The sequence below is a fragment of the Kallipyga gabonensis genome, assembly GCF_001286805.1.
In the GTDB taxonomy this organism is placed as follows: Bacteria; Bacillota; Clostridia; order Tissierellales; family Peptoniphilaceae; genus Kallipyga; species Kallipyga gabonensis.
This window is the reverse complement of record NZ_CXYV01000001.1, coordinates 1-57,671: the sequence shown is the minus strand read 5'-3', so window position 1 is coordinate 57,671 and position 57,671 is coordinate 1. Positions and strand designations below refer to the sequence as shown.

47 protein-coding genes, 1 tRNA gene, 3 rRNA genes, 1 other RNA gene and 1 riboswitch are annotated in these 57,671 nt (G+C 50.1%); of the genes, 41 read left to right on the top strand and 11 right to left on the bottom strand.

Going from position 1 to position 57,671, the window contains the following annotated elements; all coding sequences use genetic code 11:
- Positions 1–73: 73 nt before the first annotated feature.
- A complete protein-coding gene (locus BN2373_RS00255) occupies positions 74–544 on the top strand; it encodes a GNAT family N-acetyltransferase (protein ID WP_053942197.1) in 471 nt (156 codons plus the stop codon).
- 176 nt (positions 545–720) lie between these two features.
- Positions 721–1,044 carry an inorganic pyrophosphatase gene (locus BN2373_RS00250; RefSeq protein ID WP_053942196.1) on the top strand — a complete coding sequence of 108 codons (324 nt, stop codon included), beginning with the start codon at positions 721–723 and terminating at the stop codon, positions 1,042–1,044.
- Between the two features lie 115 nt (positions 1,045–1,159).
- On the opposite strand, the gene BN2373_RS00245 is transcribed toward BN2373_RS00250, so the two are convergent.
- Complete coding sequence (locus tag BN2373_RS00245; protein ID WP_053942195.1) at positions 1,160–1,903, bottom strand: recombinase zinc ribbon domain-containing protein; 744 nt, start codon at positions 1,901–1,903, stop codon at positions 1,160–1,162.
- Between BN2373_RS00245 and mcrC the strand changes: the two genes are divergently transcribed.
- Positions 1,878–2,939, top strand: a complete 1,062-nt coding sequence (gene mcrC / locus BN2373_RS00240; protein ID WP_053942194.1) for a 5-methylcytosine-specific restriction endonuclease system specificity protein McrC — start codon at positions 1,878–1,880, stop codon at positions 2,937–2,939. The genes BN2373_RS00245 and mcrC overlap by 26 nt on opposite strands.
- Before the next feature lie 87 nt (positions 2,940–3,026).
- Here mcrC and BN2373_RS00235 read toward each other — a convergent pair whose 3' ends face one another.
- Positions 3,027–3,608: a PepSY domain-containing protein gene (locus BN2373_RS00235; RefSeq protein WP_053942193.1), complete on the bottom strand. Its 582-nt coding sequence runs from the start codon at positions 3,606–3,608 to the stop codon at positions 3,027–3,029.
- 227 nt (positions 3,609–3,835) lie between these two features.
- Between BN2373_RS00235 and BN2373_RS00230 the strand changes: the two genes are divergently transcribed.
- Positions 3,836–4,717 (top strand): GIY-YIG nuclease family protein, encoded by an 882-nt coding sequence (locus BN2373_RS00230; protein WP_053942192.1) that lies wholly within the window; start codon positions 3,836–3,838, stop codon positions 4,715–4,717.
- A gap of 333 nt (positions 4,718–5,050) precedes the next feature.
- On the opposite strand, the gene BN2373_RS07780 is transcribed toward BN2373_RS00230, so the two are convergent.
- Positions 5,051–5,203 (bottom strand): hypothetical protein, encoded by a 153-nt coding sequence (locus BN2373_RS07780; RefSeq protein ID WP_156296225.1) that lies wholly within the window; start codon positions 5,201–5,203, stop codon positions 5,051–5,053.
- Positions 5,204–5,248: 45 nt separating this feature from the next.
- Positions 5,249–5,362, top strand: a riboswitch (FMN riboswitch).
- Between the two features lie 148 nt (positions 5,363–5,510).
- Here BN2373_RS07780 and ribD point away from each other — a divergent pair.
- From ribD to BN2373_RS00195, 7 genes are all read left to right on the top strand, one after another.
- Positions 5,511–6,605, top strand: a complete 1,095-nt coding sequence (gene ribD, locus BN2373_RS00225; protein WP_053942411.1) for a bifunctional diaminohydroxyphosphoribosylaminopyrimidine deaminase/5-amino-6-(5-phosphoribosylamino)uracil reductase RibD — start codon at positions 5,511–5,513, stop codon at positions 6,603–6,605.
- The gene (locus tag BN2373_RS00220) at positions 6,590–7,246 is read left to right on the top strand and encodes a riboflavin synthase (protein ID WP_053942191.1); all 657 of its coding nucleotides are present in this window, start codon (positions 6,590–6,592) and stop codon (positions 7,244–7,246) included. The genes ribD and BN2373_RS00220 overlap by 16 nt, the downstream gene beginning before the upstream one ends.
- An 85-nt stretch (positions 7,247–7,331) precedes the next feature.
- Positions 7,332–8,567, top strand: a complete 1,236-nt coding sequence (locus tag BN2373_RS00215) for a bifunctional 3,4-dihydroxy-2-butanone-4-phosphate synthase/GTP cyclohydrolase II (RefSeq protein ID WP_053942410.1) — start codon at positions 7,332–7,334, stop codon at positions 8,565–8,567.
- Positions 8,568–8,659: 92 nt separating this feature from the next.
- Complete coding sequence (gene ribH / locus BN2373_RS00210) at positions 8,660–9,127, top strand: 6,7-dimethyl-8-ribityllumazine synthase (protein WP_053942190.1); 468 nt, start codon at positions 8,660–8,662, stop codon at positions 9,125–9,127.
- Between the two features lie 49 nt (positions 9,128–9,176).
- Entirely contained in the window at positions 9,177–10,250 is a 1,074-nt protein-coding gene (gene mnmA, locus BN2373_RS00205) for a tRNA 2-thiouridine(34) synthase MnmA (protein ID WP_053942409.1), read from the top strand.
- Between the two features lie 27 nt (positions 10,251–10,277).
- Positions 10,278–11,519 carry a YkvI family membrane protein gene (locus tag BN2373_RS00200; protein WP_053942189.1) on the top strand — a complete coding sequence of 414 codons (1,242 nt, stop codon included), beginning with the start codon at positions 10,278–10,280 and terminating at the stop codon, positions 11,517–11,519.
- A 186-nt stretch (positions 11,520–11,705) separates the two neighbouring features.
- Entirely contained in the window at positions 11,706–11,954 is a 249-nt protein-coding gene (locus BN2373_RS00195) for a GlsB/YeaQ/YmgE family stress response membrane protein (RefSeq protein ID WP_053942188.1), read from the top strand.
- Between the two features lie 49 nt (positions 11,955–12,003).
- Here the strand turns inward: BN2373_RS00195 and BN2373_RS00190 are convergent, their stop codons facing one another.
- The gene (locus tag BN2373_RS00190) at positions 12,004–12,651 is read right to left on the bottom strand and encodes a response regulator transcription factor (RefSeq protein WP_337999374.1); all 648 of its coding nucleotides are present in this window, start codon (positions 12,649–12,651) and stop codon (positions 12,004–12,006) included.
- Positions 12,648–13,742: a sensor histidine kinase gene (locus BN2373_RS00185; protein ID WP_053942187.1), complete on the bottom strand. Its 1,095-nt coding sequence runs from the start codon at positions 13,740–13,742 to the stop codon at positions 12,648–12,650. Before BN2373_RS00185 ends, BN2373_RS00190 begins: the two co-directional genes overlap by 4 nt.
- A 166-nt stretch (positions 13,743–13,908) precedes the next feature.
- Between BN2373_RS00185 and BN2373_RS00180 the strand changes: the two genes are divergently transcribed.
- The 4 genes from BN2373_RS00180 (at position 13,909) to BN2373_RS00165 (ending at position 18,234) form a co-directional block, all read left to right on the top strand.
- Positions 13,909–14,883, top strand: a complete 975-nt coding sequence (locus tag BN2373_RS00180; protein ID WP_053942186.1) for an ABC transporter ATP-binding protein — start codon at positions 13,909–13,911, stop codon at positions 14,881–14,883.
- The gene (locus BN2373_RS00175) at positions 14,876–16,039 is read left to right on the top strand and encodes an ABC transporter permease (RefSeq protein ID WP_162200029.1); all 1,164 of its coding nucleotides are present in this window, start codon (positions 14,876–14,878) and stop codon (positions 16,037–16,039) included. Before BN2373_RS00180 ends, BN2373_RS00175 begins: the two co-directional genes overlap by 8 nt.
- Entirely contained in the window at positions 16,026–17,207 is a 1,182-nt protein-coding gene (locus tag BN2373_RS00170; RefSeq protein WP_053942184.1) for an ABC transporter permease, read from the top strand. Before BN2373_RS00175 ends, BN2373_RS00170 begins: the two co-directional genes overlap by 14 nt.
- A 121-nt stretch (positions 17,208–17,328) precedes the next feature.
- A complete protein-coding gene (locus BN2373_RS00165; RefSeq protein WP_053942407.1) occupies positions 17,329–18,234 on the top strand; it encodes a PPK2 family polyphosphate kinase in 906 nt (301 codons plus the stop codon).
- Positions 18,235–18,365: 131 nt separating this feature from the next.
- Here the strand turns inward: BN2373_RS00165 and BN2373_RS00160 are convergent, their stop codons facing one another.
- The gene (locus tag BN2373_RS00160; protein WP_053942183.1) at positions 18,366–18,869 is read right to left on the bottom strand and encodes a DUF4342 domain-containing protein; all 504 of its coding nucleotides are present in this window, start codon (positions 18,867–18,869) and stop codon (positions 18,366–18,368) included.
- Between the two features lie 254 nt (positions 18,870–19,123).
- On the opposite strand from BN2373_RS00160, the gene BN2373_RS00155 reads away from it, so the two are divergent.
- From BN2373_RS00155 to BN2373_RS00145, 3 genes are all read left to right on the top strand, one after another.
- On the top strand, positions 19,124–20,191 hold the full coding sequence (locus tag BN2373_RS00155) for a hypothetical protein (RefSeq protein ID WP_053942182.1): 1,068 nt from the start codon (positions 19,124–19,126) through the stop codon (positions 20,189–20,191).
- A gap of 159 nt (positions 20,192–20,350) precedes the next feature.
- Entirely contained in the window at positions 20,351–21,238 is an 888-nt protein-coding gene (locus BN2373_RS00150) for a fructose bisphosphate aldolase (RefSeq protein WP_053942181.1), read from the top strand.
- Between the two features lie 30 nt (positions 21,239–21,268).
- Positions 21,269–21,769, top strand: coding sequence for a ferritin (locus BN2373_RS00145; RefSeq protein WP_019134584.1), 501 nt, complete (start codon positions 21,269–21,271; stop codon positions 21,767–21,769).
- Between the two features lie 134 nt (positions 21,770–21,903).
- Here BN2373_RS00145 and BN2373_RS07730 read toward each other — a convergent pair.
- Positions 21,904–23,330, bottom strand: a protein-coding gene (locus tag BN2373_RS07730; protein ID WP_154826090.1) for an IS3 family transposase whose coding sequence is annotated in 2 segments (ribosomal slippage) — positions 21,904–22,752 and positions 22,755–23,330 — 1,425 coding nt in all. Because the reading frame shifts where the segments join, the coding sequence is not laid out codon by codon here.
- Positions 23,331–23,585: 255 nt separating this feature from the next.
- Here BN2373_RS07730 and BN2373_RS00130 point away from each other — a divergent pair.
- The gene (locus tag BN2373_RS00130; RefSeq protein WP_053942178.1) at positions 23,586–24,218 is read left to right on the top strand and encodes a helix-turn-helix domain-containing protein; all 633 of its coding nucleotides are present in this window, start codon (positions 23,586–23,588) and stop codon (positions 24,216–24,218) included.
- A 53-nt stretch (positions 24,219–24,271) separates the two neighbouring features.
- Here BN2373_RS00130 and BN2373_RS00125 read toward each other — a convergent pair whose 3' ends face one another.
- Positions 24,272–24,922, bottom strand: a complete 651-nt coding sequence (locus BN2373_RS00125) for a TIGR01906 family membrane protein (RefSeq protein ID WP_053942177.1) — start codon at positions 24,920–24,922, stop codon at positions 24,272–24,274.
- 95 nt (positions 24,923–25,017) lie between these two features.
- Here BN2373_RS00125 and BN2373_RS00120 point away from each other — a divergent pair, with 95 nt between their 5' ends.
- The 7 genes from BN2373_RS00120 to BN2373_RS00090 are packed head-to-tail and all read left to right on the top strand — an operon-like array spanning position 25,018 to position 33,064.
- Positions 25,018–26,367, top strand: coding sequence for an MATE family efflux transporter (locus BN2373_RS00120; RefSeq protein WP_053942176.1), 1,350 nt, complete (start codon positions 25,018–25,020; stop codon positions 26,365–26,367).
- Positions 26,368–26,423: 56 nt separating this feature from the next.
- Positions 26,424–28,109 carry a nucleoside kinase gene (locus BN2373_RS00115; protein WP_053942175.1) on the top strand — a complete coding sequence of 562 codons (1,686 nt, stop codon included), beginning with the start codon at positions 26,424–26,426 and terminating at the stop codon, positions 28,107–28,109.
- A gap of 16 nt (positions 28,110–28,125) precedes the next feature.
- Positions 28,126–28,401, top strand: coding sequence for a chorismate mutase (locus BN2373_RS00110; RefSeq protein ID WP_053942174.1), 276 nt, complete (start codon positions 28,126–28,128; stop codon positions 28,399–28,401).
- Positions 28,402–28,409: 8 nt separating this feature from the next.
- A complete protein-coding gene (locus BN2373_RS00105; protein ID WP_053942173.1) occupies positions 28,410–29,162 on the top strand; it encodes an ABC transporter ATP-binding protein in 753 nt (250 codons plus the stop codon).
- Complete coding sequence (locus tag BN2373_RS00100) at positions 29,155–30,786, top strand: COG1361 S-layer family protein (RefSeq protein WP_053942172.1); 1,632 nt, start codon at positions 29,155–29,157, stop codon at positions 30,784–30,786. Before BN2373_RS00105 ends, BN2373_RS00100 begins: the two co-directional genes overlap by 8 nt.
- Complete coding sequence (locus BN2373_RS00095; protein ID WP_053942171.1) at positions 30,776–32,158, top strand: ABC transporter permease; 1,383 nt, start codon at positions 30,776–30,778, stop codon at positions 32,156–32,158. Before BN2373_RS00100 ends, BN2373_RS00095 begins: the two co-directional genes overlap by 11 nt.
- A 42-nt stretch (positions 32,159–32,200) precedes the next feature.
- A complete protein-coding gene (locus tag BN2373_RS00090; protein ID WP_053942170.1) occupies positions 32,201–33,064 on the top strand; it encodes a metallophosphoesterase in 864 nt (287 codons plus the stop codon).
- A 416-nt stretch (positions 33,065–33,480) separates the two neighbouring features.
- On the opposite strand, the gene ssrA is transcribed toward BN2373_RS00090, so the two are convergent.
- Positions 33,481–33,830, bottom strand: a transfer-messenger RNA (tmRNA) gene (gene ssrA, locus BN2373_RS07580).
- A 103-nt stretch (positions 33,831–33,933) separates the two neighbouring features.
- Between ssrA and ybaK the strand changes: the two genes are divergently transcribed.
- The 5 genes from ybaK to BN2373_RS00065 all read left to right on the top strand — a co-directional run bounded on the left by ybaK (position 33,934) and on the right by BN2373_RS00065 (position 39,017).
- Positions 33,934–34,416, top strand: coding sequence for a Cys-tRNA(Pro) deacylase (gene ybaK / locus BN2373_RS00085; RefSeq protein WP_053942169.1), 483 nt, complete (start codon positions 33,934–33,936; stop codon positions 34,414–34,416).
- Positions 34,417–34,631: 215 nt separating this feature from the next.
- Positions 34,632–35,141: a ribonuclease domain-containing protein gene (locus BN2373_RS00080; RefSeq protein WP_238379603.1), complete on the top strand. Its 510-nt coding sequence runs from the start codon at positions 34,632–34,634 to the stop codon at positions 35,139–35,141.
- On the top strand, positions 35,138–35,404 hold the full coding sequence (locus BN2373_RS00075; RefSeq protein WP_053942168.1) for a barstar family protein: 267 nt from the start codon (positions 35,138–35,140) through the stop codon (positions 35,402–35,404). Before BN2373_RS00080 ends, BN2373_RS00075 begins: the two co-directional genes overlap by 4 nt.
- Before the next feature lie 17 nt (positions 35,405–35,421).
- Entirely contained in the window at positions 35,422–36,780 is a 1,359-nt protein-coding gene (locus BN2373_RS00070) for a CapA family protein (protein WP_053942167.1), read from the top strand.
- A 176-nt stretch (positions 36,781–36,956) separates the two neighbouring features.
- Positions 36,957–39,017: a cell wall-binding repeat-containing protein gene (locus BN2373_RS00065; protein ID WP_154826088.1), complete on the top strand. Its 2,061-nt coding sequence runs from the start codon at positions 36,957–36,959 to the stop codon at positions 39,015–39,017.
- A gap of 88 nt (positions 39,018–39,105) precedes the next feature.
- On the opposite strand, the gene BN2373_RS00060 is transcribed toward BN2373_RS00065, so the two are convergent.
- Positions 39,106–39,621, bottom strand: coding sequence for a QueT transporter family protein (locus BN2373_RS00060; RefSeq protein WP_053942165.1), 516 nt, complete (start codon positions 39,619–39,621; stop codon positions 39,106–39,108).
- A 161-nt stretch (positions 39,622–39,782) separates the two neighbouring features.
- Here BN2373_RS00060 and BN2373_RS00055 point away from each other — a divergent pair, with 161 nt between their 5' ends.
- From BN2373_RS00055 to BN2373_RS00045, 3 genes are read left to right on the top strand one after another with little or no spacing between them, the layout of a single operon-like run.
- Positions 39,783–40,739 (top strand): ROK family protein, encoded by a 957-nt coding sequence (locus tag BN2373_RS00055; RefSeq protein ID WP_053942164.1) that lies wholly within the window; start codon positions 39,783–39,785, stop codon positions 40,737–40,739.
- Positions 40,736–44,290 (top strand): PD-(D/E)XK nuclease family protein, encoded by a 3,555-nt coding sequence (locus tag BN2373_RS00050; RefSeq protein WP_053942163.1) that lies wholly within the window; start codon positions 40,736–40,738, stop codon positions 44,288–44,290. Before BN2373_RS00055 ends, BN2373_RS00050 begins: the two co-directional genes overlap by 4 nt.
- Complete coding sequence (locus BN2373_RS00045) at positions 44,287–48,060, top strand: UvrD-helicase domain-containing protein (RefSeq protein ID WP_053942162.1); 3,774 nt, start codon at positions 44,287–44,289, stop codon at positions 48,058–48,060. The genes BN2373_RS00050 and BN2373_RS00045 overlap by 4 nt, the downstream gene beginning before the upstream one ends.
- Here BN2373_RS00045 and ymfI read toward each other — a convergent pair.
- On the bottom strand, positions 48,050–48,808 hold the full coding sequence (gene ymfI, locus BN2373_RS00040; protein WP_053942161.1) for an elongation factor P 5-aminopentanone reductase: 759 nt from the start codon (positions 48,806–48,808) through the stop codon (positions 48,050–48,052). The two genes, BN2373_RS00045 and ymfI, sit on opposite strands and share 11 nt — an antisense overlap.
- A gap of 128 nt (positions 48,809–48,936) precedes the next feature.
- On the opposite strand from ymfI, the gene BN2373_RS08040 reads away from it, so the two are divergent.
- The 7 genes from BN2373_RS08040 to rrf all read left to right on the top strand — a co-directional run bounded on the left by BN2373_RS08040 (position 48,937) and on the right by rrf (position 57,634).
- Complete coding sequence (locus tag BN2373_RS08040) at positions 48,937–49,731, top strand: DnaJ domain-containing protein (protein ID WP_053942160.1); 795 nt, start codon at positions 48,937–48,939, stop codon at positions 49,729–49,731.
- An 8-nt stretch (positions 49,732–49,739) separates the two neighbouring features.
- Positions 49,740–51,824, top strand: a complete 2,085-nt coding sequence (locus tag BN2373_RS00030) for a glutamine synthetase III domain-containing protein (protein WP_053942159.1) — start codon at positions 49,740–49,742, stop codon at positions 51,822–51,824.
- Positions 51,825–51,865: 41 nt separating this feature from the next.
- Positions 51,866–52,291: a PPC domain-containing DNA-binding protein gene (locus BN2373_RS00025; protein WP_053942158.1), complete on the top strand. Its 426-nt coding sequence runs from the start codon at positions 51,866–51,868 to the stop codon at positions 52,289–52,291.
- A gap of 231 nt (positions 52,292–52,522) precedes the next feature.
- Positions 52,523–54,051: ribosomal RNA gene (locus tag BN2373_RS00020) — 16S ribosomal RNA — on the top strand.
- A gap of 189 nt (positions 54,052–54,240) precedes the next feature.
- Positions 54,241–54,313, top strand: a tRNA-Ala gene (locus BN2373_RS00015).
- Between the two features lie 85 nt (positions 54,314–54,398).
- Positions 54,399–57,460: ribosomal RNA gene (locus BN2373_RS00010) — 23S ribosomal RNA — on the top strand.
- A 57-nt stretch (positions 57,461–57,517) separates the two neighbouring features.
- Positions 57,518–57,634: ribosomal RNA gene (rrf, locus tag BN2373_RS00005) — 5S ribosomal RNA — on the top strand.
- The 16S, 23S and 5S rRNA genes sit together here with 1 tRNA gene alongside, the layout of an rRNA operon.
- The last annotated feature ends 37 nt before the right edge of the window (positions 57,635–57,671 follow it).

Genomic DNA, 57,671 nt, shown 5'->3' with positions numbered 1-57,671 from the left:
GGTGTGTAGTACTTTTTAATGAAACTCAGGCGTTCCGAGCTTTAAACAAATTAGAATTTACAGGGGTGAAGATATGATATCCATCCAAGAAATACCAGTCGAACGAATCAACGAATACTGGGATATTCAGTTCGACTATTTAGTGAATGATGGCATGATAATGACAGAGGAAGAAAAAGAGTATTTCCAAAGTGTAGAGTATCGAAATGTGTTAAAAGGCCATATGTTACGTACTCCGGATACGCTCCATATGATTTATTTTATTCGTGACGGTATTAAGATTGGTGCAGCCCAATACTGCATCTATAAGAGCGAGGACGGGAAATGTTTTATTCTTGATTTTTGGGTCTTCCCTGAATACAGGGGAAAAGGCACAGGACATGAATGTTTCAGTGCACTTTACCGTTATACACAGAGTGATGGCGCACTATATTATTCTCTAAACTATGCGAAAGAGGAGTCGCGAAGATTCTGGAACTCTCTTGGTTTTAAGGATAACGGAATGGATGAGTATGGTTCTCCACTGATGTTAAAAACATGCTGATAATCTCCGGTTTAATGGTGTCAAATTATGAAACAGATTGAAAAATCGTCTTAACGATTGCAAAAGAGCAGCTGCTTAGGGGTGTTCAAAAGTTTTTAAGGGTGTGCAACAAGTCTCTAACTGAAATACAGTTATTGACAAGGCTCAGATAAGTTAGAATTTAGAGAGGTAAAAATATGATTGGTAAGATTGTAAAAGTTAAAGTGGATCGTCCACTTGGGAGTTCTCACCCTGATTATCCGGAACATATTTATCAAATCAATTATGGTTATGTTGAAGGAGTAATTGCTCCCGATGGAGAAGAACAAGACGTATATATACTTGGGGTTGATAAAGCAGTGGATGAATACGAGGGAGAATTAATTGCTGTTATCAAAAGGGAAGATGATGTTGAAGAAAAATGGGTTGTTGCTCCAATTGGAATAAGGTTTACATTGGAAGAGATTGAAGATGCTGTCAAATTCCAAGAGAAATATTTCAAATACTACATTGAAATGTAATTATCAAATCCCAGTTTAATAGTGTAAAAATCTAAAAAGGATTGATGAATTTTGAAAACAGTTCTCAAAATATTAGTTCCTTAATTATTCATCATAAAGTTCCGAGAAAAACGTCCTAAATCTCCATCCCGTTTCTGAATATAAAGGTCAGCGTTCCATCTCTTGAAACAGTGGCATAATCAAGCAAACTTTGCCAGAGAAGCGGGCTGAAAGTTGCCATCTCATCTTCGGACAGTAGAGTTTTTATGAATCGCCCGGCCTGTATGTTCCGGGTTTTCTTGTCTTCGATCTTCTCATTGACGGCATCGTACGTTTTTTTCACACTGTTAAAACGCTCAGTCATTTCATCAAATTTCTGATTATACTTTTCCTGGTCTAAGACCGTCCTGGCGTTATTTTGAATGGCCTGTTCCATGAGATTTGATATGGATTCTATCTCTGCATAGAGCTTATCTCGTTTAGTTTCCAGATCGCTAGTACTATATGCGATGTCCTCAATAGCCTGAAAGTATGCCCTTATCTGCTCACGGTCTTTAACCAGAATGCCCACGGCCTTCATAAAAGCATCCTTTATTTCATCCTCTGTAAAGTGTGGAGTTTGGCATTTCTCTTTAAACTTGCTGTTGCACTGCCAGATGGTCCGTTTGTACTTGCTGATGGAGTGCCAGACTTTCGAGCCGTACCAATCTCCACAGTCTTCACATTTTATCTTCCCTGAGAAGATAGTGACGTTGTTTTTTGATTTCCGATAATCATGTTCAAGTAGGGTTCGCACAAAGTCCCAAGTCTCCGGCTCGATAATCGCTTCATGATTACCATGAGTGGTGTATTTGATGACTAAGGATAAGACCATCTTCATCAAAAATATTTACTATATGCTGTCCTATGCCTTCGAGGTCCTAAGAAATTCCAATTACGAGGACCTGGCCTCCGAACCCTTTGACCATGCCCAGGACCTCCTGACAGCCATCCTTTCCAAAGGTCTGGCACAGTTGGTTAAGCAGGGGCTCTACCGGGAGTACACCAGCAAAGAGGAGAGCCTTATGGTCATGCGGGGGAAACTGGATGTAGCCGGGACCATCCGGAACCGGATCCAGAGGAAGCAGGATCTGGCCTGCGAATTTGATGAGCTGTCGGAAAACAACCTCTATAACCAGATCCTGAAGACCACCCTCCATTACCTGGTCAGGGATGAGGGGGTTGATGTAGAGAGGAAGCGGGCACTCAGGAAAATCCTTGTTTTCTTTGACCGGGTTGATTTGGTGAACCCGTCGGAAATCGCCTGGTCCAAGCTCCAATACCTTCGCAATAATGGAAGCTATGAGCTCCTCATCAATATTTGCTACTTCGTTCTGGATGGGATGGTCCGGACCACGGACAAGGGGGACTACCGCCTCATGTCCTTCTCCGATGACCATATGGCCAAACTCTATGAGCGCTTTATCCTGGAATACTACCGCCGTCACCATGCCTACTTAACCGAAGTCAAGGCGGGAGAAGTGAAGTGGGACCTTTCCGGTGGAGAGGCCCCCTCCATGGTCCGCTTCTTGCCTCGTATGCAGACGGACGTCTTCCTCCGGATGGGAGAAAGGGTCCTCATTATCGAGGCCAAGTACTACAGCGAGACTATGGGAGCCCGGTACGATAAGCCAAGTCTTCATTCGGATCATCTCTATCAAATGTTTGCCTATGTGAGGAACCAGGACAAGGAGAGGACCGGGAATGTGGCGGGTCTCATTCTCTATGCCAAGACGGACGAGGCCCTCACGCCGGATTACCTATTCAATATTGGTGGAAACGTGATCGGAGCAAAAACCCTGGACTTGAATGTGGATTTCCGGGAGATTGCTGGACAGCTGGATCAAATCGTGAAGGACTTCCTTATTTCAAGTTAAGTTAATAACTTGAAATAAGGGATCTATTATTGAATCCGTATTTCAATATTTGCAAAAAAAACTTTCCCCATTTCTGGGGGAAAATTTTTAGCTATCTTTTTTTACTAATTCACCAGTTTCCAGATTGTATTCATATTCGATGTCCTTACCGTCCTTGGTTTTCACCTCGATATCCAATTGATTGTAGGATCCGCTTTCCTCAAAATCAACCGAATAGGAATCCAAGGAATACTCTTGGCCTGCGTCTAGAAGAGCATTTTCAACGAGCTCGTCGACTTTTGATAGTAAAGATAAATCAATCGCCTTATTTTTTGAAGTTCGGTCTTTTTCAGCCTCTTCCTTGATCATCGATCCGTCCTTGGCGGAAATTTTTATATTATATTCATGGGTCTCATCAAAGCCTTCAATTTCATATTGGGCGCTTTTCGTTTCTCTTTCAAAGCTGATTTCCGCGATGCTTGCGCCGGGGTACTTGTCTGTAAATATCTTTACGGCATCGGCTAAGCTGATCATATCATCATCTGTCTGGCTTTCTGCCTGGTTTTCCATCTGGCTTTCTATCTGACTTTCTGCCTGGGTACTCGATTCCGTTGGGTTGGGAGTATCAGCTGGCTTCTGGCAGCCTACCAATCCTAGGGCCAGGGCGAACAATACAATTAATTTCTTCATTCAATCATCCTTTCTTATTTGTGATTCTTGCTATACCTACCCAGGTTTAGAAAATTGTACACTATTGATGCTAGCCCTACTCTTGACAGAAAGAAGCTCCTTATTAAAACCTTATCGCTAGCCTCAATGAGCTGGAGGACGGTATGGTAGAATAGCTTAGATATTTGAGAAAATTCGAGAAGATATTTTATTGAAGTTGGTAACAGAGAAGTTTTTGAGGGGTTATGATGTCGGGAAAATCAATTAACTTATTCCTTATGGATGGTGATCCGAATGGTCGCATCAAGTGTTCTTTGGCCAATTGGACTGGTGTTGCCTATAAAATACCACGTACAATGCTAGATAAAGCTCGTGGCATCGATGCCTTAAGGCAGACTGGAGTTTACTTACTCTTCGGTGCAGACGCAAAGACTGATGAGCCTGTTGTATACATCGGCCAAGCAGCCGTGCGAAAAAATGGTCTAGGCATCTTAAATCGTTGGGAAGAACACAAACGTAATATTGAAAAGGACTGGTGGAATGAGGCAGTTGCTCTCACTACGAGAGACAATTCATTCGGCCAAACAGAAATCAGCTATCTTGAAAATCGCTTCCGTAATATGGCAATAGAAGCCGGTCGTTATCAGGTGATGAATGGCAATGATCCAGCACAAGGAAACATCACTGAGGAAAAAGAAAGCGAGATGGAAGAATTCATCTCTTATGCGCGGCTTATTATTGGTGCTCTTGGCTATAAGGTGTTTGAACCTTTGATTGTAAAAAAGAAAGTGGAAGAGTCGATAGCAGGAACCATCACAGAAGATAATCCACTTCTCTATTTTAATAACAAAAGAGTTAAAGCGACTGGCAAGCGGACATCGGAAGGCTTTGTGGTCATTGCAGGCAGTCATATTTCGTTGTCCTTGACGAAAAGTGCTCCAGATAATGCCGTTAGAAATCGTGCCAAATACGCCTCTGCTATTACTGATGAAGGCGAGCTTACCAAAGATCTGCTTTTTACCTCTCCATCTGCTGCGGCAGGTTTTGTCAGGGGGGCGTCATTGAGCGGAAATGTTGTCTGGAAAACAGAGGATGGTAGGACGCTTAAACAACTGGAAATGGAAGAATGAGCACCATACAAAAATATAACAAGGACAATAAATAGATCAATACGATTATTTTGTCTTGTTGTTCGTGTTGGTTCTCCCAAAATGGACAAACTACCACTAGATATTTTAGATAGGTAATAGTGTTGATTTGCTAATAAACGGCTAACCACCACTATTCTTTCCTCAAAAACATAGTGTTGATTTGCTAAAAAACGGCCAACTACCACTATTCTTCCCCCAAATCTTGCACAAAAGATAGTGTTGATTTGCCCAAAAACACCCGACCACCACTATTCTTCCCTCAAATCTCCCCCAAAATATAGTGTTGATTTGCCAAAAAACGTTCAACCAACACTAATCTTCCTCCAAAATCTCCCCAAAATATAGTGTTGACTTGCCCAAAAACGGCCAATCAACACTACTCTTCCCACAAATCTCCCGCAAAACATCGTGTTGGTTGGTCAAAATACGGCCAACCACCACGACGACCACCATCTCAACAAACATTGACAATGCCTGAGGAAAAGACTAGACTATACATGGTACAAATCCAATATTCTTCAGGGCGGGGTGGAAGTCCCCACCGGCGGTAGAGCCCGCGAGCCGAGAGGCCGATTCGGTGAAATTCCGAAGCCGACAGTACAGTCTGGATGGAAGAAGATGGGGATGCCCCCTGCTCTGGAATCTTCGGATTCCGTTTTTTTATGGGGCCCCATAGAGAGGCATGAGCCTCGCCATGCAAAAGGCAACGTTGACGCCCGAGAGGATTCTCGGGCGTTTTTTATGGAAAGGAGGACCCTTGGAAGAAAAGTACATGAAGCGGGCCATCGAATTGGCCAAAAAGGGAGTGGGCTGGGTCTCGCCTAACCCCTTGGTGGGGGCCGTCCTGGTCAAGGAGGGCCGGGTGATTGGCGAGGGCTACCACCGCCGCCATGGGGACCTCCATGCGGAAAGGGAGGCCCTCAAGGACTGTCGGGAGAGGGGGGAGGACCCCCGGGGGGCGACCATCTATGTCACCCTGGAGCCCTGTTGCCATACGGGAAGCCAGCCTCCTTGCACGGAAGCCCTCATGGAAGCCGGGATTGCCCGCCTGGTCTGCGGGTCGGATGACCCCAACCCCAAGGTGGCCGGCAAGGGTTTCCGGATCCTGGAAGAAGCCGGGGTGGAGGTCCATCGAGGCTTCCTCAAGGAGGACTGCGACGGACTTAACGAGATCTTCTTCCACTACATCCAAAGCGGGCGCCCCTATGTCGCTTTGAAATACGCCATGACCCTGGACGGGAAGATTGCCAGCCGGACGGGGGACTCCCGGGGGATTTCCTCCATGGAGGCCAACCGCTGGGTCCATGGCCTCCGCCACCGCTACCGGGGGATTTTGGTGGGCATTGGGACGGTTCTGGTCGATGCCCCCCTCCTGACCTGCCGCCTGGAAGGAGGGAGGAACCCGGTCCGGGTCATCCTGGATTCGGACCTCCAAATCCCCATGGAGTCCCGATTGGTGGAGACAGCCAAAGAGGTCCCCACCATCCTGGCCTGTCTGGAAGGGGCTTCTTCGGATAAGAAGGAAGCCCTGGAGAAAGCAGGGGCCCAGGTCCTGACCTTCCCCGAAGAGGAGGGCCGGATCCCCCTGGCAGACCTTCTGGACCGTTTGGGGAAAGAGAGAATCGACTCCCTCCTGGTGGAGGGAGGGTCGGAGGTCCATGCCTCCTTCCTGGATAAACCCGCCCTTGTCCAAAAGGTCTACACCATTGTTGCTCCCAAGCTCCTGGGAGGGAGGGAGGCCAAGACCCCGGTCGGGGGCCTGGGCCTGGAGAAAATCGCCCAAGCCCTTCCTTTGGAATTCCATGAAGTTCAAAGAATGGGACCGGACCTGGTCATAGAAAGCAGGTTGTCATGTTCACCGGAATAATCGAAGAAATCGGCCGAATTAAGGCCATCCGCCGGGGCCGGGCTTCGGCGGAGCTGGAGATCGCTGCCAAAAAGGTCCTGGAGGACGTTCAAGTGGGAGATTCCATCGCTACCAACGGGATCTGCCTGACCGTCACCGGCTTTTCACCCAGCTCCTTCCGGGCCGATGTCATGCATGAGACCCTCAACCGAACAGCCTTCCAAAGCCTCAAGGTGGGATCTCCGGTTAACTTGGAGCGGGCCATGGTAGCCAACGGACGCTTTGGAGGCCACATGGTCTCCGGACACATCGACGGGACGGGGAAAATTATGGCCCTGGAGGAAGACGACAATGCCCTTTGGGTCACCATTGGGACCTCGCCGGACATCCTCCGCTATATTGTAGAAAAAGGGTCGATCGCCATTGATGGGATATCCTTGACGGTGGCCACGGTAGGGGCGGACCGCTTCCAGGTCTCCCTGATCCCTCATAGCCTTAAGGAAACCAACCTCCAATACAAGAAGAAGGGGGCCCCGGTTAACCTGGAGTGCGATATGGTGGCCAAGTATGTGGATAAATTTTTATCAAAAGTCGCAGGAGAAGGAGGCGGGGAGGGGGGATCAGGCCTGACCCGGGAATTTCTTTTGCGGAACGGATTTTAGGAAAAGGCGGCCGGTCCCCGGACCCAGGCTGAAAGAAGAGTGAAAGAGAGGGAATGAAATGCTTGAACACCATGTCGATGTTGACATGAACCGCTTCGATGAGGAGCCGATTAAAGATGTGAAGAAGAGCCTGACCAAGGTGGATGAGGCCTTGTGCGATTTGCGGGAAGGGAAGATCATCCTGGTCATCGATGACCCCGACCGGGAGAATGAGGGGGACCTGGTCTGTGCAGCCGAATCCTGTACCACGGAAAACATGAACTTCATGGCTTCCTATGCCAAGGGCCTGATCTGCATGCCCATGTCCAAGGAATACGTCAACCGCCTCCTTCTTCCCCAGATGGTGACCGATAACACGGATAACCATGAGACGGCCTTCACCGTTTCCATTGATCATGTGGATACGACGACCGGGATCTCGGCGGAAGAGCGGGCCTATACGGCCAGGAAGGTAGCGGATCCCGAGTCCAAGCCCCAGGACTTCCGCCGACCGGGCCATATGTTCCCCCTCCTCTCCAAGCCCCATGGAGTCATGGAGCGGGATGGCCACACCGAAGCCACGGTCGACCTCATGCGGATGGCCGGTCTCAAGGAAGTGGGCCTTTGCTGCGAGATCATGCGGGAAGACGGGACCATGATGCGGACCCGGGAGCTGGTGGATTTCGCTGAGGATCATGGCTTGACGGTCATCTCCATCAAGGAGATCCAGGAATACCGGAAGCGGAATGAATCCTTTGTTGAATGCATCGCCGACGCCACCCTCCCCACCAAGCACGGGGACTTCCGGGCCCTGGGCTACCGGAACCTCCTGAACGGGGAACACCACGTCGCCCTGGTTAAGGGGGAGATTGGAGACGGGAAGGATGTCCTCTGCCGGGTCCACTCCGAATGCCTGACCGGGGATGCTTTCGGATCCATGCGGTGTGACTGCGGGGACCAGCTGGCCCACGCCATGGAAATGGTCAGCAAGGAAGGCCGTGGGGTTGTCCTTTACATGCGCCAGGAAGGGCGGGGGATTGGCCTTCTCAACAAGCTCAAGGCCTATGCCCTCCAGGATGAAGGGATGGACACCTATGATGCCAACCTGGCCCTGGGCTTCCCGGCCGATGCCCGTGAATACTACATCGGGGCCCAGATCCTTCATGACCTGGGTTGCAAGACCCTCCGCCTCATGACCAACAACCCCGATAAGGTCTACCAGCTGGAGGAATATGGCCTGGAAATTGAGGAGCGGGTCCCCATCCAAATCCATGCCAATGAGACGGATAAGTTCTATTTGGAGACAAAAAGAGACAGGATGGGACACATCCTGGACTTATAGAGACAGTAATGGGAGAGAATAGGACTCCGGTCGGACAGGCCGGGATCCATGGAGTCAGATGATAAACCGGCCGAGGGCCAAGGAGAAAAAAGATGAGAGTGTATGAAGGATCCTATGTCGTCAAAGGAAAAAAGTTCGGTATTGTGGTTGCCCGTTTTAATGAATTTATCACCTCCAAGCTACTTTCGGGGGCAGTCGATGCCCTCCAGCGCCATGACGTGAATGAAGAAGATATCGATATGGCCTGGGTGCCCGGAGCCTTTGAAATTCCCCTGGCGGCCAAGAAGATGGCTAAGTCGGGGAAGTACGATGCGGTCATCTGCCTGGGCGCCGTGATCCGGGGAGCGACCTCCCACTATGACTACGTCTGCAACGAAGTCGCCAAGGGCGTGGCCCAGGTGGGACTTCAGACGGAAATCCCCGTCGCTTTTGGTGTCGTGACCACGGAGAACATTGAACAAGCCATTGAAAGAGCCGGGACCAAGGCTGGGAACAAGGGCTACGACGCCGCTATGTCCGCCATGGAGATGGTCTCCCTCCTGGGTGAGCTGGAAGGATAAAAAGATTTCCAACCATCCCAAGCTTGCTTCTGTTGGAAAAGAGAATGTCATGAATCAACAATCAGCACTGATCGCCATGTCCGGGGGGGTGGACTCCTCGGTCGCGGCCTATTTAATGAAAGAACAAGGCTATGACTGCGTGGGGGGGACCATGCGCCTCCACAACCAGGGGGAGCTGACCTTCTCCAAGGTCCACCTCTGCTCCTCGCCAAAGGATATTGAGGATGCGGAGGCCATCGCCGACAAGCTGGGCATCCCTTACCATGTCTTCAACTTCATGGATGATTTTGAAGAAAAGATCATTGACCCCTTTATCGAAGCCTATGAGGCGGGTCGGACCCCCAACCCCTGTGTCCGCTGCAACAAGTTCATGAAGTTCGACCGCCTCCACCAAAAGGCCCGGGACCTGGGCCTCTACTACCTGGTCACGGGCCACTATGCCCAGGTGGAGGAAAGGGAAGGGGCCTTCTTCCTGAAGAAGGCAGCGGATCCCTCCAAGGACCAGTCCTACGTCCTCTATAACCTGACCCAGGACCAGCTGGCCCACACCCTCTTTCCCTTGGGCGGGATGTCGAAAAGCCAAACCCGGGAGATCGCCGACCGAGCCGGCTTGATCAATGCGGATAAGCCGGATTCCATGGATATCTGCTTCGTCCCTGATGGGGATTACGCCCGGGTCATCGAAGAGCGGACCGGACGGACCTATCCCGAAGGGGATTTCGTGACAAAAGAAGGGGAGGTCCTGGGCCGCCACAAGGGGATCATCCACTACACCATCGGCCAAAGGCGGGGTCTGGGTATCGCTTCGGCCAAGCCCCTCTATGTCCTCTCCATTGACCCCCTGAACAACCGGGTCATCCTGGGTCACCAGGAGGATCTTTTTTCCAGCCGGGTTCTGGTGGAAGGGGTCCACTGGATCAGCGGAGAGGCCCCCTTAATTCCCTTCACCTGCAAGGCCAAACTCCGCTACCGCCAGCAGGAGGAGGCCTGCCGGGTTACCCCCCTGGAAGACGGAGCCGTGACCCTGGATTTTGACCGGCCCCAGCGGGCCGTCACCCCCGGCCAGGCCGCCGTCTTTTATGACGGGGACTACGTCCTCGGTGGGGGAACCATCATTCAGTAAATTGTCCCTTGAACGTCAGGAGTTTTCATGACTAGGAGTTTATCCATTGCTTTCGCCTATGTGGGCGTTTTAACCGGAGCGGGCCTGGCTTCCGGCCAGGAACTCCTCCAATATTTTACGGCCTTCGGAAAGGCCGGCCTCATCGGCATCATCGTGGTCGGCTTCTTGCACACCTTTCTCGGAGCCATGATCCTCCAGCTGGGGTCCTACTTTCAGGCTTCGGAGCACGATGAGGTTCTCCAGGAAATCACCCATCCCTGGATCAACCGCTTTCTCGACCTGGCCCTGGTCCTCACCTGCTTTGTCATCGGCTTCGTCATGATTGCCGGGGCAGGAGCAAATCTCAACCAACAATTCGGCCTACCGGTTTGGCTGGGATCGGCTCTATGTGCGGGTCTGGTCATCCTGGTGGGACACCTGGACTTCGACAAGGTCCAAGCCATCATCGGCTCTTTCACCATTCTCGTTATCGGCTTTATCGGCCTGGCGGCCATCTACACCTTCCTCCACCTGGAAGGGGATTTCTTCGCCAATGAGGCTCTGGCCAGGAGCCTACCCACCACCCTGCCCAACATCTGGATTTCAGTCATCAACTACTTTTCCATGTGCTTCATTACCGGAGCATCCATGGCCATCGTCCTGGGCGGAAACGCCTTCCAGCTCAAGGAGGCCGGCCGGGGAGGTCTGGTTGGTGGTCTGATTGTCGGCCTGATCGGGATTGTCATTGCCATGGTTTTGTATGTACGCTTGGACCGGGTCATGGATTCCGACATCCCCATGTTGCAGCTGGTGGAAGAAATTTCACCCATCCTGGGCTTTCTGATGTCCCTGGTCATCTATGCTATGATCTTCAACACCGCTATGGGGCTCTACTACGCCCTTGCCCGCCGCTTCTCCGGCGACCGGCCCCGAAAGTTTTCTTTGGTCCTGATCGGCCTGGTCCTTGTCGGCTTTGCCCTCTCCTTTGTGGGCTTCAAGACCCTCATCGCCTACATGTATCCCATGCTGGGCTATATCGGCCTCCTCCTCATCGGTGTGGTGGTTTGGGCCTGGATGTCCCACAGGGGAACCATCCGGGTGGAGATGGGCCGACGGTCCCTCATCATGGACCTGAGTGAAAAGCACTTGGATGAGAACCAATCCCTAAATCGACGAGAATACCGGATTCTCAATTTTCTCATCCACAAGTCCAACCTGGATGACCGGGAAGTCCGAGAGACGGTCCGGGACCTGGTTGAAGGACAAAAAGAAGAGGACCGGGAGGAATAATCCTCCGATCCTTTTTTTTTGCCCGGGCATTTTGAAAAAAATCTGTTAAGAGTTAATTGCTTGGGTATAATAATAAAGCTTACAAAAGAGAAGAACCTTTTGTAAGGGCTATTATTCATTGATTGTTGAATAAATTTGGAATTTGGGGATTTTTCCTCAAGGGTGAAAAAAGATACGGAGGTAAGTATGGGACTTTTATCTTGGATTATTATTGGTGCTTTAGCCGGATGGATCGGCTCAAAGATTATGGGCATGGATGCTGAAATGGGTGGAATGGCCAACATCCTCGTGGGTATCCTCGGTGGTGTAGTTGGCGGTTGGATTATGTCTGCGATCGGCAAGACCGGAGTTCAGGGATTCTCTATCTGGTCCTTCATCGTTGCCCTCGTCGGCTCTTGCGTTTGCCTTTTCATCTACAAGGCCATCCGCAAGTAAAATTGAACCGGTGGAAAAGCCGGCATCCCTCTTTGGGATGTCGGTTTTTTTATTGCTCTTTATAATAAGCAACAGCCAACTGGGTTCGGTCACGAAGGTCTAATTTCTCCAAGATTATGGAGAGGTAATTTCTTATGGTTCCCTCCGATAGAAAAAGGGCTTGAGCCATTTCTTTGTTATTTTTTCCCTGGGCAACCATTTCCACTAATTCCCACTCTTTTTCGGTCAGGTCGTGAAAAAATGGTCTTTGTTCAAGGCGGTTAGGAACATGGTTGATCAGGTCGGGGATTTTTTCGGCAATGGCATCCCCGAAAACCCGGGAGCCCTCTTGAATCGCATAAATGGCAGGAAGGAGGCCCCGGACATCCGACTTAACCAGGTAGCCCCTGGCACCCAAGCGGAGGGCTTGGATGATGTAATCATCATCCAGGAAGGTGGTCAGGAAGAGGACCTTGGCCTCGGGGTCTTTTTCACGGATAAGCCGGCAGGCTTCCAGCCCGTCCATATCCTTCATCCGGATGTCCATGAGGAGGAGGTCCGGCCGGTGGGCCTCATAGAGGCTGACCGCCTCCTTCCCGTCATTTCCCTGGGCCACAACCCGGATAGGGAGACCCTCCTTCTTTGATTGGGATTCTGCAATGAGGGATAGGCTTTGGCAGACGATGGGGTCGTCGTCAACAATCACAATACGAATCATAGGATCTCCTTTCCCGGGGACTCTTCCCGTGGGACCTGGATGAAGATGTGGAAGCCGTTCTCTTGGTTGATTTTCATGCTGCCACCAAGAGTGAGAACCCCTTCCTTCATGGACAAAAGGCCCATACCGGAATTGCCGGGGTCTTTTTCTTTTTCACCCTCCCACCCTCCATTATCCCAGAGAAGGAGGAGGTATTGGTCGTTGTATTGCTTAAGACTCAGGTCAAAACGGCTGGCCCGGGAGTGCTTGGCCGTGTTTTGTAGGGCTTCGCTGGCCGAAAGAAGGATGAAATAGTGGAGGGAGGGGCCGGGCTGGTCCTGAATTTTTATATCCAGGTGGACGGGACAGAAGGTGTAATTTTCTGCCAGTTTCTGGAGTTGGCTTTCGATGGAGAGGGATTGGTCCCGCATGGCATGGACTGACCGCCGGATCTGGTCCAGGGCCCCTTCCACCTGCTTGCGGACTCCGGCGAGGGAGGAGGGGTCATCCATTGTTGCCTCCAGAGCCGCCAATTGGAGGATGGTCCCGGTAAGCTGGTGCCCCACCGAATCATGGATTTCTCGGGCGATCCGGTTCCGCTCTTCAAGGACGGCATTGCGCTTGTTGACCAGGGACCGGGTTTGGCTTTCCAGGTAGACCGTCTGGAGCCGGCGGATCCGGCCTTCGTAGTCATCCACCATGGCCAGGAGCCGATCCTTCCTTTCCTGACTTTCCACTGCCTCCCGGTGGAGGTAGTGGGCGGTGAGGGTGAGGAGGAACCAATAGAGGTAGGAGAGGGGGTGGGTCAGGTGGAAGAAGAAGCCCAGGGCAAAGAAGATCAAGGAAAGTTTTCCCAGGGGGACCAGGAAGGGGAGGGAGGGGAGGAGGGCCAGGCAGGAAGGGAAGGGGACGGCCAGGCCAAGAAGGGCAAGATAGGCCAGGTCAGGAGCCGGGGAGAGGAGAGAAAGCCATTGACCGGCATAAAAAAGGAGGCCGGAGGCCAGGGTCAGACCATAAAGAAAGGCCATGGAAGGGGGAGTGGAAGAGAGGAGAAAAGAAGAACTAAGGGATAAAAACAGGATGATTACCCAGGCAAATAAGCTTTTCTTCATGGCTTCTTCTCACTTTCTTTTCAAGACCCTACACCAGTATTTTACGAAAAGACCTGACATTTGTCACATCCTTTTGTGACCTTTTGAACTGGGCAGGGGGAGTGGGGCCTCGATATAATGACCATGAATCCACCGTCAACAAATTTTGAGCATAAAGGGGGCAAGGATGAAAGATGCAATCAACCATCCCGAAGAAAGAAGCAAGGCCATTGAAATTGAGGATTTGGTCAAACGCTACAAGGAACTGGTGGCCATCAACCACCTGTCTTTAACCATCCAAGAGGGGGAGATCTTTGGACTCCTGGGACCCAACGGGTCCGGCAAGTCCACCCTCATCCATTCCGTTTTGTCGCTTCTCTCCTACGATCACGGGAAGATCCGGATTTTTGGCCAGCCTATGCATCCGGACGCCTTAGCGATCAAAAAGGACATTGGCCTGGTCCCCCAGGACATCGCCCTCTATGAGGAGCTGACCGTTTTTGAAAATATCGACCTCTTCTGTGGTCTCTATATTTCCGATGCCAAGAAGAGGCGGGATTTGGTGGATGCCGCCATCGCCTTTGTCCACCTGGAGGATTTCCGAAAATTCCGTCCGGCCCAGCTTTCCGGCGGGCTTAAGCGTCGGCTCAACCTGGCCTGCGGGATCGCCCACCAGCCCAAGCTCATCTTTCTGGATGAGCCGACCGTGGCCGTTGACCCCCAGTCCAGAAATCAAATCCTGGAAGGGATCAAGGAGCTCAACCGCCGGGGGGCGACCGTGGTCTATACCACCCACTACATGGAGGAGGTGGAATTCCTTTGCGACCGTCTGGCGATACTGGACCACGGCCAGATCATTGCCCAGGGAACCATCGATGACGTTTTAGCCATGTCCTCGATCGGGGAGACCATCGAAATCGTCTCCTTCGATTTGCCCCAAGGCTTTATTGACGAGGTCAGGCAGGATCCCGAGGTCCTCACTTCTTCTTTCCATGAAGGCAGACTCAGCTTAAAGATGAAGGCCGGATCCGACCGGCTCATGAGCCTGATCCACCGGATGGAGGAGGAAGGGATCAACCCGCTTTCCGTCACTTCCCGCCGTCCTTCCCTCAACGATGTCTTCCTGGAAATCACCGGAAAGGAGCTTCGTGACCATGCTTAGAATGATGTCCTACAGTGTGAAATCTTTCCTGCGAAGTAAGGACTATATAATCTGGTCGATCATTTTTCCTCTGGCCTACTTCACTATCTTTTATTTTGCCCTGGGCAACCTGGCCAGTAAGGATTCCACCCGCTTTCCCAAAATCGAATTGGGCATCGTGGTCCAGGAAGAGGCGGACCAAAAAGTCGCTGACGTCTTTGAAAGCATTGACTTTGTTGAGGTCAAGAGAACAGATAAGGACTTAAAGGTCCTAAAGGATGCCTTGCGGGAGGATGAGATTAAGGCCCTGGTCTACCCGGTGGAAGAAAAGGGAAAGCGGAAGTGGGACTTTCTCCTGGGTTACTCCAATCCCTATCCGGCAACCGTGGTCAGGGAGGTCCTTCAGCAGATGAACTCCATTCCTGCCTTAGAAGAAGCCATATCCAGTGGGATTCGGGATGGCCACCTGGCCATGCCGGATAGGACCATGGCCCAGGGGATGAAAGAGGACCGGCCATTCCAAGGAGTCGAGGTCACGTCCAAACAAAAAGGAGTGGAAGCTTTCTACCAATACTTCTTCGCCGCCCTGGCCTATCTCTCCTTTTTCCCCATCCATGAGGGATTACAGGCAGTCTCCCAGGTCGAGGCCAACCAGACTCCGCTGGCCCTCCGCCGCCTGGCCGGCCCCAAGTCCAAGTGGCTCCTTTTTCTCACGGACATGGTCCCCTTGATCTTTTTCCAAATGATCATTATCACCATTGCTTATTATTACTCACAATTTTTGGGCCTTGATTATGGAGGCCACCATATCGAAAACCTCATCCTTCTGTGGTTGGGAACGGCGGCCGCCATCCTCTTTGGAACGGTAGCCGGAAGTCTTCTGGGGAAAAATCAGAAGCTGGGTAATGCCCTGGGCATCGGCCTCCCCCTCTTCTTCGGCTTTCTCTCCGGCATGATGGGGGAGGGAATCATCCCTATCGTCCAGAAAAGTCCCATTCTCTCCGTGATCCAGTCGGTCAACCCCATCGGTATCGTCTCTCAGGGGCTCTATATTCTCAAGTTGGAGGGGCCGACCGATCGCTATCTGGCCACCATCAGCCGCCTATCCCTGGTCTGCCTGGTCCTCTTTATCTTCACCTTGGTCTTTGTGAGGAGGAAAAAATATGAAAATCTTTAAGCTCTTTTTCAAAATCGTCTCCCGCAATAAAGGGGTCTTTTTCCTCTATTTTGTCATCTTCCTTTCCCTGGTATTTTTGACCACCAAGGTGACCAAGCAGGACAAGGTGGTGGAATATACCCAGGCAAAAATTGTCCTTGATGACCAGGACCAAACTCCGCTTTCCAAGGGGCTGGTCGACCTCTACCGGATGAAGGACACCGTCATCGATAAGACCCTGACCCGGCAGGAGATGGTCGACGGGGCCTATAATTATGAATTTGCTCTGGGCCTCATCATCCCCAAGGGATTTTCAGACAGCTTCTACAAGGGGGGCCAGCCTTCCCTTGAAGTGGTGGGCAACCTCTATGAGAAAAACCAGGTCCTGGTCCAGGCCCAGGCGGACCAATACCTTTCTTTCATCCGAGTTTTTCAAGCCACCCAAAAGGACCCTCTGGATGCCGATGGAGAAGACTATGCCATCCGTCAGAGCTTGAAAATTGCTGATTCCCAGCCCCTGGGCAAAATTCTTGACGAAGAGGGCCGCAACGACGCCAAGGCGGTAGCCTTCATCGGCCCCCTGGGCTTCATGGACTACGGGATCCTGTCCATGGCCCTGTCCTTTTTGGGCATTGCCATCATGGCGATTGAAAAGGACACGGTCCGAAGAAGGATACAAATATCGGGATATTCGGAGGTCCGCACCCTGGGTGAGATCCTCCTGGCCTCTTTTCTTCTCATGTCGGTTCTCTGGCTATTTTTCTTGGTTACCCTGACCATAATCGAGGGGTCCCTTGACCTTTATGGACGTCCCCAGATCCGTTGGGCCCTCCTGTCCTCCTTCGTCCATATGCTGTCCGCCACCAGTCTTTCCCTCTTCTGTGTCTACCTCCTCTTCCAAAAGAGGTCCTTCAAGTTCTTCCAGACCATCTTCACCCTCCTGGTGGCCTTTGCTTCCGGGGTATTTATCGACCGGTCCTTTGTCGATACCAGGCTCCACGCCATGTCCTCCATTTTTCCAACCTATTGGAACATTGAAGCCATTTCTGATTCGGTCCAATCCACCCACTTCGGCCCGACCCAGGTCGCTTCCTTTGAGCGATCGATCCTGGTCATGGTCCTCATGATGGCGGCTTATTTTGTCCTCACCCTGATCCTCCGTCGCTACCGCCTCCGCCCCCAAAAATAGGGAAGAAATGGATTTCCAAAGACCTTTCCATTTGGTATACTGGGAAAAAGAGTGGACGTCAAAAAAGGGGACCCCATCCCGGAAGGAGGGGTCCTTTTCTGCAATCGGAAAGGAAGGTCTTATGTCTACAATGTGGGATCAATTTCGCGTGAAAGAGGGCGACAAGGTCGACCTGAAAAAATGGGACACCTCCTATAAGGGAGATCTGACGAAAGAAGAAGTTTATGACCATCTTCTTCCGGACAACGGGGAGGCCTTCAGGGAGGCGCAGGAAGTCATGTATGCTGACAACCAGCACGGCCTTATCATCGTCATCCAGGCCATGGATGCCGCCGGGAAAGACGGGTTAATTAAAAAAGTCTTGACCTATATCAATCCCCAGGGACTCAAGGTTATCCCCTTCGATGAGCCCACAGCGGATGAGCAGGACCACGACTACCTCTGGCGGTGTAACCAGGCCTTGCCCCGGCGGGGGGAGGTGGCGGTCTTCAACCGGTCCCACTATGAGGATGTCCTGGTCACCCGGGTCCATAACCTTTTGGAAGGGTCCCAACTTCCGGACCGCCTGGTGGATAAAAAAATCTGGTCCCGCCGCTACAAGCAGATCCGGAACTGGGAAGAATACCTCGAAGAAAACGGCTTCCATATCTTGAAGTTCTTCCTCCACGTCTCCAAGGATGAGCAGGCCGAGCGTCTCCTGGAGCGGGTGGTCCAGCCCAACAAAAACTGGAAGTTCTCCTCTTCGGACATCCGGGAGAGGAAGTACTGGAAGGAATACCAGAAGATTTATGAGGAGCTCATGGAAGAGACGTCAACGGATGGGGCCCCCTGGTTCATCATCCCGGCCGACCGGAAGTGGTACACCCGCTACGTCGTCTCGGAAATCCTCAAGGAATTCTTCCAAAAGCTGGATATAACCTATCCCAAACTGGCCAAGGAAGAAGAAGATCTTCTTGCTGATGCAAAAGAAAGCCTGATGAAGGACTTGGGCCTGAAAGAGGAAGATCTGGATAAGTATAGGGGATAGGGCTTCCGACCCTGATAAACTTTTCAGTCGCTAAAATATCAGGGCTTCCAACCCTGACAATTTCATTATTCTAAGAAATAGCAGGGCGATTATTGGCCCTGCTATTTTTGTGATTTACTAATTTATCAGAGTCAATCTTCCTTATGGATGTCGATATAGTAATCCCAGGACCGCTTGATATTGTGGGCTTCATCTTTCACCTTCCGGTTGATGTTTACTTCCCGGCCGTCTTTGAGCCGAACGATGATTTCGTAGTCGGTCAGTATGGCTGCGCCGATGCCCAACAAAGCCAGCTGGGGGAGGACGATGGCTCCGATGGCGCCCAAACTGGAGGCAATATTGAGGATTTCTTTTTCTCCCTTGCGAACGATGAGGTTGGTTGCATTTAAGGTATGGAAAGCATCACGAATCGTAGAAATGATGGCATCGAGGGTGATTTTGTCTTCTTTCTCCCCCTCGCTTCTTTTTTCGTTCCCCTCTTGTTCTTTGTTGGGGACAGGGATCTTTCTGGCCTTTTCTACATATTCCTTGGCCAGACTCATGTCACCGCCGGCTTCTTTTAGAGCCCAGGCAGAGAGTTCGTATCCGGCACCTGTTTCTTCCATCAGCTGTTCAACTTGGTCTAAAGTAATCATTTCAGCTCCCTTCTATAAATATTATCTTCATTAGCAGGCTATATTACTGCATTCATTCTTACCCTTATCACTTCAATCTTCTTTATCAGTTGATCATATTTCCTTGTATAAATCATGTTTTTGAATAGAGAGAAAATTACTTGGGTATAGATAAGTCTATCGAGTGAGGAAACTTCTTTCCTTATTCTTGTTACTCGCTATCCTTTCACCTGTGGAGGGTTCAGCTAATAATCATGATGCAATTGGAGGAATTTATGACTCAACAAAATCAAAATTTTTGGCAACGCCATTTCATGGCTGATGAAGCCGGAAAGAACCTTTCCTGGGGTTCAGTATTTGCAGGAACCATTGCTTTTTTTGCCAGCTTTTTACTGCTCAATCTCCTGACTACGGCTTTTGGTCTGGGAATGTTTGATCCGACTTCAGCCAATCCTATGGAAGGCGTAGGAACAGGGACGATGATTTTCTTTGTCCTTTCTTTGGTGATTTCCATGTTTGCAGGCGGCTTTATTTCGGGACTCGCCAGTCGTTATGCCGGTGGGATCCATGGATTTCTAACCTGGGCCCTTGCGGTCGTTATTAGCCTGGTCCTTATTGTTACCGGTGCTGCCAGTGCCTTAGGTATGGCCGGTAACGTGGTCGGCTCTGCTCTCGGAGTTGCCGGTGATGTTGCCGGTGGAGTAGCTTCCGGTGTAGGCAGTGCTGTTCAGCTCGGTGGAGAAGCGGCAAATAAGGCACTTGGTGAACTTGACCTCGACCTCTCCGTTGATACAGAAAAGGTTCAGGGAAATGCGGAAAAGTTCCTCAAGGACACCGAGGTGAAAGAACTTCAGCCTGATTATCTCCAGGGTCAGATGGATGAAGTAAAGGAAGAAGTCCAAGCCGCTATTGATACGGTAAAGAAAGATCCGGATCAGCTTAAGCCTGCCTTAAAAGATCTTTCCACATCCATTGAAAAACGGGTTAAGACCATTACGACTTCCGTTGATCGTGAAGATTTAACGAAAGCTGTGGCTGCCAATACGGAGATGTCTCAAGAGGAAGTGGAATCTCAGGTCGATAAGATCGAGAAAGATATGAAAGAAGCACAGAGTCAGGCTGAGGCACGCCTTACTGACCTTCAGAAAGCCATTGATGAAGTCCCTGCCAAGATCGATCAGGCCAGCCAGGAAGTGGCTGAGACGACCAACGAAGCCACTAACGCAGCATCATCGGCTGCCGTCTGGGCCTTTATCGGTCTACTGCTTGCCCTCATCGTCTCTGTTGCCGGCTCTGTCCTCGGAGTAAAAACGACTCGTGGATCTGAACGAGTTCTTTCTTAAACCGAATTAAGACATGGTTTACCGCCCCGACCAACCAACTCGGGGCGGTATTTTCTGTTTATCAATCCACGTGGTAGCTCATGCTTTCCTTGGGTATAATTAAAGAGAATTTAGAGGAGCTAGTCGACCAATTGAACGGATCTGAGAGGAGCAATACTCATGAATGAAAAAATGCTTGCACAGATGAAAAGTGGTAAAGGCTTTATTGCCGCCTTGGACCAATCCGGCGGTTCAACCCCCAAAGCCTTAAAAAACTACGGGATTAGCGAAGACCAATATTCTTCCGAAGAGGAAATGTTCGACCTCATTCACAAGATGCGGTCACGCATTATTACCAGCAAGGTCTTTACCAATGAACGTATTTTAGGGGCCATCCTCTTCCGCAAAACCATGAACTCCAAAATTGAAGGCAAGTATGCAGCAGAATATCTTTGGGAAGAAAAAGGCATCGTTCCTTTTTTGAAGGTGGATGAAGGAATGGAAGCGGAGAAAAATGGCTGCCAGCTGATGAAACCGATCAAGAGCCTGGATGAGCAGATTAAAGAAGCCAATGAACACAAGGTCTTTGGAACTAAGATGCGTTCCGTCATTGGTGCGGCTAACCGGGAAGGGATCGCCGAAATCATCCGTCAGCAGTTTGAAGTGGGGAAGAAGATCTTTGATGGCGGCCTGGTTCCCATTCTTGAGCCTGAAGTGACCATCACCATCCCCGATAAGGCGGAAGCTGAGGAGATCATGCTGGAGGAGATCCAGAAGAACCTGGAGGCCCTGCCTGAAAAATACCAGATTATGTTCAAGTTCTCCCTGCCGACCAAGGAGGGCTTCTTTGATGAATTGGCAAAGCATCCCCAGGTTGTCCGGGTGGTTGCTCTTTCCGGCGGCTATCCGATTGATGAAGCCAATGAATTGCTGTCCAAGAACTCCGGCATGATTGCTTCTTTCTCTCGTGCCCTCTTAAATGACCTGTCCGCTCAGCAGAGTGATGACGAATTTGATGCAAAATTGGATGAGGCGATCGAGAATATTTATCAGGCCTCTATTCAGTAGGATGTAAGGATTTCTTAGAAAGGAATACAAATGTTAGAACTTAAAATGTCAGATCAGTTGCTTGCTGCCTTTAATAAGCAGATTCAGATGGAACTCCAGTCCGCTTATATCTACAACGGGATGCGGATCTACCTGAAGGACCTGGGCCTTCCCGGAGCCACCCATTGGATGACCCTTCAGACCCACGAAGAAATTCATCATGCGGAAGACTTCATCGATGTGGTCCAGGAACTGGATGAACACGTTGAACTTTTCCCCATGGAAAAAGTCAAGGCCCAGTATGATTCCCCCCTTGCTGTTTGGGAAGCCGGCCTGGCCCATGAGAAGGAAATCACTGCCTCCATCCTTGAAATGCTCCAGATGGCCATTGAAGAAAAGAATTACCGGGTGGAGAATTTCCTGAGAAAGTATGTGGATGAGCAGAATGAGGAAGAAGACCACTTCCGCGGGATCATCGACCTCTTCAAGATGGCCGGCGATGATAAGGCTGCCCTCTTTAAGGTGGACGGCATTCTCGGAAAGAGAAGCTAAGTTGAGATTCTGCAGAAAGAATTAGTCATAGAAAAAGCGGGTATCCGATGAGTAGAGTGACCCCAAAAAGTTGGACCAGAGAGATAAGTACATCCTGTGCTTATCTCTCTTTTTATTTGCCTAAGGGCTAGCCCTTAGGCCGCCTGCGTTTTCCGATACTCAACCGGACTTTGCCAATTCAGTTTCTCCTTAATTCGTTCTTCGTTGTAGTAACGAATATAGTTGGTAATCGCCGATTCTAATTCTCTGTAACTCCGATAGACCTTGCCATAGTACATTTCCCGCTTCATCATGCCAAAGAAGTTTTCAATAGGTGCATTGTCATAGCAGTTACCCTTTCGAGACATGCTCTGAAAGATTTTATGCTCCTTCAATAAAGCCTGATATTCTTTCATTTGATATCCCCAGCCACGATCTGAGTGAAAGGTTCGACGATAGGGGCAGTCTTCCGATGCTTCAATAGCTGCCTTCAACGCTTCAAGCATGGTAACTCTGTTCGGTTGGGGTGAAATCTTGAAGCTGATAATCTCAAGATTATACAAGTCCATAAAAGGATCCAAATACAATTTCTTCATTTGCATCTTTCCGCCGGTATCTACTTTGTAGTACTTAAATTCCGTCGTGTCCGTAGTAATCTTTTGACACGGAACAATGCTTTCAAACCGACGATGGATAAGGTTTGGGGCAATCCGTCCGACAACCCCTTTGTAGCTGTTGTATTTACGGTATTTACGACCGAAGTTTTTGACTTGTAGTCCTAGTCGCTGGCAAAGGCGTTGGACTTTCTTTCGGTTCACTTTCCAGCCCTCCTTCACCAGCGTGGCATGAATACGACGATAGCCGTAGTTTGGATGGTTCTTCCGGATGCCTAGCATAGCTTCCTTCAGCTTTTGGTTGGGATCCGGTTTTTTCCATTGGGCCTGCCAGTACATGTAGGTTGATTTTGGAAATGGAATGGCTGCAAGAATCTCAGCTAATGGGAATCCTTCTTCTCGGAGCTTGTGGACGACTCTTGCTTTGCCTTCGTTGCCTCCTCTAGCCGCAAGCTCCTTAGCATTTCCAAGTACTTAAGCTTAATGGTTTGCATCCTTAGCTCATGTTCCAGCTCTTTGATTCGCTGGTTGGCAAGTTCCAGGTCCGTTATGTCATTAGGCGATGTTGAAGATGGTAATTTCGCCTTACTCGCCAGATCTTTTCTTGACAATGCTGGCCTCCCTTGTTGGTGTGAGAGCCCGTCAATCCCTTGTTCATGGTAGGCTTTACGCCAACTGGCAATGAGAGGGGGATTGTTTAGGCCCAGTTCATTCGCTACGTCTTGGTAAGACTTTTCGCTGGTTTCATACATGGTAATTGCCTTTAATTTAAAGTCTACACTGTATGAGCGATTATTGCGACTGCGTTTTAGACCTTCGACTCCTAAATTCTGATAAGCGTGAACCCATCTGCTGATCTGCTTGTCGGATTTCATCTGATATTTCTTGACCAGGGATTTTAACCCTATGGTTCCGGATAGATACTCTGCCACAACTTTCATCTTAAATTCTACGTTGTATTTTGCCATACAAAAACCCCCTAAAGTTGGATTATTTGGTCCAACTTTAGGGGGTCAGTTCAGAGAATGGATACCCGCTTTTTTTATTGAGAAAGTCATTTATTGTGATCGATCACTGCTTCATGAATCGAAAGAGTGATGTTATTCTCTGCTATAATCGACTAGAGGACCCAATGGAAAGACATGTTGCGGAATTGTAAAGTCTAGGTGCTGGTGTTCGAAAGGAATCCTCACTAGAATAAAAACAAAAAGGAGGATTTCCCCATGAAGTTATCGGATAAGATCGTGAGACTGAGAAAGTCTTATGGAATGTCACAAGAAGAACTGGCTGAAAAAATGAAGGTATCGAGACAGGCTATATCTCGGTGGGAAGTCGGAACAGCCATGCCTGATGCCGGCAATATCCTTCAACTAAGCAAGTTATTTCACGTTACTAGCGATTATCTCCTCAACGACGATTATCAAAGTGATGATGACTTGCCGATCATTCAGGACAAAGAAAGTGACCGGGTTCATCAGATGACGACCCTTTTCATTGCATTGGAAATCATGAGTTTGATTCTTCAATTTACTTCGATCATGATTCTGCAAAGTGCCGGGTTAAGCCTAATCAGCCTCATCCCATTTATTGCAATCATCGGAGGGTTTGAATATGGTTGGGGAAAAAGAGTCCATGAGAATAATGAGCGACTGATCTTGTTTCGGAAGCGCTTCTATAAAATATCCGCCTGGTTAGGCAGCTATTTCCCGGTCCGGCTTCTGGTGCAGAATCTGATCAATTTCTATCCCCGGCCTATCAATACCTTTGTTTTAGAAGGGATAATCTTATTTCTCTATTTCATTATAGCAGCCGGACTTTCCGCACTGGTGGAGAAAGGCAGCGGTAAAAAGAATTAAAAATCATTCCCCCGACGGTTGTCGGGGGAATTTTATTATCCTAAAAATAGTTTTCATGAATGCTTTCTTTGCAGCTTTCTCTTCAAATAGGGCTGAATCCCAAAGCGGAGAATGAGGAGAAGGAAGACCCAGATCCCTACAATCAGGAAGACCATGTTCTGAAAGAAGGTCTCCGGCAAATAGTTGATGATGGGGTCGGTGGCAGGATCAAAGATCCAATAGTCGTTGGAGAAAGCTAGCCGGTGGAAGAGGACAAAGGCCCGGTCAAAGAAAAAGACTAAGGGAAGGCCCAAGAGGAGGGGGAGGGCCAGGGAGAGGCGGAAGGTCCAGGGAAGGAAGCGGAGGTCTCTTTTTTTGTAGGCGCGAATCCCAAGGATAAGGGAGAGGAGGAGGCAGGCCAGTCCGGTCCAGAGGATGACCTGGAAGATGACCTTGACCTCGGCAAAGTGGGTGAGGGCAGGCCGGGACTGGGTCAGGCCCCGGAAGGTCAGGTCATTTTGCCCGGGGTCCAGACAGTAGTGGATGAGCCCCTCATAGTTTTTTTGGATGGTCCTTTCGGTCAAGGCATGAGAGTTAATTTTCTGGCCGGAAAAGAGGGGGTAGGTCCAGGTCTGGGTCATGGATAAGATCAGGGCAGAAGCAAAAATTCCCCAGGTCAATGCAAGGGTGAGAAGAGCTTGTTTGGAAAAAGATGTTTTTTTCATCGTGACTCCTTTTTTTCTTAATTCGCTTTATTTTACCAAGACCCCAAGAAAGGGGAAAGGTGGTATGATAATGAAGGAAAAAGAAAGGATGAAGAATGAAGGTGTTTCAGGAGAAAAAATACTATAAGCAAGTTTTTACCATGGCCTGGCCGGCAGTTTTGGAGTCTTTTTTTATCAACCTGGCCGGCCTGATTGATACTATGATGGTGGCGGGATTGGGGCCTGCTGCCGTTGCGGCTACGGGGTTGACCAACCAGCCCTATTTCGTCCTTCTGACGCCTCTGATTGCAACCGCAACCGCTTTATCTGCTCTTGTTGCCCGTAGGATGGGGGAGGGTCACCGAAGGGAAGCCAATACCAACTTTCTTTCCGCTATGGTTCTTTGTGCCCTGATCTCTCTGGTCATTACCTCGATTGCCCTTCTTTTTGCAGATCCCATCCTACAAATGGCAGGATCAAACCGGGAAACCCACGATATGGCAGTGACCTACTTCCACATCTATGCCGGTGGCTCCTTCTTCGTCAACTTCACCACGGTCATCAATGCGGCCCAAAGGGGGTCGGGCAATACTCGGATTGCTTTTACGACAAACCTGGTTTCCTCCCTGGTGAATATCATTTTCAACTACCTTCTTATCTACGGTAACTTCGGCTTTCCCCGGTGGGGAGTCATGGGGGCTGCCCTGGCTACCGTCATTGGCCAGGCCGTGTCCTTTCTCATGGCGATTTTATCAGTAACCCACAGGGACTCCTATATCCATCTGGGTTACTGTCTCCGCCGGAAGATCCGGCCCAGGTGGGAGGCCTTCCGGTCCCTCTCTTTCCTGGGCGGTCCCATTATGGCGGAGAACCTCCTCATGAGGGTAGGTTTCCTGGCGACCGCTCTCGTTGCAGCGGGATTGGGCACCGAGGCTTTTGCTGTCCACCAAGTCAACATGAACCTTCTCAGCATGGGTTTTTCTCTGGGTTTGGGTATGCAGACTGCGGCCATGACCCTGGCCGGAAAGTCCATGGGTGCCGGCAAGGAAAAGGAAGCTATTATTTTTGGAAAATCCTGCCGGGATATGGGCTATGGATTGGCCATCCTCCTTTCCCTGGCCGTCCTCTTTTTGGGCCCTGCCTTCTATCATTTTCAGTTCGCTGATGATGCCATCGCGGAAATGGGCGTTCACATCTCTTTTTATATCATCGTCATCGTCTTTTTCCAGATTCAGCAGCTAATTTATAACGGCATTCTCCGGTCTGCCGGGGATGTAAAATTTACCCTGGTGGCCTCCATGGTGTCGGTAACCCTGGTCCGAACCCTCTTTACCATCTTTTTGGTTAACTTCCTTCATTTAGGCCTGGATGGGATCTGGTTGGCCATCCTCATTGACCAGACCTGTCGTTTCCTCTTTTCCTTCTTCCGCTTCCGTCAGGGAAAATGGATTTATTTGAAAATATGATCCCTGTTTAATGACCACGTGTTTCCATATTTTGCCTGCACATGAAAGGACGACCTATGGATAATAAACCCTTAACGATTACCGTAATGACTCCCTCCCGGGTACAGGCGTTGGACCTTCCTCGAAGACCCGGTGCAACCTATGCCGATTATGCTCAGGATTTGGTGAAGAACTTTGATGGACAGGTTATTTTAGCGAAAACCGGCAACCTCCTCCATGAGCTTTCTGAAGTTGTTGATCCTGACTTGGAAGCCTTTACCTTGCTCGATACGGCAGATACGGATGGTCACCGGGTCTATATGCGGTCTCTTTCTTTTATCTTCATCCTGGCCATCAACCGGACCTTCCCCAAGGCCCGAGCGGTGGTGGAGCACTCCATCTCCGGAGGTGCCTACTGCACCATCCGCCAGGGGAATCGGCGGATGGACGTGGACTCCCGGACCCGGGACCGGATCCAGGAGGAGATGGCCAGGATCGTCGAGGCCGACATGGCCATCGAACGCCAGCTTTACTCGGTGCCGGAAGCCATCGATTTTTTCAAGGAAATCGGACGCCAGGATAAGGCTGACCTTCTCCACTACCTGAATGCCGACCATGTCGCCATCTACCGCCTGGGGGACTACTATGACTCCTTCTACGGCTATATGGCCCCTTCTACGGGCTATATTTCCACCTTCCGTTTGGAACTCTTTGAACACGGCCTGGTCCTCCTTGGACCGGAAAGGGACCAAAGGGGGGTCCATCGAAACTTTATCCCGCAGTATAAGCTGTCTGAAACGTATCGGGAGGCTGAGCGTTGGTCGGAACTCCAGAAGATCGAAGACGTCTACGACCTTAACCGCCTCCTTGATCAGGGGAAGATTGGAGAAGTGGTCCGGATGACCGAAGGTCTCCAGCAGCACAAGATTATGGAGATCGGCCAGGAGATTATTCGCCAGAACAAGCGGATTATCCTCATCGCCGCTCCTTCTTCCTCCGGAAAAACCTCATTTGCCTATAAGCTCATGAACGACCTTCGGGTCCTGGGTCTCCGCCCCCTCAAGATCTCCATGGACGATTACTACGTCGACCGGGACAAGACTCCCCTGGATGCCAACGGCTTACCCGACTTTGAATCCATTTATGCCATTGATTTGGACCGGTTTGAAAAAGACATGGACCGCCTCCTCCATGGACAGTCGGTTCCCAAGGTGATATTCGATTTTCTCACCGGCAAGTCCATCACCCTGGAGGAGACCCTCTCCCTCAGCGAAGGGGATCCCATCATCATCGAGGGGATCCACGGCCTTAACCCCCTCCTCTTGAAAAACCTGGACGACCGGTTGAAGTTCCGGATCTACCTCTCCGTCACCACCCAGATCAACCTGGATGACCACAACCGGATCCACACCACCGACCTCCGCCTCATGCGGCGGATGGCCCGCGATAAGGCCTCTCGGGGGAGGTCCGTCCGGGATACCATCATGGATTGGCCTTCGGTTCGGGACGGGGAGAAGAGGAACATCTTCCCCTACCAGGAAGAGGCGGATATTCTCTTCAATTCCTCCTTTATTTATGAGATTGCCGCCCTGAAGTTCATCATAGAGGAGGACCTTAGGGCCATCCCGCCCGAGGATCCGGCCTATTTGGAGGCCGGCCGCCTCCTGGCCCTCCTCAAGTACTTCCTCCCCATGGAGGACATTTCCGACGTGGTCAACACCTCCATCCTCCGGGAATTTATCGGCGGGTCGAAAATTGTCTGATGGAAAGGGGAAGACCATGAAAGAAAAGAAGGATAATGTCCTGGAAGCCGGTCGGAAGGAGATCGAAGAGATCGACCGGGCCATGGCCCATCTCTTCCACCGCCGGATGGAAGTTTCCCGGACCATCGGCCGCTATAAAAAGGACCGGGACCTCCCCATCCGTGACCGCCACCGGGAGGAGGTCCTCCTGGCCAATAATGAGAGGGAAGTTCCGGAGAAGGACCGGGAGGCCTACCGGGCTTTTTTTCAGGAAGTCCTGGCCCTGTCCCGGACTTGCCAGGAGAAAATATAGGAGGGCACATGGACCGAAAAGAAAGCCTGATTCAGGTCAGGGACCTGCATAAAATCTTTACCATGGGAAAAGAAAAGGTCCATGCTCTGGATGGGGTGGACCTGGATATTGGAAGAGGGGAGATGGTCTGCTTGTTGGGTCCGTCAGGTTCAGGAAAGTCCACCCTCCTCAACGCCCTGGCCGGACTTGAACGTCCCAGCAAAGGAGAGATCATCATCGGAGGGGTTCACCTGGAAAAGCTGGATGAGGAGGAAGTGACCCTCTTTCGAAGTTTGAATGTTGGCTTCGTCTTCCAATCCTACAACCTCATTCCCACCCTGACTGCCCTGGAAAATGTCAGCCTGGGTTTGATCCTAAAGGGTGTGGACAAAAAAATTAGGGATCAGGCCGCGGAAGAGATATTGTCCCGTGTGGGCCTGGGCGACCGCCTCCACCATCGACCGAAGGAACTCTCCGGAGGCCAGCAGCAGAGGGTGGCCATCGCCCGTGCCTTTGTGGGCAAGCCGGTTCTGGTCTTTGCCGACGAGCCCACGGGGAATTTGGATACCAGAACGTCCTTTGAAGTTATGGGATTGATGAAAAAGCTGATGGAGGAAAACCACCAAACCATGGTTATGGTCACCCACGATGAAGAAATGACCGTTTTTGCCGACCGAACTCTTCATATGAGAGACGGGAAGATCGAAAAAGTGGTTCACCACCATAGGCCGGAAGAGTATGTCAATGAAGAGACCGGTCCGAAGGAGGACATTCATGAATGAGAATACGCAAATCCAAGTTGTAAAGATTCTATTCTTCTGTCGAGATCAAGCCGGAAACTTCCAAGAGATTCAGGAAAATCTTGATAAAGGTCAAGAATACATGGCCATCTTCCAGGTCAGGAATACCGGTCAGACCGGCTTGATTTTGGAGGGCTTGAATTTTCAAACTTGGGAACAATTCGGTTTGGTGCCGACCGATGGAAAGGCCTTTATCGATGCAGAAAAAGAGGTCTCTCGAGTGATAAAGAGTCTGGTTCCTGTGGGGGAGAAGATTGAGGCAGGAGAGTTTAGCCTTATTCCCCTGACTTTCCTGTGCAAAGACCCTATCACTTTGGATAAAGATCAGCTTGCTAAATTGATGAAATCTTGTCTTGAGAAAATAGCTAAGCCTAAGGAAAAAACGGGTTCGGGGAAGAAAAAAGACAAAGAAAACGAAGGTAGCCGAACAGAACAAGCCCCTTCCACAGATGAACTGGTAAAAGTGCTTCAGGGAATGATTGCAAAAGGCCAAAGTTCAACAAATAAGGGGGGAAGCATGGGTGATCTGGAGGGTCTCCTTGCATCCAATGGACTGTCAAAAGGCGACTTGTCTCAGTTAGGCGGACAAGGGGCCATGCCGGGAGTCAGCGTCAATGACCTTCCTGCTATGGGAGGAATGAACGGAGGATCCATGACGGAAAAGAATAAGCCCAAGCTCATCATTTCCAATTACAAGATTGATCCGGAAATGCCCAGGGCAGGAGAGGACTTTACCCTGAATCTGGATTTCTTTAATACAAACCGGTCTAAGGCGATCCGGAACATCAAGATCACGATGAATGCGGAAGGAGCCGGCTCCTCGACCGGTTCTCTCACCGATATGTTGGGTAATTCCACCGGTGGAGCCAGCCCTCAATCCGGTTCCATCTTTATCCCAGTTAATTCCTCCAACACTTTTTACATTGAGAAGATGGCGGCGGGCAAGCACTCCTCCCAGTCAATCACTCTCAAGGCCATACCAACAGCCCCGGCACAAACCTATTCCGTCAACTTGGCTTTTGAGTATGAGGACATGGAGGGAAATCAGTATACTGCCCAGGAAGTGGTGGGCATCCCCGTTGTGCAAAAAGCGGAAATTCTCCTGGGCGACCCTGTCCTTGGGCAAGCTTATGCCGGTCAACCCATGACGGTGGACCTAGATTTTTACAACACGGGCAAGGACAATCTGACAAATTTCATGGTTAATTTGGAAGGCAGTGGCTTTACCAGCAAGGAAAGCACCCGATATTTTGTCGGGAACTTTTCTTCCGGCCAAAGTGATCACTACTCCATGGAAATCATTCCGGAAGAGGCGGACCATCTTTCCGGTCAAATCGTCCTGACCTATGAGGATTCAGCGGGACAAGTGCATGAAGAAAAGGTCCCCTTCAACAATTCAGTGGAAAGACTGAAAGAGGGGGAAAGCGTAGATGCGGCTACCGGACAAATTCTTCCTCCCCAGGAAGAAGAGAGGCATGGCGGTGGATTTTCTGCAATTGGCTTGGTCATCCTTCTTGTCCTCGCAGGCTTGGCTGTGGTCATCTTCCGTCGCCGGTCTCGGAAGAAAAAGGCCTCGGCAGAGGAGCTGAAGATCAATGAAGACTAGAGATCTGATGACCATGGCCTGGAGGAACCTCCTTCGGAGGAAGTCTCGGGCCTTTCTCACGATTTTCTCCGTGGTCATCGGCATCTTTTCCATCATCCTCATGCTCTCCTTTGGCTATGGAATCCAGATTTCCCAGGAGAACTTCCTGAATGAAATGGTCTCTTTCAATTCCATCTCCCTCTATCCTTCCAGGGATTCTTCCGGCAGACAAAGCAAGGGAAAGATCAACAAGAAAGTCCTGGACTCCATCAATAAAGACCCCCGTGTAGATGTGGTCTTAGGGAAAATCTCCCTGTCCAGTCAATTAAAGACCAATAAAAAAGGGATGGAGATATTCGGCAGTCTGTATGGTGTGGATTTCCAGGCATTGGGCAGACAAGGAGTTAAGCTGGATAACGGTCGTCCCCTTTCATCGGTAAAAAAGAATGCATTCGTGATCGACTCCAATATTCGGGTGATGGACATCAGTAAACTCGCCCAGAGATCAATAGCGGGAGCAGAGGTGAAGGATTTTTCCTGGGAGAGGGCTCGCTTTTTCATCCCTACTTCCATGAATGAAAATCCCTTAGAAGCCTATACAGGGGGAGGATCGGATAAGGTGACCGTTTCCTATGGAGGTCGTTTGGATTCTACATCAAAACTGGGGTCGAGTGCGGGCATCCCCTCCATCTATGTTGATCTCGAACTGGCGGAGACCATCCAGAAAAAATGGGATAAGTCATCTTCAATGACATCTTCCTTAGGAGAAATTTCCGGGATAAGGTCAAGGACTGGAGGAGACGGGCCTTCGACTGACCAATACTCCGAAGCTACCGTTATCGCAAAAAATATTGATGATGTGGAGTCTTTGACGGAGGATCTCAAGGACAGGTATAATCTCACCGTCTTTTCCATGAAGGAGGGCCTGGAACAGGCACAACAAGGCATGCTGGTCCTCCAGGTGGTTCTCGGAGCAATCGGCGGCGTTGCCCTCTTTGTCGCCGCCATCGGCATTGCCAATACCATGCTCATGTCGATCCAGGAACGGACCAAGGAAATCGGGGTGATGAAGGTCATCGGAGCCCAGGTGGGAGATGTGCGGAAACTCTTTCTTCTCGAAGCTGCCCTCATTGGTATCATTGGTGGAATTATTGGCATCCTGGTCACTCTTCTGGTCTCCAGCCTGGCCAACCACTTATTTATCAACTTTGCCATTTCTCAAGGGGCAAACCTGGATCTGGACAGCGGCCAATTCCTGGGTATTTCTTATATCCCGGTATGGCTTCCCTTCATGGCGGTTATTTTCTCCGCCATTGTCGGCCTTCTTGCCGGCTATCTCCCTGCCCGTCGTGCAACCAACATTTCCGCGATTGAAGCCATCCGAACTGAATAAGTTTTTTCTCCTCTTATAAGTAGCATTTGAAAAGGAGTTGCCATGGAAGAAACGTTTTATTCCATTCCCTTATCCGGCCTGACAAGGAAAACAGGGATTGAAGGTCTTCGTCTTGCTCTGTTAGCTGATTTTCACCTGGCCGACCTCAATCCGGTTTTGGCTTCTCTCCGAAAGGAAGCCCCCGACCTCATCCTCATGGCCGGGGATTTTCTTTTGGGCCGACGTCTGACCCGGTCGGATGTTCATCGTCAGATGGATGATTCTGTCCTTCCGTTTTTGTCCCAGGCTGCGGTCATCGCTCCCTCCTTCTGTTCTTTGGGTAACCACGACCGCTACCTTGAGGCCGAGGACCTGGAAAAAATGGAAGGCCGGGGTGTCCGGGTTCTTGACAATGCCTATGTTCGAAGGGGAGGTCTGGTCATTGGAGGTCTGACCTCCGGTCGAACCCTGACCTACCGGAAGGATCGGGCGGCAGTGGAGGAAAAAGAAAAATCCCCCATGTACGGCAAGCTTTATTTTTTCAAACGCTTCCTCATTCGACCGGACGATGAACCCCGGCCGGACCTCTCCTGGTTGGAGGCTTTTGAAAAGGAGGAGGGCCTAAAAATTCTCCTCTCTCACCATCCTGAATATTGGGCGGAGGAACTTGCCGACCATCCCATCGACCTCACCCTGTCCGGCCATGCCCATGGGGGCCAGTTTCGTTTCCCCTGGAAAAGGAGGAAGCGAGGTCTCTTCGCTCCCGGCCAGGGCTTTTTCCCTCGCTACACGGAGGGGGTCCACCATGGATCCCATGGAGCCCTGGTCGTCAGCCGGGGACTGGCCAATACAGCGGGTTGGATTCCTCGTTTGGGAAATCCTACGGAAGTGGTCTATCTTGAATTGGTTAGCGAGTTATCAAGGTGATGTTTTTCTATATTGGGGCCTTGTTCTCGTCATAGTAGTGGTGATTTTCAATTTTTTGCAAACCACCACTATAAATTTAGGGGCATCATAGTGTTGGTTCCTCGATTTTTGGCGAATCACCACTATTTTGGACCGAAAATAGTAGTGTTGGTTTCTTAATTTTCGGCTAACCACCACTATTTCGGATCAAAAACAGTAGTGTTGGTTTTTCAATTTTCGAGTAACCACCACTATTTTGGGCCGAAAACACTAGTGTTGGTTACTCAATTTTCAGCGAACCACCACTATTTTATGGTCGAAGTCTGCACTTTCATCTGCGCAATAGGATAAGGAGCGGAAATCCCCAGTAAAACAAAACCGCCGAAGGGACTTGGTGACAAGCCTCCTCGGCGGTTTTGCTCTTATAGGGTTTCTATCGATGGAGATGGCGGGAATCGAACCCGCGTCCAGAAACTCATTCAAAAGAACTTCTACGAGCGTAGTTTATTGAATTTGATTCCCGGGTGGCTAAGCCAATAAACAAGCCAAAACACCCGGTAGCTTCATTGATCCAACTTGTGGGCAAAGCTTAGCACAAGAAGTTTCCCGACATGGTTGAGGCCAGTCCGTATGTTACGGGTCCATCCGGAGGGCCGGCTGCTTTTAACTAAGCAGCGTAAGCTAATTCGTTATCGTTAGCAGTTAAATTTAGTTGCCTTTTTAACGTCAACTGCCTGACGGCTCGCTTATCTTTCTTCAAAATCCCTGTCGAAACCAGGGCATCCCCGTAAAGCAAATCGGGTCAAATTCCCGACCCTTCCTTTCCATTGTAATGGATTTATGGTTATTATAACAGAGAATCGTGTGCAGATTGCAAAGAAAGGAATACTATGGCTAAAAAAGAAAAAACCAATGCCTGTCGCCTATTGGACCAAAAGAAGATTCCTTATGATCTTCATCCCTATTATGACAGTGGAGCGGTTGGCGGAGAAGAAGTAGCCTCCATCCTGGGCGAAAACCCCGATCGTGTTTTTAAGACTCTGGTTCTTGTGGGCAAGTCCAAGGAACATTATGTTTTGGTCATTCCTTCCAATGAGAATGTGGATTTGAAGAAGGCAGCCAAGGTATTAGGAGAGAAGTCCATCCAAATGATTCCCCAGAAGGACCTTGAACCTCTGACCGGCTATATCCATGGGGGCTGTTCACCGCTCGGCATGAAAAAGATCTTTTCCACCTACTTTCAGGAAGAAGCGGTCAATTATCCGACAATTTATCTCTCCGCCGGTCGGGTAGGTCTTCAGATGGAAGTGTCCATACAAGATTTGAAAAAGGTCCTCAACTACCGCCTGGCCGACCTTGTTGCCAAAGAGTAAGTCACTTTTCCCCGGATCTTGATCTCCCCTTCATAGGATTAACCGACTAAGGCCAGGATGTTTGGGTAAAAAATAACTAGATATACACTCATCATGTTAAGTCTAAAAAGTTTTTACCGGATTAATTTTTCTGAATCTGAGGAAATGGAGTTTACGTTTTGAGGGGCATAAAACGAGCAATCGATTCCGGTTTATCTTCCTGTCAAGAAAAGGAAGTGAGGAAAAGGAAAGGGAAGGACCCTTGGCCAAGATTTTTGGTCAGCTTTTGCCTATTCCTTCTCATTTTCTCCCTTTCCGTCTGCCGAAATAATGAAAAGTCCAGTAATAAGGAGCCTTCTTATCCCGGAATCCCCCAAGTCATTTTATATGGAGGCACTCTTAGAGAAGGCGAGGAATATAGTCGGTTAGAAGATGTAGCTTTATACGTCCGCCAATACGGTGAACTTCCTCCCAACTACATCAAAAAGGGAGAAGCCATGGCCGGTCGTTGGAAAACTTTTGATGCACCCGGGGCCATCATTGGCGGAAACACTTTTGGAAATCGGGAAGGGCTGCTGCCCAAGAAGAAGGGAAGAATCTACTATGAGGCCGACATTATGGCCGGCTATACGAACCACAGGGGTCCTGAGCGTTTGATCTATTCCAATGATGGCTTAATTTTTTATACTGAAGATCATTACGATCATTTCGTTCAAGTCATCCCCAAAGAAAGGAGCCCAAAATGAAACGATATGTCCTGTGTGGAAAGTACTTTCAGGACCGGGAAAGTGCCTTCCGCTATATGAAAGAAATCTTTGGATTTCCAGGGTATGCGGGTCATAATTTAGATGCCCTTTGGGACCTTCTTCGAGATGAACCTGACCGAGACATTGAAATTACCCAAGCCCGTTTCATCGTTCGCCAAATGGGTGACTACGGAATCTCTCTACTCGATCTATTTGGCGACCTTCAAGCGATTGAAGGCTTTAATATTCATATTTATTGGTAAAAAGGAGACGTGTGTTGATGAAAGATAGCGATATTTATCGAGGCCTTTACCGAAAGGAAGGGAAGGGGGAAAAAACCTCTACCGGGACCCTGCGCAAGCTTATCCTCGCCCTCATCACCTTTTCTCTGGTTTTTTTGGTCGTTTTCTCGGTAGGACCTTTTCAAGGCGGAAAAGGCACGGTAAAGGCTCCGGCAGGTCCTCAGGAGAAAGGCCCCATTGAAGAGGCTCACCCCGGTTCGGAGAATTGGCCTTCCGGAAATGATAATGCTCTTTTTCCCAAGCAGGAGGAAGAAAAGGGATCGATTATCCGGGTTAAAGCAACCGGAGATATTATGCACCACATTGAGCAGGCCCAACGGATTGACGGAGATTTGGAAGAAGCCAAACGTGAGTTTGCTCTTATCGCTGATTATCTTTGTGATGCCGATCTGACTTTGGCTAATTTTGAATCCTCCCATGATTCCGATAAACCCGCCTCCGGCTACCCCATGTTCAACACCCCCGCCACCATCTTTCCCGCCATGAAAGATGCCGGCTTCGACGTCCTCTCCACCGTCAATAACCATACTCTGGATATGCGGTTGACCGGGGTGGACCAGGTCCTGGACCTCATGCGGGAAAATGGCCTGATCCCGGTGGGGACCCGGAAGGAAGGGGAGAAGGATCGCTTCATCATCATGGAAGTGAATGGGGTTAAGATCGGGATTCTCGCCTATTCCTACGGCTTTAACGGGATTGAAAAAGCCTACGACAAGGCCCTCCTGGATGAACGACTGAACTTCATGGAATCTGACCGGATCAAGGAGGATATCGAGGCCTGCAAGGCCCAGGGAGTCGACTTCATCATCGGGTCCATCCACAACGGGATTGAATACCAGACCCGGGAAACCCAGGCCATGCGGGAGAACTATAGGCAGTATGCCGAATGGGGGATGGATGCCATCATCGGAAACCACCCCCATGTAGTGGGCCCTTTTGAGACCTACCGGGCCCAGGATGGCCGGGACTGCTTTATTATTTACGCCTGCGGGAATTTCATCTCCCAGCAGCGTTATGAGGTCTTCGATGACTACCGGGTGGAGCATGGGGTCGTGGTCGATATGGCCATCGAAAAAAAAGGAAGGGACCATGCCCGACTGGTGTCCGTGGACTTTGCTCCTCTTTGGGTTCGACTGACCCGGGATGACAAGGGCTTAAACTACCAAACCCTCTCGGTGGAGGACTATCTTAAGAATCCGGATAAGAAGGCCCAACTCAGCGACAACGAAGTCAAGCGGGTGGAAGAAGCCCGGCGGGAGGTCTATGAGACCCTCTATTCCAAGGAACTACCTGAGACAGAGATCAAGGTCATGGAGAATCCCTTGGGTGAGAAATAAAACGTTTTTTTAATGCTATAATTGCCCTATAACCATTGAGGAGGTGATTGTTGGGTACCATTTTGTTGAAGCGAAGAGACCAGTGTCATATGAATGGAGGAGAAAATGATTAAGGAGAATAAAAATTACCGGGGGTATTGCTTTTACTAGCCTCCATAGTATTTTTGCTGGGATTATTGATCACGAAACCAAGTGCCCAAGCAAGAGAAGGGGAAACTTCTGATCCCCAAAAGATTGTTTCCATTAATGAAGAAGGCTATGTTGAAATCCTCGTTAAGACTTATATGAAAGATTTTGAAGACGGGGAACTTCTTTCCTTTCCTGAGAAAGAATTTATCAATGAATCCTACATTGAAATTCCAGGGATCCCCTTTCCCATTCAGCTTCACAGTTTTAAGGACTTTACAGGTGATGGGCAACCCCTCTCAGGCTTTTGGAATGATGAAAATGCTGAAACCAGGATTCCCATTCGGCCGGGAAGTGAAGGTGAATCTCTATTAGAAATTGCTAAAGCCATGAAGACTCGCACATGGAGTCTATCGGTAAATCAACCAACCAGCCATTTCAAGAAAAGGCATATTGATTATGATAACACCTGGTATCAGATTGATTTCACCTTGTCCGATGATTACAGTCAAATTGAGTCCTATAAACTCTATACGATGGATCTTGAAAACAGTAAACTGATTCCTTTCGATTCCGATGAATTATCTTTTCACAACACGATGAAAACCGTCTCTCTTGAATTTGAAGGAAAGGTATCCGTAAAATCGAGCGTGGAAGGCGTAGAAATTGATTTAACAGGTCGTGAATTTGAATTTCTTCTCTTAAATGACAAAAATGAAGAGATCGGTCGAGCAAAAAGCCAGGCTGATGGGAGCATCATTTTTCCAAAGGTGAAGTTTTCTGATGAAAACCCTCATCAATTTACGGTAAAACAGGTCACAAATACGATGAACCCCGCTATTCAGTATGATGATTCCAGCTTTACTTTTACCGTCCAGGCTAAGCAAGCCCACACCAATGACTTTAAGGCTTTAGAAATTAAACCTTATAAAATATTTAAGGACAATGAAGAGGTGGAAGAAATCTCCTTCACCAATATTATTAACCAGGCTAAGGTTACTTTTGATCCTAACGGTGGAAGCGGAAAAATGAAGGAGACAATTGTAGATGTCGGATCAACATATAAGCTTCCTCAATCCGACTTTACACCGCCTGCAAATAAGGAATTCAAGTCCTGGAAGGTTAAGGACCGGGAATATCAGGTTGGGGATAGCCTCGTCATCAATTCCGATACTTCCGTTCAAGCGGTTTGGTTGAATAAGGAAAAACCGAATCCTCCCGTTAAGCCTTCAGATAAGGACAATGTTGGTGGGGAGGACCGGATTGATACGGCGATTAAAGTATCCGAGCGTTATTTTACCAAGGCAGATTTTGTGGTGATCGCCAGAAGCGATGATTTTCCGGATGCATTGACGGCAAGCGTCCTTGCAAAAGCGGTAAATGGTCCAATTCTTCTCACCAAAGGGGACTCCATCTCTCCGGATCTTGAAGAAGAATTAAAGAGACTGGGAATGAAAAAGATTTATATCGCAGGTGGAGATCAAGCGATTTCTGACCGTGTTGAACATCGGCTAAAGAAGCTGGCGGATGTTGAAAGGATTGGGGGAAGAGACCGCTACGAGACTTCCGTACTCATTGCAAGAAAAGTGGTCGAGCTGACCGGCAATAAGGGCAAGGCCACGGTAACTACCGGACAGGACTTTGCAGACGCCCTGTCGATCAGTCCTTATGCGGCAAAAATGGGCTATCCTATCCTTCTTGTAAAAGGGGATTTTGTGCCTGAAGTTGTAAAAACAGCCGCTGAAGAACTGGGAAAACAAGGCGTGTTTATTCTGGGGGGTGAAAAAGCTGTTTCCGATCATTTGAAGAAAGATTTGCCTCCGGTTTTGTTGAGAATTGGAGGGGAAGATCGGTATGAGACATCAGCACTAATCGCCGAACGTCTATTTGGAGATTCAAAGAAAGCTTTCCTTGCTTCCGGTCAGGTATTTTCTGATGCCTTAGTCATTGGGCCTGTTGCAGCAAGTGAAAACGGACCGGTTCTTTTGACAAAGAAAAGCAGTTTACCAAGGGTGATGAAGAACCATATGGAAAAGGCAAACTATCAAAAGATCGTGATCATCGGTCTTGAAGACGCCATCCAGCCCAGTGTCAGGAAAGAACTTCCCTAAGATTTGGTTTATACAGAATTGTGAAAAAAGCCCCTTCCTCGATTTGTATTATCCGGGGAAGGGGCTTTTGTTTGCTGAGGGCGGATAATTATTCCTTCACCGGTTCCATAGTCGGGTCAACAACCGCTTTTGTAAACGCTGGCAGGCGAGTCAAGAGGAGCATGACAGGAAGACCGATCAGGGCAACGATAACAAATTCGGAGAGGGCGATAGTCCCATAGGTCTCCATGAATAGAGAGGGAGGGATTTCGCCGATGATGGTTAACTCGCCGGCAATGATGAAAGAAAAGAGGGCAGGTCCAAGTGAAGCAAGATATTTCGAAGACATTTTGGCCATGAAAAGGACAGCGACCAAGGTATGGAAGCTACCAAAGAAAACATCAATCAGGCCCAAGGGAGAACCGAGATTGGATAGGAAACATCCCAGAGTCAGGCCGATAGCGTTTTTGGGATCCAGGAAAGCCAGCCAAGTGAGGATTTCACTATAGCGAAACTGGATGGGGCCATAGGCAAAGCCCTGGGCGGTGTAGGTGAGGACGGTGTAAGCGGCGGCAATCAGTGCCTGGCGAGCCAAGAGTTTGGCTGAAAAATGAAATTTTTGCATAATTATACTCCTTGATTTTTTAAGTGGGTGCCAAGTAAACACTTTGAAACGATAGTAAAACGCTGTTTATTGTACACGAAAAAAAAGCGAGGAGCAAGGCGGTTCCATGGGGAAAGGAGGAGGGGAATCTGTTAAAATGGAGAAAGAACGGAGGGAAAGCGATGAAGAAAATTCTAGGTATAGATATTGGTGGAACAACGGTAAAAATGGGCCTTTTTTCTTTGGATGGAGCCAAGAGGAAGGAAGGCGTTTTTCGTTCCTCCCGGGAAGTCAGCCCGGAGGACTTTCTACAAGGGCTGGCTAAGGAAGCTCGACGGCTGGTGGAAAGTGATGGAGACCTTGACGATCTTAAGGGGATAGGGATCGGGATCCCCGGGCCCGTTGAAAACCAGAAGGTCGTAACCAATGTGGTCAATTTGGGCTGGGGTAAAGTTCCCGTTGTTGACATCCTCCAAGCTTATTTTCATTGTCCCATTGTATTGGATAATGATGCCAATGTTGCGGCTATGGGTGAACTTTGGCAGGGGGCAGGATCCCATGTCCGATCCATGATCCTGGTTACCCTGGGAACCGGGATCGGGGGAGGAGTCATCATCGACGGTAAGTTGGTCCAGGGAGCTCATGGAGCCGGAGGAGAGGTCGGCCACATCCCCTTCCTTGACCATGACTTGAAGAAGGAGTGCGGGTGTGGGGGCTACCGGTGTTTAGAGCTGGTGGCCTCAGCCAGCGGAATCATCCGACGGACCAGAGAAGCTCTGGAAGAGGGAAAAATCCCCTCCCGGTTGGGGCGAGTCAGGAACCTCAATGCCAAACATATCCTGGATGCGGCCAAGGCAGGGGATCCTTTAGCTCAGCACATTGTCGAAGAGACCGGGGAATATCTGGGACGTGGATTGGCTATCATCTCTTCGGTTCTGGATCCGGAAGAAATCGTCATTGGCGGAGGGGTATCTGAAGCAGGGGATATTTTCCTTGACCCGGTCAGAGCCCGCTACCGCCACTATGCCTTTAAGGAGTTGAAAGAAACCCCAATTGTCAAGGCCAGCCTGGGTAACCAGGCGGGGATGATCGGAGCAGCTCGTTTGGTTCTCGACCTGGCCTGGGAGGCAGAGATTTGAACCCCCTTCGTGTCCACCTCTCCCGACACCCTGATTCTGCTGCCGCTTCCCTCTACCGATCCATAGGAAAATGGCTGAAGAATAAGGACAACAAGGCCATCCTCCTGGTGCCTGACCAGTATACGGTGGAAGCGGAACAGGCTCTGTTTGATTTCTTTCATCGAGAAGTCCTCCTCCGCCTCCAGGTAAAATCCTTTTCTTCCCTGGCTCGTGATATTTTTGAAAAGGGTCAGGGTCGGAAAGACCCTATGCTTTCCGGGGATGGACAAAAGATGGTCCTCCGTCTTCTTCTGGAAGAAGGAGAGGAATGGAAGGTTTTTAACAGGGAAGTGAGGGGGCCGGGATTTCTAAGCCTATTGGCCGACCAAATTCGAGAGTTTAAGGAATATGGAATTGGGCCTGATGACCTGGTATCCATGGCGGAGACCATGGACGTTGATTCCCTTTCCCGGGAAAAACTCCTGGAGACGGCCCGGATGATGGTTTCTTATGAAGGATCCCTGGCCGGACGTTTGGATGATGAGGATGACCGTCTTCGCAAGGCCTTTCGCCAGGTCAGTGAAGGGAAAAAACGAGGGGAGTCCTTTTTCTCCAGGACCGGTTTTTTTTTCGAGCACTTCCATTCCCTGTCTAAAACGGAACTCTATGCCCTGGAATCCCTACTAAGCCTTGGACCTGTCGACATCTCCATGCTTCTGGATGTCGATTTGGCTCGGGAGCTCCTGCGGGCGGATGATCGGACTCCGGAACAAGCTCTTTCTGCCGGTCTGGATCGTCTTGCCCCTGATGCCGGGGCCTTTGCTCTTTCCCTCCACTTTTTGGACAAGGTTAAGGGCTTGGCACAGGATAGGGGTGGCAGGGTGGAGGTCATCCCGGCCCAGGATGACCCCGATGACCCTTTTGGCCACCTGGCCTCTTCCGTTTTTTCCTATCGGACGCTTGCTCTTCCTAATCAGGAATTTCCCCTGACTTTGAGAGAATATCGAAAGACAGAGAGCGAGGTCGATGGTCTGGTTCTGGAAATCCGTAAGTTGGTCCTGGGCCATGGAGTCCGGTATAAGGACATCCAGGTCATTCTCATGGACCAGGAGGAATATCGGGGCTTTCTCCGGGAAAAGCTGGACGGTGAAAATATTCCTTTTTTTGATGACGACCAGCGGCCGGTCCACTTCCACCCCCTGATGAAACTCCTCGAGGCCGGCTTGGAGGTGGTGGAAAAGGGACCCACAGTTTCGGCCTACCTCCAGCTCTTGAAATCAGGCATGTTGGGATTATCCGACAGAGAAATTGAGATTTATCAATCCTACATTACACAACGAAAAATCATGGGCCGGACCCTGGACCGCGAAGACTTCTTCACCATGGACCCGGTTTTTTACCGTGCCCTGATCGAAAGAGGGCAGGAAGAGGAAGCTAGCCGCTTGGCTGATCATACCCTGGTTGCCCGATCCGTTCAGGAAAAAATCAAGTCGGTCTTGGCCGTCCTTTGTGCGGGAAAAGACAAGGCTCCCATTCGGGAAAGAGCGAAAAAGGTTTATCTTTTTTTGTCGCAGAACCTCATTAAGACCTCCTTTCTGAACTATGGTAAAACCTTGGAGGAAGCAGGAAACCGGGACGCTCTGGAGGTTCACCTCCAGCTTTGGGACCAGGTTATGGACCTTTTGAATTCCACGGTTACCATTGGGGGTGACCGGGAGGTTTCTGCCTCTGTCTATATCAAAATCCTGGAAGAAGGCCTGTCAGATATGAAGTTGGGGGTTATCCCTCCCTACCAGGACCAGGTGGTCATCTCCAGCTTGACCCGGTCCAGGGTCCGGACCCGGCCCTATGTCTTTATGCTGGGGGTTAACGATAGGAACCTACCCCAGGCATCACCGACCCAAGGACTTTTTACTCCCCTCGAGAAGGAGTCCTTCCGGGAAAGAGGGTTTTTCCTCCCCTCCATGCCGGACTTCCGGGCGGAGGAGGAAAGGTTGAACTTCTATTCGGCTCTCCGAAAGGTAGGAAGCCGTCTCTACGTTTTTACCGCCAAGCTCAACCGGGGAAATGAAAGCCTGAGACCCTCCTACTGGATGCAGAGCCTGGCCCGGTCCGCCGGAAAAAAAATTGACTTTATATCGGACTTCAGTCTTGAAGATTCCCTTTATTCCCGAACCCTCCGTTTAGCCCTCCTCCCTGATGCCCTTCGGGGGGAGGACTCGGCTACAGAGGATGAAAAGAAGAAGGAGAACAAGGATCGAGCAAGAAAAATATTTACTCTCCTGGACCGGACCTCCTGGCCCCGGGATCGGGACCTAATCGACCGGGCCCTCCACTATACCAATAACCGGCCTCCTCTTTGCGAAGAAGTCCGTTCCTCCCTCTTTTCCGGAGATCGTGTTATTTCCGCTACCGGTCTGGAAACTTATGCCGCCTGCCCCTACCAGTCCTTTGTCCGGTCCATCCTTCGGGTTAAAGAGCCTCGGAGTTTGGAATTTGATGCTTTGGACCTGGGCAACCTCCTTCATGATAGCCTATCCGGCTGGTCTGCCTTTCTAGCCAATCATTTGGAGGAATTGGATGGCTTAACGGAAGAGGTCTCCTTCAATAGGGCCTTGGAGGCCTATCGAGAGACCCAAATTGGCCTTCTTGACCGAATCAAGAGAGAAGATCCCAAAAATGCCTACCTTTTGACCTTGACGGAAAAAAGCTTGATGGATAGCCATAAACAGGTTTTCCACCAGGTCAAGGGGGCCCATCTCGCCGCCCTCCGCCATGAGCTTTCCTTTGGACCGGGGAGGACTTTCCCGGGCCTTCTGATTGGCAGGACTTCGAAGGGTGAAACCAGCCTCCTCCAGGGCAGGATCGACCGGGTGGATGAGGTTCTGGTCGGGGAAGGACAAGACCGAGAACTTTTCCGCCAGGTCATCGACTATAAGACCGGAAACAAGCCCTTTGATCTAACCCGTCTCCTCTATGGTCTGGATCTCCAGCTCGCTCTTTACTTAAAGGCAGTCACCCAAAAGGCCAAACCCTTCGGCTTCTTCTACATGAGCCTAAGGCCGGAGGACATCATCAAGGTGGGGGATGCTAAAAGCCTGGACCGGTACATCAAAGATAAGGGGAGGAATTTCCTGGGCAGCCTCCGCCTGGACGGGATCCTGGTGGATGAGGATTCCGCCTTCCGGGCCATGGACAGCCGCATGGTGGAAAAGAAGACCACCAAGCAAAGCGAGATTTATAAGCTGGGGTCTTCCCAGGCCACCCTCCACCAAATGGAGAACGGAAGCTTTGAAAAAGTGGAAGGAAGTTCCTCTGTCCAAGCCCGGCTATTTACCGCCGACCAGATGGACCGACTTTTGGACCAGGTCCTCCTTAAGGCCGGCCAACTTGATCAAGACCGCAGGTCAGGAAAGATCGACATTGCCCCCTACCGGACAGTGACCAAGCAGACCCCCTGTGCCTACTGCAACTACCGGTCCATATGTAAATTTGAGCCTCGCGGCCAGTTTGGTCGTTTCCGGACTATGGAGACCGTCCCAATTAACGAATGGAAAGGAAGGGTGGAATGACCCAAGTCCAATTCACGGAGGAGCAAAAGAAGGTGGTGGAGGAGAGAGACAGAAACCTCCTCGTCTCCGCCCAGGCCGGGGCGGGGAAGACAGCTGTCCTTGTAGAGCGGGTTATCCGGGAAATCCTGGAAGACGACCGGTCCCTGAAAAACATGCTCATCGTGACCTTTACCAACAAGGCGGCCAACTCTCTGAAAGAAAAAATTCGAGAAGCCCTGACCGGAGCCCTAGGGGCAGATCGGGAACCACCTCTTTCTCCGGAAGCCCGCTACCGGCTCTTTGACCAGGTCAACAGCCTGGCCTCCGCCAATATCCAAACCCTTCATGCCTTTTGTTACGAGAAAATTCAGGAGAATTTCGACCGATTGGGTATGGATCCGGGGGTCCACATCATTGAAGCCAAGGCCCTGGCCGAGCTCAAAAACCAAGCCATGGATGAGCTTATGGATACCGTCTATACAGAGAGGGATCCCGAGGTCATGGCCTTCATCGAGGCCTATGGTTTGTCCAACCGCAGAAGCGATGACCCCCTCCGAACCATGGTGGACCGTCTGGTTGCCTGTATGGACCAGGTCAGCAATCCTGAGGAGTGGGTCATGGACAGGGTCAACCGGGTTGGAAGCCCTGATGATGTCGAAGAGAGCTTTCAAGCGTATAAAGCTTTGGTGGTACTTCCTCTCCTCACTGCTTTTGTTAAGGAATATGAGGTATTTTTGGATCGGGCTGAGGAGGAACTGGGGGCTGTCGACCCCGGTCTTGGCCGAGCCTATGTAGAGGCCCTGGAAGAGGAGCCGGTCTATTATGAGGAGGCGGTTCTCGCTTATTTTTCCGGGGATCCCTCTCTCATTCAAAGCCCGCCAAGCTTTAAAGCCCTGACCGTATCGAAAAAATACGGAGAAGAGGCCGTGGCCATCAAAGATAGGTTCAAGAAAAACCGGGACCTCCTTCGCCGGCGTAAGGAAGAACTACTAACAGCGGTAAAAAAAGCCGACCGGGAGGCCCTGGCTCAAGAGGGGGAGAGAATAAAGACCTCCCTGACCATCCTGGTTGACCTGGCTCTGGACTACAAGTCCCGCCTCCAAGCCCTGAAAAAAGAAAATCGAGCCATCTCCTTTGACGATATGGAACACCTCATGGTCCGCCTCCTTGACATGGAGGACCTACGGAAGGATTTTCAAGATCGCTACCAATCCATCTATTTTGATGAGTATCAGGATGCCTCCGACCTTCAGAACATTATCATCGAAAAACTGGCCGGAGATCGGGGAAGGCTCTTTTTTGTGGGAGACATCAAGCAGTCTATCTACGCCTTCCGCAAGGCCCAACCCCAAAACTTCATCGATCGGATGGAGGCCTATGAGGACGAAAGAGATGACCGGTCACTCGCCCTATTTCTGACTTATAACTTCCGGTCGGAGAAGAATGTTCTGGACTTTATCAATGCCGTCTTCGACCCCCTCATGGTCCCCGAACGGGGGGAGGTCCTCTACCGGTCGCCGGGACAGAGAGGGCGGGTCAACCTTCCCGCCCAGGAGAGGGCTCTGGAAGACCTGGAGAAAGGGGTCCTGCCCGGGCAGGTGGAGGTTGTCTTGTTGAACCAGGAAAAGGAGGAGGAAGGTGAGGAAGAAGCGGTCGCCGGAGAGGGGGAGGAGTATATCAATGAAAAGCCTGCCGGAGCCTTTTACCTTGCCCGGTGGATTAAAAATTATTTGGCAGAAAGCCCGGACCACAGCTACCGGGACATCACGGTCCTCTTCCGGAAGAATATTGCCAGCTTGAACTATGATTATGTCCTTCGTTATTTCGGGATTCCCACCCATACCGACCTGGGGTCCGTGGATATGGAGGCAACGGAGCTGGCCATCGCCCTCAACCTCCTCAAGGTCATTGACAATGCTCGGGAGGACCTCCCCCTTCTTTCCGCCCTATCTTCCTATGTAGGGGGCTGGTCGGATGATGACCTGGCCTCCGTCCGGATCTTCCATCCCCATGGATCTTTCTCCGAAGCCTTTTTTGCTCTTTTGGATGTTGAGGAAGTTGACGGTGACATGGACAAGACCGGTCTATCCTATGATGACCTCCGGAAGCAGGCCTTGGAATTTTGGTCCAGGATCCTTGCCTTCCGCAAGGCCCAGGACCTTATGCCCCTGGCGGACTTCGTAGCCTATGTCTTCCGGTCTTCGGGGTTCTACGACTATGTTCAGGCCATGGACCACGGAGGAGAGCGGAAAGAAAACCTCCATGTTCTTCTCCGCTACGCCGAGCTATATGAAGGGGAAGGTCGATCCGACCTGACCGGGATGATCCGCCGGCTTGAGGAAGAAACCGGATCCGGAGGGGAGGGAATGAATCCTGCCAATGACCTTTCCGAATCGGACAATGTTGTCCGTCTCATGACCATTCACGGATCCAAGGGCCTGGATGCTAAGGTGGTAGTCCTTGCTGACCTGGCCGCCCGTTTCCACGGGAAGTTAACCGAACCCTATTCCTTCTCCACCGAAGAAGGGCTGAGCCTGGCTGACCGCCGGGAGGACTCGGAGACCGGAAAGATCCTGGAAGGCCCGTCTATCCGCCTGGACCTGGACAAATCCCGCCAGTTGGACCGGGAGAGAGATGAGGAAGTCCGGATCTTTTATGTGGCCCTGACTCGTGCCATCTCCCGCCTGGTTCTGATCGGTGGAGGAAAGGACCTGGCGGATGCCTTCCTCCGCCCCCTGGCCCGCAATGGAGATGAGGTCCAATTTGAACTGGACCAGGGCAAGTCCTTCCAGGACTGGCTCATCACCCTACTCCGCCATGACCGGTCCGCCTGGACCCGGGCCCGGGGATCCATCGGTCAAGACCTGAAAAACCGGGTCATCCGACTCCCGGAAGGGTCCGCCTTTTCGGATGATCATCTTGAAGATGGCCGTCCCAAGGACGGATTTTCCCTGGTTATTGAAGAAGAAGGGGCCTACCGGCCATGGGATGGGGAGGTTTCTCAACCCTTGAAGAACCCACCACCGAAAGAAGGTAGTCAACAGGAAGGAATTTGGAAGCGGGCAGAAGAAGTCATGTCTTTTACCTATCCTGACTCTCGTGGCCGTATCCAACCCATTAAAAAATCAGTGACTGAACTGATTTCTCAGGAAGAGACAAGCCTTTTAAGCGGATGGAGACCCGGGGAGGGGAATACCGGGGAAGGGGATCTTTTATCCATTCCCGAATTTCTCCGAACAACGGGAAAAATTCAGGGGGCCGACTATGGTTCCATCGTCCATAATATCCTCCAAACTCTCCCCATCCGGCCTTATAGCCCGGAAGAATTGAAAGAAGAAATCAGGGGGCTTGTTGACCGGGCATATCTAACCGACGAGGAAGTGGCAGGCGTTGACCTTGACCAAGTCCTCGCCTTCTACCACTCCCCCTTGGGGAAACGCCTTTGGGCCATGGGCCCGGCTATCCACCGGGAAGAGGCCTTCACCCTCCGGATCAAAGAAAAAGACCTCCCTCCGGGACTTCGTCCAGGAGAAGGCCAATACGGTGAGGGAACCCTCACCATTGATGGTCGTATGGACTTGTTTGTCGATCTGGAAGAGACCGGTGAAGGAAAGACGGGTCTCCTTCTCCTGGATTTCAAAACCGATAGAGTCATGGTCAAAGACCGCTATATTGACCAAGTCAAGCTCTATGCCCTGGCCTTGGAGAAGGCTTTGGGCAAGCCGGTGGTCGAAGCCTACCTTTATTGGGTTCGTCATAGAAAGGCCGAGAGGTTAGACCTCACGAAATAATCCATCCCCCATTGGGAGAAATAACCTGGCCGGTGGTGGCCTCCGCTTCCTTGGAGGCAAAATGGTCCACCCAAAGGGCAACCTCCTCCGGCTCAACCATCCGGCCCAGAGGGATTTCAGAGAGAGCCACCTGGACGGATTCCTCATCCAGTTCTTCCATCATGGGGGTGTCCACCATTCCGGGGGCAATGCAGTTGCAGGTGATGCCGGAAAAGGCAAGCTCCCTGGCACAGGACTTGGTAAAGGCAATGATGGCTCCTTTTGTAGCCGCATAGAGGGATTCACAGGATGCCCCGACCATCCCCCAAACGGAGGAGATGTTGATGATCCGTCCCCACTTTCGGTCAACCATGTGGGGGATGGCCAGCTTAGTGGTGTAAAAGTAGCCATTAACGTTGATGGAGAAGACCCGGTCCCACTCCAGGGGGGAGATGTCCTGAACCATGCCATAGGTGGAGACACCGGCATTATTGACCAGGACATCTACTCCTCCAAAGGTCCTGTTAACTTGACTAAAAGCCTCGGAAAGCCCGTCAAAATCGGAGACATCGGTTTGAAGGAAGAGGCTATCGGATCCCTTTTCCCGGCAAAGGGCGGCCACTTCCCTAGCCTCTTCTTCGTGTTGCCGGTAAAGGAGGGCAATGTTTCGGCCCGGTCCCGCCATTCGGAGAGCAGTAGCTCGGCCAATTCCCCGGGATCCTCCGGTGATGAAAATTGTTTCTTTCTTCCTCGCATTGGACCCTATCATACTTGACCCAAGCCTCCTTTTTTTCATATTATTAACGATATTGAGTGTTAAAATAAAAACCAAGTATATTGAAGCTTTTGACTTTCGCTAAGCTTCATTTTATCTAAATTTTATCACAAGGAGGGCCCATGAAAAAAATATGGGGAAACCTGTTATTCGGTCTGGCTCGTTTCATCGACCTGGTCTTTGGAGGCCTGATTGGGGTATTGTCTGCAGCTGTCGGTTTGGTCGAAGGAATACGCCAGCTTTTCCTTCCCCTCCTCACCTGCTTTGGCTTTACCATTTTTTCCGGGGGGATTTTCCTTATTCCCTTTATCCACCCCGGTTTTTTAATTTTTATCATGGTCTTGGTCCTTTTTCCTTTTTTAGGGATGACCTTTGTCTCTTTTTTGGATTATGGACGCTATATATTCACCGAATACCTCTATGACCAAGCGGATTATTACCGCCTGGGTAAAGACTCTAAGAAGGATTTCTCTCACTATGGTCCGGCTTATCGGAGACAGAAGATGCGGGAGGAAGAAGAAGCCCGCCGTCGGGCACAAGAGGCTCAAAACGCTCGTTGGGAGGAGATTTTTAAGGAGTTTTACCGTCAAGCCGGTTACGGTGGACAGGGTTATGGACAGACCGGTGGGCAGGGCTATAGCCAGGGAGGGTATGAAGGCTACCAGAACAGCGAGCGACAGCAAGGAGCCTACAATCCCTTTGATGATTTTAAGAAAAAATACAAAGAGGCTTGCGATACCCTGGGCATTCCCTATGATACGGACGAATACCAAGCCAAGTTAGCCTACCGGAAATTGGCAAAGAAATACCACCCGGATATTAATAAGGAAGCCGGAGCAACGGAAAAATTCCAGAAAATCAACCAAGCCTATGAATTCCTTTCCAGGGAAAACATTGATCGCTATAAGCGAATGTAGGAGGGGCCATGTCCAGCAAAACCGTCCTGGAGAAATTTGCCGAGAATCAATTTAACAAGGAAAAAATGAGGGACTACTTGCCCAAACCGGTCTTTCTTGCCTGGCAGGAGGCCTGTGAAAAAGAGCGGCCCATCAATCGGGAGGTGGCAGATGCCATCGCTCATGCCATGAAAACCTGGGCTATCGAGCGAGGAGCCACCCATTTCTGCCACTGGTTCCAACCTCTGAATGGAAAGACGGCCGAGAAACATTCTTCCTTCCTCCAAAAGGGCGAGGATGGTCGACCCATGGACCGGTTTTCCGGAAAATCTCTGGTCCAAGGGGAGACTGATGGGTCTTCCTTTCCGAATGGGGGACTGAGAGACACTTTTGAAGCCCGGGGCTATACCTTCTGGGACATCACCTCCTATGCTTTTGTTCGAGGAAAGATTCTCTATATTCCCTCGGTTTTCATTTCTTATAACGGTCAGAAGCTGGACCTCAAGCTTCCGTTAATCAAGTCCATCCGGGCTCTGGACAAGGAAGCCTGTCGGGTGCTTAGGCTTATGGGCAAGGAAGTTGAGTTCGTCAAACCCATGTTAGGTTTGGAGCAGGAATACTTCCTCCTTGACCGGAAGGAGGCGGACAAGCGACCGGATATAAAATTTTGCAAGCGGGTTCTCTTCTCCTCCGACATTCCCAAGGGAGGGGAGTACGATCAGACCTATGCCGGGAGGATAAATCCCCGTGTGCAGGCATTTATGAATGATGTTAATGAAGAGTGTTGGAAGCTGGGGATCTATGCTGATATTGAGCATAATGAAGTGGGTCCCGGCCAATATGAATTTTCATCGACTTTTGATGAATCGGTCACTACTATCGACCAAAATATGCAGGTCATGGACATTCTGGAGAGGGTTGCCCTACAACATGATATGGTCTGTCTTCTTCATGAAAAGCCCTTTAGCGGCATGTCCGGATCCGGAAAGCACAACAACTTTTCCCTCCTGACCTCCACAGGCGACAACCTTTTTGACCCGGGCGACCACCAGCCGGAAGATCTCCAATTCTTAGTCTTTATTGCCGCTTTCATCATGGCCTGTGACCGTCATCAGGTTTTATTGCGGATGGTCTCTTCCTGTGAGGGCAATGACCACCGTCTAGGCGGATTTGAGGCTCCGCCGACCATTACATCAGTTTACCTTGGTGCTCCCCTCCACAGGCTCTTCATGAACCTGGTGGAAACGACGGATATTTCTCCTGTGGAGCTGACCACCTATATTGAGCCCATTATCAACCTGGCCGGCCAAAAGGTGGAGGCAACGGACAGGAACAGGACCATCCCTATTTCTTTTACCGGAAATAAGTTTGAATTTCGGATGTTGGGTTCTTCACAAAACGCCTCTTTCCTCAATACCGTGATTTACGCCGCCATGGCCCAGTCCCTTCGAGAAATCGGGGATGATTTGGAGAAAGCGGAGATTGGCTCCAATGAGGACCTCCACCGGGTAGTCCTGGAGATTGTTCATCATATTGCCCTTGACCATGCCCGTATCCTTTTCGATGGGGATGCTTACACAGAAGCCTGGGTGGAAGAAGCGGATAAGCGTAAGCTCTACCGGTCCGACAACTATATCGATACTGTTCCCATTTTAACTGACCCACAGACTGTGGATCTGTTAGAACCCTTTGACATCCTGAATCGGGTTGAGCTTCAGGCTCGTCAGGACATCCTCATGAGTGAATTTATCCACCTGGTTAAGATTCAAGCCCGGATTTTAACACGGATGGCTTCTCAAAAGATTTATCCAGCTTTGGCTGATTACCAGTTGATCTTAGATCAATTAGTTTCAGGGGAGAGAGTGACATCCGCCAATAGGAGGTCAGACCTGAATGCCCAATTTATGGACCGGATTGACGCTCTAACCTTGGACTTGGAAAATTTGACGAATGAAATTATTCAGGAAGAGTCAAACGAAAAGATTTGCCGGGATATGGTTGAGATTCTCCGCCCCAAAATGGATGAGCTTGTCCATCTCTTAGAGAAGGTTGAACTCAATACGCCCTATCTGGTCTATCCCTATCCCGGGGAAGAGGACCTGGTTGTTCAGTAAGACGATAAAAGCTTTGTTAAGTGAAAAGAAAGGAAGTCATTATGGACTATCGTCGTTTCGGAAAGACCCTGGTTTGTCGAATTGACCGGGGAGAAGAGGTTATCGCCTGTTTGGAGGAAATTGCGAAAAAGGAAAATATCACCATGGCCGATATTCGGGGAATTGGGGCAACCAATGATGTCCGCCTGGGAGCTTTTTCTTTAGAGGATATGACCTTTAAGGAGCACCATTTCACCTTTTCTGCAGAAATTCTTTCCCTTCTGGGGAGCATTACCACTAAGGACGGGGAATTTTACCCCCACCTCCATATCAGCGTCTGCAATGAACAAGGGGAGTGCTTCGGTGGTCATGTGAAAGAGGTTTATATTTCCGTAACCTGTGAACTCTTCATTACTGAACACGATGGAAAAGTTGACCGAAAAATGGATCCGGTTACAGGGATTAATATTTTTGACTTTGATATTTGACAAGTTGCCTTTTGGCGTGTATCATGTTTAACGGCCTTGAAAAAGGGAGGTCAAAAAACAGGATTTTATAAAATAATTTCAAGTTTACCTTGACAAGACCTTTTTGAAGTGCTAGATTATATTGGTCACCTCGAGTGACGCGATCTTTTCAAACAGAATAGCAATCAATGAACTTGAGTATCACATTCAATGTAACTATTGATTTTTCGAGTCAGAATATGACTCTCGAATTTATTTGAGAGTTTGATCCTGGCTCAGGATTAACGCTGGCGGCGTGCATAACACATGCATGTTGAACGAGAATCTTTTTAACGGATCCTTAGGGAGAAGATAGAAAGAGGACAGTAGCGGATGGGTGAGTAACACGTAAGGAACCTGCCACGCACAGGGGGATAGCAGCCGGAAACGACTATTAATACCCCATGACACCTCATTTTCGCATGAAAGAGAGGTCAAAGATTTATCGGTGTGTGATGGCCTTGCGTCTGATTAGCTGGTTGGTAGGGTAACGGCCTACCAAGGCGATGATCAGTAGCCGGCTTGAGAGAGTGTACGGCCACATTGGGACTGAGACACGGCCCAGACTCCTACGGGAGGCAGCAGTGGGGAATTTTGCACAATGGAGGAAACTCTGATGCAGCGACGCCGCGTGAACGAAGAAGGTCTTCGGATTGTAAAGTTCTGTCCTGGACGAAGATAATGACGGTAATCCAGGAGGAAGCCCCGGCTAACTACGTGCCAGCAGCCGCGGTAATACGTAGGGGGCGAGCGTTGTCCGGAATGATTGGGTGTAAAGGGTACGCAGGCGGCCTATTAAGTTTGACGTGAAAGCCCGGGGCTCAACCTCGGCAAGCGTTGAAAACTGGTAGGCTTGAATAGTGGAAGGGACAGTGGAATTCCTAGTGTAGCGGTGAAATGCGTAGAGATTAGGAAGAATACCGATGGCGAAAGCAACTGTCTGGACACATATTGACGCTGAGGTACGAAAGCGTGGGGAGCAAACAGGATTAGATACCCTGGTAGTCCACGCCGTAAACGCTGAGTGCTAGGTGTCGGGGGTCAAACCTCGGTGCCGCCGTTAACACATTAAGCACTCCACCTGGGGAGTACGCACGCAAGTGTGAAACTCAAAGGAATTGACGGGGACCCGCACAAGTAGCGGAGCATGTGGTTTAATTCGACGCAACGCGAAGAACCTTACCAAGGCTTGACATAAAACGGATGGGTGTAGAGATACACCGTCTCTTCGGAGCTGTTCTACAGGTGGTGCATGGTTGTCGTCAGCTCGTGTTGTGAAATGTTGGGGTAAGTCCCGCAACGAGCGCAACCCCTGTCGTTAGTTACCAGCAAGTAAAGTTGGGGACTCTAACGAGACTGCCGGTGATAAACCGGAGGAAGGTGGGGACGACGTCAAATCATCATGCCCTTTATGTCTTGGGCTACACACGTGCTACAATGGTTGGGAACAAAGCGCAGCGAGACCGCGAGGTCAAGCGAATCGCAGAAAACCAATCTCAGTTCGGATTGGAGGCTGCAACCCGCCTCCATGAAGTCGGAGTTACTAGTAATCGTGGATCAGCATGCCACGGTGAATGCGTTCCCGGGTCTTGTACACACCGCCCGTCACACCATGGAAGTTGGTAATACCCGAAGTCGCTGAGCGAACCGCAAGGAAGCAGGCGCCGAAGGTAGGATCAATGACTGGGGTGAAGTCGTAACAAGGTAGCCGTAGGAGAACCTGCGGCTGGATCACCTCCTTTCTAAGGAAAGCTTGAGAAGGTGAGTAAGAAATACGAGAAGGAAGGCAAGGGAAAAGGCGTCAGGTAACTGATGAAGAAGTACCGAAACCGAATTCGCGAAAGCTTACGAACAATTCTTGGAGCAGACAAAATGGTCGAGAGACCGAAAATCATAAGTTTATTGATTGCTAATCGCGTCCGAGGCGACGTGGGGGTGTAGCTCAGCGGGGAGAGCACCTGCCTTGCAAGCAGGGGGTCAAGAGTTCGATTCTCTTCATCTCCATAACCCTTCATCATGAAGGGTTTTTTCATCAGAGGTTAAGACCTTCGATGTGGTCCTTGACAATCGAATAGTAAAAGATATTTCTGGTCAAATCGAGAAGAGCACGAGGCGAATGCCTTGGCACATGGCGCCGACGAAGGACGGTCAAGCACCGATAGCCGCGGGGAGTCCAAAAGACAGTGATCCGTGGGTTTCCGAATGGAGCAATCCGGCAGGTGAAGAACCTGTCATCCTACCGCCAATCCATAACGGTAGGAGGGGACACCCGGCCAACTGAAACATCTCAGTAACCGGAGGAAAAGAAAGCAAACGCGATTTCCTTAGTAGCGGCGAGCGAAGGGGAAAGAGGCCGATAGTGAAGAAGACGAAAGAGACCCAGGCGAATCTTCTGGAAAGAAGAACCAAAGAAGGTAAAAGTCCTGTAACTGAAAGGTTTTGCCGTTGTCACGACAGAGTACCATCGAACACGAGAAATTTGGTGGGAACATGGGAGGACCACCTCCTAAGCCTAAATACGACCATGTGACCGATAGTGAACAAGTACCGTGAGGGAAAGGTGAAAAGAACCCCGGAAGGGGAGTGAAAGAGAATCTGAAACCTTGTGCTTACAAGCAGATAGAGGGGTCATGCACCCTGATATCGTACTTTTTGTAGAACGGGCCAGCGAGTTATATTCGTAAGCGAGGTTAAGCCCTACAGGGGCGGAGCCGGAGGGAAACCGAGTGTGAATAGCGCGAGAGTTTGCGGATATAGACCCGAAACCGGGTGATCTAGTCATGAGCAGGATGAAGTAGAAGTAAAATTCTATGGAAGACCGAACCAGGTGCGGTTTAAAACGCATTGGATGACTTGTGATTAGGGGTGAAAAGCCAATCGAACCCGGAGATAGCTGGTTCTCCTCGAAACCACTTTAGGGTGGGCCTCATGAGGAAGATAAAGGGAGGTAGAGCACTGAATGGTCGCGGGGGATATATCCTACCAACACCTATCAAACTTCGAATTCCGTTTATTATCCATGGGAGTTAGACTATGTGGGATAAGCTTCATAGTCGAAAGGGAAACAGCCCAGACCGTCAGCTAAGGTCCCTAAATCATGTTCAGTGGAAAAGGAGGTCATTCTACTTAGACAACCAGGACGTTGGCTTAGAAGCAGCCATGCATTGAAAGAGTGCGTAATAGCTCACTGGTCGAGTGGAGCGGCGCCGAAGATACACGGGGCTAAACATGATACCGAAGCTACGGGATTGATCGAGACAAAAAGTATTTTGTTCAACACGCTTACGGATTGTGAAGACTAGAAATATCGAAGTCAAATTTCTACAACGAAAACGCGTTAAAGAGATTGAGGTAAGAAGCAAGTTATCTTTATTGAATTAATGCAATTTCACGCAAGAGAGATTCACAAGAAACGTGCAAGTGAACAGAATACTTTTTGTCTTGACAATCGGTAGAGGAGCATTGTATGTGCATTGAAGCAGAAGGGATAACCCACTGTGGAGGGCATACAAGAGAGAATGCTGGCATGAGTAGCGAGAAGGCGAGTGAGAATCTCGCCCGTCGAAAGCCGAAGGATTCCTGAGCAAGGCTCGTCCTCTCAGGGTTAGTCGGGACCTAAGCTGAGGCCGAAGGGCGTAGGCAATGGATATCCGGTGGAGATTCCGGAACTGTTTTTACTCGTTTGAGAGAAGTGTTGACGCAGAAGGCTAAGGGAAGCAGGCGAAAGGTAGAGCCTGTCCAAGGAGGTAGGCGAGTTCGGTAGGTAAATCCGCCGAATGGTGCTGAGATCTGATGGGGACCGAAAAATAAGTAGGGAAGTCTCTGATGCCCGGCTGCCGAGAAAAGACGCTATCGAGAGTAAGAGCACCCGTACCAAAACCGACACAGGTTGGCAAGATGAGAATTCTAAGACGCGCGGAAGAACCTTTGTTAAGGAACTCGGCAAAATGACTCCGTAACTTCGGGAGAAGGAGTGCCATATAAAAATAGAACTTCACGTTCGACGAATCGTATGGCTGCAGTGAATCGGCCCAAGCGACTGTTTACCAAAAACACAAGTATCTGCGAAGTCGTAAGACGAAGTATAGGTGCTGACACCTGCCCGGTGCTGGAAGGTCAAGGGGAAGCGTTAGCGCAAGCGAAGCGTTGAACTTAAGCCCCAGTAAACGGCGGCCGTAACTATAACGGTCCTAAGGTAGCGAAATTCCTTGTCGGGTAAGTTCCGACCCGCACGAAAGGTGTAACGATTTGGGCGCTGTCTCAACAAAGGATCCGGTGAAATTGTAGTACCCGTGAAGATGCGGGTTACCCACGCTAGGACGGAAAGACCCCATGGAGCTTTACTGTAGGCTGACATTGGACTTTGGTTTTTAATGTACAGAATAGGTGGGAGACTATGAGCTAGTGGCGCCAGCTGCTAGGGAGTCGCCTTTTGGATACCACCCTTTAAGGACTAGAGTTCTAACCTAGGTCCGTGATCCGGACCGGGGACACTGTCAGTTGGTCAGTTTGACTGGGGCGGTCGCCTCCCAAAGAGTAACGGAGGCGTTCAAAGGTCTGCTCAGGATGGACGGAAACCATTCAATGAGTGTAAAGGCAGAAGCAGGCTTGACTGCGAGAGCAACAACTCGAGCAGGTGCGAAAGCAGGACTTAGTGATCCGGCGGTTGCGAGTGGAAGTGCCGTCGCTTAACGGATAAAAGCTACCCTGGGGATAACAGGCTTATACCCCCCAAGAGTTCACATCGACGGGGGTGTTTGGCACCTCGATGTCGGCTCGTCTCATCCTGGAGCTGGAGCAGGTTCCAAGGGTTGGGCTGTTCGCCCATTAAAGAGGTACGCGAGCTGGGTTCAGAACGTCGTGAGACAGTTCGGTCCCTATCCAGCGTGGGCGTAGGAAATTTGCGAGGAGCTGCCCCTAGTACGAGAGGACCGGGGTGGACAGACCGATGGTTTACCAGTTGTCCTGCCAAGGGCACCGCTGGGTAGCTACGTCTGGACAGGATAAGCGCTGAAGGCATCTAAGCGCGAAGCCCCCCTCAAGATGAGATTTCCGAAAGAGACCAGGTAGAAAATCTGGTTGATAGGTCAGAGGTGGAAGTGCAGTAATGCATGAAGCTGACTGATACTAATTACTCGAGAATTTGACCAGAAATATCTTTTACTATTTGAGGTTAAGGTGAAACAAGAATGAGGTGTTCATTCTTCATATGGTGATGATAGCAAGAGGGATCCACCTGTTCCCATTCCGAACACAGCAGTTAAGCCTCTTCACGCCGATGGTACTTGGTTGGAGACGACCTGGGAGAGTAGGAAATCGCCAAATAAGAAGCCCGAGAGCAATCGCTCTCGGGTTTTGCTTT

Coding starts and splice junctions, on each gene's coding strand:
- BN2373_RS00150 (WP_053942181.1), top strand. CDS start 20,351: ATGAATGAAAAAATGCTTGCACAGATGAAAAGTGGTAAAGGCTTTATT.
- BN2373_RS00180 (WP_053942186.1), top strand. CDS start 13,909: ATGAAAGATGCAATCAACCATCCCGAAGAAAGAAGCAAGGCCATTGAA.
- BN2373_RS00125 (WP_053942177.1), bottom strand. CDS start 24,922: ATGAAAAAAACATCTTTTTCCAAACAAGCTCTTCTCACCCTTGCATTG.
- BN2373_RS00120 (WP_053942176.1), top strand. CDS start 25,018: ATGAAGGTGTTTCAGGAGAAAAAATACTATAAGCAAGTTTTTACCATG.
- BN2373_RS00115 (WP_053942175.1), top strand. CDS start 26,424: ATGGATAATAAACCCTTAACGATTACCGTAATGACTCCCTCCCGGGTA.
- ybaK (WP_053942169.1), top strand. CDS start 33,934: ATGGCTAAAAAAGAAAAAACCAATGCCTGTCGCCTATTGGACCAAAAG.
- BN2373_RS00235 (WP_053942193.1), bottom strand. CDS start 3,608: ATGAAGAAATTAATTGTATTGTTCGCCCTGGCCCTAGGATTGGTAGGC.
- BN2373_RS00130 (WP_053942178.1), top strand. CDS start 23,586: ATGAAGTTATCGGATAAGATCGTGAGACTGAGAAAGTCTTATGGAATG.
- mnmA (WP_053942409.1), top strand. CDS start 9,177: ATGAATCAACAATCAGCACTGATCGCCATGTCCGGGGGGGTGGACTCC.
- BN2373_RS00105 (WP_053942173.1), top strand. CDS start 28,410: ATGGACCGAAAAGAAAGCCTGATTCAGGTCAGGGACCTGCATAAAATC.
- BN2373_RS00155 (WP_053942182.1), top strand. CDS start 19,124: ATGACTCAACAAAATCAAAATTTTTGGCAACGCCATTTCATGGCTGAT.
- BN2373_RS08040 (WP_053942160.1), top strand. CDS start 48,937: ATGAAAAAAATATGGGGAAACCTGTTATTCGGTCTGGCTCGTTTCATC.
- BN2373_RS00025 (WP_053942158.1), top strand. CDS start 51,866: ATGGACTATCGTCGTTTCGGAAAGACCCTGGTTTGTCGAATTGACCGG.
- BN2373_RS00175 (WP_162200029.1), top strand. CDS start 14,876: ATGCTTAGAATGATGTCCTACAGTGTGAAATCTTTCCTGCGAAGTAAG.
- BN2373_RS00145 (WP_019134584.1), top strand. CDS start 21,269: ATGTTAGAACTTAAAATGTCAGATCAGTTGCTTGCTGCCTTTAATAAG.
- BN2373_RS00220 (WP_053942191.1), top strand. CDS start 6,590: ATGTTCACCGGAATAATCGAAGAAATCGGCCGAATTAAGGCCATCCGC.
- BN2373_RS00095 (WP_053942171.1), top strand. CDS start 30,776: ATGAAGACTAGAGATCTGATGACCATGGCCTGGAGGAACCTCCTTCGG.
- BN2373_RS00055 (WP_053942164.1), top strand. CDS start 39,783: ATGAAGAAAATTCTAGGTATAGATATTGGTGGAACAACGGTAAAAATG.
- BN2373_RS00030 (WP_053942159.1), top strand. CDS start 49,740: ATGTCCAGCAAAACCGTCCTGGAGAAATTTGCCGAGAATCAATTTAAC.
- BN2373_RS07780 (WP_156296225.1), bottom strand. CDS start 5,203: ATGTTTGTTGAGATGGTGGTCGTCGTGGTGGTTGGCCGTATTTTGACC.
- BN2373_RS00070 (WP_053942167.1), top strand. CDS start 35,422: ATGAAAGATAGCGATATTTATCGAGGCCTTTACCGAAAGGAAGGGAAG.
- BN2373_RS00090 (WP_053942170.1), top strand. CDS start 32,201: ATGGAAGAAACGTTTTATTCCATTCCCTTATCCGGCCTGACAAGGAAA.
- BN2373_RS00045 (WP_053942162.1), top strand. CDS start 44,287: ATGACCCAAGTCCAATTCACGGAGGAGCAAAAGAAGGTGGTGGAGGAG.
- BN2373_RS00190 (WP_337999374.1), bottom strand. CDS start 12,651: ATGATTCGTATTGTGATTGTTGACGACGACCCCATCGTCTGCCAAAGC.
- ymfI (WP_053942161.1), bottom strand. CDS start 48,808: ATGATAGGGTCCAATGCGAGGAAGAAAGAAACAATTTTCATCACCGGA.
- BN2373_RS00255 (WP_053942197.1), top strand. CDS start 74: ATGATATCCATCCAAGAAATACCAGTCGAACGAATCAACGAATACTGG.
- BN2373_RS00060 (WP_053942165.1), bottom strand. CDS start 39,621: ATGCAAAAATTTCATTTTTCAGCCAAACTCTTGGCTCGCCAGGCACTG.
- BN2373_RS00170 (WP_053942184.1), top strand. CDS start 16,026: ATGAAAATCTTTAAGCTCTTTTTCAAAATCGTCTCCCGCAATAAAGGG.
- ribD (WP_053942411.1), top strand. CDS start 5,511: ATGAAGCGGGCCATCGAATTGGCCAAAAAGGGAGTGGGCTGGGTCTCG.
- BN2373_RS00160 (WP_053942183.1), bottom strand. CDS start 18,869: ATGATTACTTTAGACCAAGTTGAACAGCTGATGGAAGAAACAGGTGCC.
- BN2373_RS00195 (WP_053942188.1), top strand. CDS start 11,706: ATGGGACTTTTATCTTGGATTATTATTGGTGCTTTAGCCGGATGGATC.
- mcrC (WP_053942194.1), top strand. CDS start 1,878: ATGACTAAGGATAAGACCATCTTCATCAAAAATATTTACTATATGCTG.
- BN2373_RS00185 (WP_053942187.1), bottom strand. CDS start 13,742: ATGAAGAAAAGCTTATTTGCCTGGGTAATCATCCTGTTTTTATCCCTT.
- BN2373_RS00250 (WP_053942196.1), top strand. CDS start 721: ATGATTGGTAAGATTGTAAAAGTTAAAGTGGATCGTCCACTTGGGAGT.
- BN2373_RS00100 (WP_053942172.1), top strand. CDS start 29,155: ATGAATGAGAATACGCAAATCCAAGTTGTAAAGATTCTATTCTTCTGT.
- BN2373_RS00230 (WP_053942192.1), top strand. CDS start 3,836: ATGTCGGGAAAATCAATTAACTTATTCCTTATGGATGGTGATCCGAAT.
- BN2373_RS00075 (WP_053942168.1), top strand. CDS start 35,138: ATGAAACGATATGTCCTGTGTGGAAAGTACTTTCAGGACCGGGAAAGT.
- BN2373_RS00165 (WP_053942407.1), top strand. CDS start 17,329: ATGTCTACAATGTGGGATCAATTTCGCGTGAAAGAGGGCGACAAGGTC.
- ribH (WP_053942190.1), top strand. CDS start 8,660: ATGAGAGTGTATGAAGGATCCTATGTCGTCAAAGGAAAAAAGTTCGGT.
- BN2373_RS00245 (WP_053942195.1), bottom strand. CDS start 1,903: ATGAAGATGGTCTTATCCTTAGTCATCAAATACACCACTCATGGTAAT.
- BN2373_RS00215 (WP_053942410.1), top strand. CDS start 7,332: ATGAACCGCTTCGATGAGGAGCCGATTAAAGATGTGAAGAAGAGCCTG.
- BN2373_RS00110 (WP_053942174.1), top strand. CDS start 28,126: ATGAAAGAAAAGAAGGATAATGTCCTGGAAGCCGGTCGGAAGGAGATC.
- BN2373_RS00200 (WP_053942189.1), top strand. CDS start 10,278: ATGACTAGGAGTTTATCCATTGCTTTCGCCTATGTGGGCGTTTTAACC.